Source organism: Geminocystis sp. M7585_C2015_104, from assembly GCA_015295805.1.
In the GTDB taxonomy this organism is placed as follows: Bacteria; Cyanobacteriota; Cyanobacteriia; order Cyanobacteriales; family Cyanobacteriaceae; genus DVEF01.
In genome coordinates this window covers 1-53663 of the sequence record DVEF01000047.1, presented here as the reverse complement: position 1 = coordinate 53663, position 53663 = coordinate 1, and the positions used below count along the sequence as shown (strand labels likewise).

Annotated in this window: 42 protein-coding genes, 1 tRNA gene and 1 pseudogene; 21 read left to right on the top strand and 23 right to left on the bottom strand. The window is 45.1% G+C overall.

Features of this window, described 5'->3' with window-relative positions:
• The 6 genes from infB to uvrC form a co-directional block, all read left to right on the top strand.
• Nucleotides 1-2549 (top strand): translation initiation factor IF-2 (infB, locus tag IGQ44_05620; protein HIK37451.1); only part of this gene is annotated, 2549 nt, incomplete at its 5' end.
• Nucleotides 2550-2561: 12 nt separating this feature from the next.
• The gene (gene lipB, locus IGQ44_05615; GenBank protein ID HIK37450.1) at nucleotides 2562-3221 is read left to right on the top strand and encodes a lipoyl(octanoyl) transferase LipB; all 660 of its coding nucleotides are present in this window, start codon (nucleotides 2562-2564) and stop codon (nucleotides 3219-3221) included.
• Nucleotides 3222-3269: 48 nt separating this feature from the next.
• Nucleotides 3270-3341: transfer RNA gene (locus tag IGQ44_05610), tRNA-Thr, on the top strand.
• A 1391-nt stretch (nucleotides 3342-4732) separates the two neighbouring features.
• Nucleotides 4733-6238: a hypothetical protein gene (locus IGQ44_05605; protein HIK37449.1), complete on the top strand. Its 1506-nt coding sequence runs from the start codon at nucleotides 4733-4735 to the stop codon at nucleotides 6236-6238.
• A 3-nt stretch (nucleotides 6239-6241) separates the two neighbouring features.
• Nucleotides 6242-6805 carry a hypothetical protein gene (locus IGQ44_05600; GenBank protein HIK37448.1) on the top strand — a complete coding sequence of 188 codons (564 nt, stop codon included), beginning with the start codon at nucleotides 6242-6244 and terminating at the stop codon, nucleotides 6803-6805.
• 188 nt (nucleotides 6806-6993) lie between these two features.
• Nucleotides 6994-8814, top strand: a complete 1821-nt coding sequence (gene uvrC / locus IGQ44_05595; protein HIK37447.1) for an excinuclease ABC subunit UvrC — start codon at nucleotides 6994-6996, stop codon at nucleotides 8812-8814.
• A 110-nt stretch (nucleotides 8815-8924) separates the two neighbouring features.
• On the opposite strand, the gene IGQ44_05590 is transcribed toward uvrC, so the two are convergent.
• The 3 genes from IGQ44_05590 to IGQ44_05580 form a co-directional block, all read right to left on the bottom strand.
• Nucleotides 8925-10358 carry a TldD/PmbA family protein gene (locus tag IGQ44_05590; GenBank protein HIK37446.1) on the bottom strand — a complete coding sequence of 478 codons (1434 nt, stop codon included), beginning with the start codon at nucleotides 10356-10358 and terminating at the stop codon, nucleotides 8925-8927.
• Between the two features lie 7 nt (nucleotides 10359-10365).
• Entirely contained in the window at nucleotides 10366-11283 is a 918-nt protein-coding gene (locus tag IGQ44_05585) for an NAD(+) kinase (protein ID HIK37445.1), read from the bottom strand.
• 106 nt (nucleotides 11284-11389) lie between these two features.
• Nucleotides 11390-12541 carry a DUF4336 domain-containing protein gene (locus tag IGQ44_05580; protein HIK37444.1) on the bottom strand — a complete coding sequence of 384 codons (1152 nt, stop codon included), beginning with the start codon at nucleotides 12539-12541 and terminating at the stop codon, nucleotides 11390-11392.
• Nucleotides 12542-12720: 179 nt separating this feature from the next.
• Here IGQ44_05580 and IGQ44_05575 point away from each other — a divergent pair, with 179 nt between their 5' ends.
• The 3 genes and pseudogenes from IGQ44_05575 (at nucleotide 12721) to IGQ44_05565 (ending at nucleotide 14485) form a co-directional block, all read left to right on the top strand.
• A complete protein-coding gene (locus IGQ44_05575) occupies nucleotides 12721-12897 on the top strand; it encodes a 30S ribosomal protein S21 (protein HIK37443.1) in 177 nt (58 codons plus the stop codon).
• A gap of 376 nt (nucleotides 12898-13273) precedes the next feature.
• A pseudogene (locus tag IGQ44_05570) lies at nucleotides 13274-13942 on the top strand (cytochrome b6).
• Between the two features lie 54 nt (nucleotides 13943-13996).
• Nucleotides 13997-14485, top strand: a complete 489-nt coding sequence (locus tag IGQ44_05565) for a cytochrome b6-f complex subunit IV (GenBank protein ID HIK37442.1) — start codon at nucleotides 13997-13999, stop codon at nucleotides 14483-14485.
• A gap of 226 nt (nucleotides 14486-14711) precedes the next feature.
• Here IGQ44_05565 and queA read toward each other — a convergent pair whose 3' ends face one another.
• The 3 genes from queA to IGQ44_05550 all read right to left on the bottom strand — a co-directional run bounded on the left by queA (nucleotide 14712) and on the right by IGQ44_05550 (nucleotide 23269).
• The gene (gene queA / locus IGQ44_05560) at nucleotides 14712-15764 is read right to left on the bottom strand and encodes a tRNA preQ1(34) S-adenosylmethionine ribosyltransferase-isomerase QueA (protein ID HIK37441.1); all 1053 of its coding nucleotides are present in this window, start codon (nucleotides 15762-15764) and stop codon (nucleotides 14712-14714) included.
• Between the two features lie 92 nt (nucleotides 15765-15856).
• Entirely contained in the window at nucleotides 15857-17194 is a 1338-nt protein-coding gene (locus tag IGQ44_05555; GenBank protein ID HIK37440.1) for a methyltransferase domain-containing protein, read from the bottom strand.
• 48 nt (nucleotides 17195-17242) lie between these two features.
• Nucleotides 17243-23269, bottom strand: coding sequence for an Hpt domain-containing protein (locus IGQ44_05550; GenBank protein HIK37439.1), 6027 nt, complete (start codon nucleotides 23267-23269; stop codon nucleotides 17243-17245).
• Between the two features lie 215 nt (nucleotides 23270-23484).
• Between IGQ44_05550 and IGQ44_05545 the strand changes: the two genes are divergently transcribed.
• Both IGQ44_05545 and IGQ44_05540 read left to right on the top strand, forming a co-directional pair.
• Nucleotides 23485-24768, top strand: coding sequence for an adenosylhomocysteinase (locus tag IGQ44_05545; protein HIK37438.1), 1284 nt, complete (start codon nucleotides 23485-23487; stop codon nucleotides 24766-24768).
• 25 nt (nucleotides 24769-24793) lie between these two features.
• Nucleotides 24794-25300, top strand: a complete 507-nt coding sequence (locus tag IGQ44_05540; protein ID HIK37437.1) for a pentapeptide repeat-containing protein — start codon at nucleotides 24794-24796, stop codon at nucleotides 25298-25300.
• A 39-nt stretch (nucleotides 25301-25339) separates the two neighbouring features.
• On the opposite strand, the gene secG is transcribed toward IGQ44_05540, so the two are convergent.
• On the bottom strand, nucleotides 25340-25570 hold the full coding sequence (secG, locus tag IGQ44_05535; protein ID HIK37436.1) for a preprotein translocase subunit SecG: 231 nt from the start codon (nucleotides 25568-25570) through the stop codon (nucleotides 25340-25342).
• Nucleotides 25571-25699: 129 nt separating this feature from the next.
• On the opposite strand from secG, the gene recN reads away from it, so the two are divergent.
• Both recN and IGQ44_05525 read left to right on the top strand, forming a co-directional pair.
• Entirely contained in the window at nucleotides 25700-27439 is a 1740-nt protein-coding gene (gene recN, locus IGQ44_05530; GenBank protein HIK37435.1) for a DNA repair protein RecN, read from the top strand.
• Nucleotides 27440-27559: 120 nt separating this feature from the next.
• Nucleotides 27560-28699 carry a DUF1822 family protein gene (locus IGQ44_05525; protein HIK37434.1) on the top strand — a complete coding sequence of 380 codons (1140 nt, stop codon included), beginning with the start codon at nucleotides 27560-27562 and terminating at the stop codon, nucleotides 28697-28699.
• Nucleotides 28700-28790: 91 nt separating this feature from the next.
• On the opposite strand, the gene IGQ44_05520 is transcribed toward IGQ44_05525, so the two are convergent.
• From IGQ44_05520 to IGQ44_05505, 4 genes are read right to left on the bottom strand one after another with little or no spacing between them, the layout of a single operon-like run.
• Nucleotides 28791-29912, bottom strand: a complete 1122-nt coding sequence (locus tag IGQ44_05520; GenBank protein ID HIK37433.1) for a DUF58 domain-containing protein — start codon at nucleotides 29910-29912, stop codon at nucleotides 28791-28793.
• Nucleotides 29913-29922: 10 nt separating this feature from the next.
• Nucleotides 29923-30207 (bottom strand): DUF427 domain-containing protein, encoded by a 285-nt coding sequence (locus tag IGQ44_05515; GenBank protein ID HIK37432.1) that lies wholly within the window; start codon nucleotides 30205-30207, stop codon nucleotides 29923-29925.
• 14 nt (nucleotides 30208-30221) lie between these two features.
• A complete protein-coding gene (locus IGQ44_05510) occupies nucleotides 30222-30968 on the bottom strand; it encodes a 4'-phosphopantetheinyl transferase superfamily protein (protein HIK37431.1) in 747 nt (248 codons plus the stop codon).
• Nucleotides 30969-30970: 2 nt separating this feature from the next.
• Nucleotides 30971-31717: a HEAT repeat domain-containing protein gene (locus tag IGQ44_05505; protein ID HIK37430.1), complete on the bottom strand. Its 747-nt coding sequence runs from the start codon at nucleotides 31715-31717 to the stop codon at nucleotides 30971-30973.
• A 62-nt stretch (nucleotides 31718-31779) separates the two neighbouring features.
• Between IGQ44_05505 and folK the strand changes: the two genes are divergently transcribed.
• Nucleotides 31780-32250 carry a 2-amino-4-hydroxy-6-hydroxymethyldihydropteridine diphosphokinase gene (folK, locus tag IGQ44_05500; protein HIK37429.1) on the top strand — a complete coding sequence of 157 codons (471 nt, stop codon included), beginning with the start codon at nucleotides 31780-31782 and terminating at the stop codon, nucleotides 32248-32250.
• Here the strand turns inward: folK and IGQ44_05495 are convergent.
• From IGQ44_05495 to IGQ44_05470, 6 genes are all read right to left on the bottom strand, one after another.
• On the bottom strand, nucleotides 32242-33774 hold the full coding sequence (locus tag IGQ44_05495; GenBank protein ID HIK37428.1) for an NAD(P)/FAD-dependent oxidoreductase: 1533 nt from the start codon (nucleotides 33772-33774) through the stop codon (nucleotides 32242-32244). The two genes, folK and IGQ44_05495, sit on opposite strands and share 9 nt — an antisense overlap.
• 81 nt (nucleotides 33775-33855) lie before the next feature.
• Complete coding sequence (locus tag IGQ44_05490; protein ID HIK37427.1) at nucleotides 33856-34857, bottom strand: CHAD domain-containing protein; 1002 nt, start codon at nucleotides 34855-34857, stop codon at nucleotides 33856-33858.
• A 331-nt stretch (nucleotides 34858-35188) separates the two neighbouring features.
• Complete coding sequence (gene hemJ, locus IGQ44_05485) at nucleotides 35189-35755, bottom strand: protoporphyrinogen oxidase HemJ (GenBank protein ID HIK37426.1); 567 nt, start codon at nucleotides 35753-35755, stop codon at nucleotides 35189-35191.
• 43 nt (nucleotides 35756-35798) lie between these two features.
• On the bottom strand, nucleotides 35799-36248 hold the full coding sequence (locus IGQ44_05480) for a M67 family metallopeptidase (GenBank protein ID HIK37425.1): 450 nt from the start codon (nucleotides 36246-36248) through the stop codon (nucleotides 35799-35801).
• 179 nt (nucleotides 36249-36427) lie between these two features.
• A complete protein-coding gene (gene cpcA / locus IGQ44_05475; GenBank protein HIK37424.1) occupies nucleotides 36428-36916 on the bottom strand; it encodes a phycocyanin subunit alpha in 489 nt (162 codons plus the stop codon).
• Between the two features lie 88 nt (nucleotides 36917-37004).
• A complete protein-coding gene (locus tag IGQ44_05470; GenBank protein ID HIK37423.1) occupies nucleotides 37005-37523 on the bottom strand; it encodes a phycocyanin subunit beta in 519 nt (172 codons plus the stop codon).
• Nucleotides 37524-37877: 354 nt separating this feature from the next.
• Between IGQ44_05470 and IGQ44_05465 the strand changes: the two genes are divergently transcribed.
• The 4 genes from IGQ44_05465 to IGQ44_05450 all read left to right on the top strand — a co-directional run bounded on the left by IGQ44_05465 (nucleotide 37878) and on the right by IGQ44_05450 (nucleotide 44559).
• On the top strand, nucleotides 37878-38609 hold the full coding sequence (locus IGQ44_05465; protein ID HIK37422.1) for a triose-phosphate isomerase: 732 nt from the start codon (nucleotides 37878-37880) through the stop codon (nucleotides 38607-38609).
• Between the two features lie 61 nt (nucleotides 38610-38670).
• Nucleotides 38671-39528: a dihydropteroate synthase gene (gene folP / locus IGQ44_05460; protein ID HIK37421.1), complete on the top strand. Its 858-nt coding sequence runs from the start codon at nucleotides 38671-38673 to the stop codon at nucleotides 39526-39528.
• A gap of 159 nt (nucleotides 39529-39687) precedes the next feature.
• Nucleotides 39688-40272: an L-threonylcarbamoyladenylate synthase gene (locus IGQ44_05455; GenBank protein ID HIK37420.1), complete on the top strand. Its 585-nt coding sequence runs from the start codon at nucleotides 39688-39690 to the stop codon at nucleotides 40270-40272.
• A gap of 123 nt (nucleotides 40273-40395) precedes the next feature.
• Nucleotides 40396-44559, top strand: coding sequence for a PAS domain S-box protein (locus IGQ44_05450; protein HIK37419.1), 4164 nt, complete (start codon nucleotides 40396-40398; stop codon nucleotides 44557-44559).
• Between the two features lies 1 nt (nucleotide 44560).
• On the opposite strand, the gene lepB is transcribed toward IGQ44_05450, so the two are convergent.
• Nucleotides 44561-45208 (bottom strand): signal peptidase I, encoded by a 648-nt coding sequence (gene lepB / locus IGQ44_05445; protein ID HIK37418.1) that lies wholly within the window; start codon nucleotides 45206-45208, stop codon nucleotides 44561-44563.
• Between the two features lie 92 nt (nucleotides 45209-45300).
• Here lepB and menC point away from each other — a divergent pair, with 92 nt between their 5' ends.
• Entirely contained in the window at nucleotides 45301-46413 is a 1113-nt protein-coding gene (gene menC / locus IGQ44_05440; GenBank protein ID HIK37417.1) for an o-succinylbenzoate synthase, read from the top strand.
• 301 nt (nucleotides 46414-46714) lie between these two features.
• Here menC and IGQ44_05435 read toward each other — a convergent pair whose 3' ends face one another.
• Both IGQ44_05435 and IGQ44_05430 read right to left on the bottom strand, forming a co-directional pair.
• Nucleotides 46715-46843, bottom strand: coding sequence for a photosystem I reaction center subunit IX (locus tag IGQ44_05435; protein HIK37416.1), 129 nt, complete (start codon nucleotides 46841-46843; stop codon nucleotides 46715-46717).
• Between the two features lie 41 nt (nucleotides 46844-46884).
• Nucleotides 46885-47391 (bottom strand): Photosystem I reaction center subunit III, encoded by a 507-nt coding sequence (locus IGQ44_05430; protein HIK37415.1) that lies wholly within the window; start codon nucleotides 47389-47391, stop codon nucleotides 46885-46887.
• Between the two features lie 116 nt (nucleotides 47392-47507).
• Between IGQ44_05430 and tsaD the strand changes: the two genes are divergently transcribed.
• Nucleotides 47508-48560, top strand: coding sequence for a tRNA (adenosine(37)-N6)-threonylcarbamoyltransferase complex transferase subunit TsaD (gene tsaD, locus IGQ44_05425; protein HIK37414.1), 1053 nt, complete (start codon nucleotides 47508-47510; stop codon nucleotides 48558-48560).
• Here the strand turns inward: tsaD and IGQ44_05420 are convergent.
• From IGQ44_05420 to IGQ44_05410, 3 genes are all read right to left on the bottom strand, one after another.
• Complete coding sequence (locus tag IGQ44_05420) at nucleotides 48557-49939, bottom strand: LCP family protein (GenBank protein ID HIK37413.1); 1383 nt, start codon at nucleotides 49937-49939, stop codon at nucleotides 48557-48559. The genes tsaD and IGQ44_05420 overlap by 4 nt on opposite strands.
• Nucleotides 49940-50135: 196 nt before the next feature.
• Nucleotides 50136-51071, bottom strand: a complete 936-nt coding sequence (gene murB / locus IGQ44_05415; protein ID HIK37412.1) for a UDP-N-acetylmuramate dehydrogenase — start codon at nucleotides 51069-51071, stop codon at nucleotides 50136-50138.
• Between the two features lie 115 nt (nucleotides 51072-51186).
• The gene (locus IGQ44_05410; protein ID HIK37411.1) at nucleotides 51187-52602 is read right to left on the bottom strand and encodes a UDP-N-acetylmuramate--L-alanine ligase; all 1416 of its coding nucleotides are present in this window, start codon (nucleotides 52600-52602) and stop codon (nucleotides 51187-51189) included.
• A gap of 241 nt (nucleotides 52603-52843) precedes the next feature.
• Here IGQ44_05410 and IGQ44_05405 point away from each other — a divergent pair, with 241 nt between their 5' ends.
• Nucleotides 52844-53476 (top strand): hypothetical protein, encoded by a 633-nt coding sequence (locus IGQ44_05405; protein HIK37410.1) that lies wholly within the window; start codon nucleotides 52844-52846, stop codon nucleotides 53474-53476.
• Nucleotides 53477-53663: the final 187 nt, after the last annotated feature.

Sequence of the window (53663 nt, the reverse complement as noted above, 5' to 3'; positions counted from 1 at the left end):
CCCCCCCCGCAACCCCCCAAAAACCAGTCCTGAAATCACCCCCAGCCCTCAAAAAACCCAACTATCCCCCCGCAGTGGAAGAAAAGAAAACTACTGCCGCCCCAGAAGAAACCGAAGAGGCCAAAAAACAAAAGTCTAAACCGGGTAATCTAAGGAGAGATAAAGGGGCCCCCACACCCCCCCGTCGAGGCAAACCCGGCGAAAAACCTCCCCTCAAGGAGGAAAAAACTACTACACAAGTGGTAGCCCCAGCCACCACTAAAGGCACAGAGGAGAAAGAAGGGGAACAAAAGCCTAAACTAGCACCAAAACCCACCCTCAAAAAACCACCACAAAGGCCAGTAACTCCTCCCGTCGAAGGGGAAGTCCCAGAAACAAAGGCTAAAGGGGAAGAAGAAGAATTAGAAGCGGCAGAAGAGCTACTATTGGAGAAACCCAAAGTCCGCAAGCCTAAACAAAAGAAAGGCCCAGAAAGAACAAGAGATGAGGACGAAGAAGAATTAATAGTCCGCAAAGAAGCGAAAAAAGGCAAAAAACGTCGTGCACTCTTCCTGGACGAGGAGGAGGAGGAAGAACTAGAAGAACTGTTTGAAGAGGAGGAGGAGGAAAGTCCCGTCCTCAGTCTGGCCCTGGCACGTCCACCTAAACCGCCCAAGGAGGCCGAAAAAGACAAGGCAAAGGCCACCACTGCCAAGAAGCCCACTGGGGCCAAAAAGGAAAAACCAGAGGCCAAGGTAGAGAAGAAGGCTAAAGAGGAAGAAGAAAAACCACCAGAATTCATCGTCCTTAACCGCCCCCCCACTTGTGCCGAATTGGCGGAAATGCTAAAAGTACCCCCCACGGAAATCATTACCAAACTCTTCTACAAGGGCATAGCAGTAACCATTACCCAAACCCTTGATTTGGAAACCGCCAAGATGGTGGCCTCAGAGTTAGGAGTTGAAGTAATAACCGAAGAAGAGGAAAAACCCACCGCCACCAAGACAGAAATGCTAACCGAGGCGGATTTGGATAATCTCCAGAAACGTCCCCCTGTTGTCACCATCATGGGACACGTAGACCATGGCAAGACCACCCTCTTGGACGCTATCCGTAAGACAAAAGTAGCTCAGACAGAGGCGGGGGGTATTACACAACATATAGGCGCGTACTATGTGGACGTAGAACATGAAGGAAAGATAGAACAAATAGTGTTCCTAGATACCCCAGGGCACGAGGCCTTCACCGCCATGAGGGCAAGAGGGGCAAAAGTGACAGATATTGCCGTACTGGTAGTGGCCGCAGATGACGGGGTTAGGCCGCAAACAAAAGAGGCTATAAGTCACGCCAAAGCCGCCGGAGTACCCATTGTGGTGGCCATCAACAAGATAGATAAGCCTGGAGCTAACCCAGAAAGGGTAAAACAAGAATTGGCAGAATTGGGACTAGTGCCCGAAGAATGGGGTGGCGATACGGTAATGGTGCCCGTGAGCGCCCTGACAGGGGAAAACCTAGATACTCTTCTGGAAATGCTTCTCTTAGTGGCAGAGGTGGAAGAACTATATGCCAACCCTGAACGCCCTGCCAAAGGAACAGTACTGGAAGCTCACTTGGATCGCACCCGTGGCAATGTGGCTACCCTACTGGTACAAAACGGTACTCTCAGGGTGGGAGACATAGTAGTGGCTGGCGCTACCTGGGGCAAAATCAGGGCTATGATGAACGATCGCGGCCAGAAAGTGGAAGCCGCAGGTCCTTCCTTCCCCGTAGAGGTGTTGGGTTTCAACGAGTTGCCTGAAGCCGGTGACGAGTTTGAGGTATATCTTAATGAAAAAGAGGCAAGAACCGTTGCAGAAAAACGAGCCGAGGAGAAGAGAGACTACCGTCTACAGCTCCAAGCCTCCCGTCGGGTAAGTTTGAGCACCCTCTCGGCCAAGGCTCAAAAAGGAGAACTAAAAGAACTCAATCTCATCCTCAAAGCCGACGTGCAGGGCTCAGTAGAGGCTATTTTACAAGAGTTGAAGACTCTGCCCCAAGAAGAGGTACAAATACGAGTACTTCTCTCAGCAGCCGGCGAAATTACCGAAACCGACGTGGATTTGGCAGCCGCCAGTGGCGCCGTCATAATTGGCTTCAACACCACCCTGGCCCCCGGCGCTAGAGAGGCCGCTGAACGTTATCATGTAGACATAAGGCAATACAACATAATTTATAGGCTAAAAGATGATATTCAAGCGGCAATGGAGGGGCTGCTAGAGCCCGAGGAGGTAGAGCAGTTCCTCGGAAAAGCCGAAGTAAGAGCCGTATTCCCGGTAAGCAAGGGGGCGGTGGCCGGTTGTTATGTGCTTGAAGGAAAGGTGGTACGCAACCGTAACCTGAGAGTAATACGCAACGGCCAAGAAATATACAAAGGCACCCTAGACTCCCTGCGTCGTTTCAAAGATGACGTGAAGGAGGTGGCGGCCGGTTTTGAATGCGGTATTAGTGTAGACAAATTCCATCAGTGGCAAGTGGGAGACATCATTGAAGTCTACGAAATGGTGTTCAAACGTCGCACCCTCTCCCAATAAACCCCCCAAACCATGAGGGAAGGAAAAAGGAAAATACAAGTAGAGGATTTACAATTAATCCCCTATGAAGAAGCCTGGCAATACCAAAAACAACTAGTCCAGGCTAAACTCCAAAACCCGCAATACCCCGATACCCTCCTTCTCGCCGAACACCCCCCCGTCTACACCCTGGGGAGAGGTGCCAGTCTGGAGAACCTCCTTTTCCCCCCACACTCCCTCCCAGGGAAAGTCTACCGCGTGGAAAGAGGCGGCGAGGTGACCTACCACTGTCCAGGACAACTAGTATGCTACCCTATCCTGGATTTACGTATGTACAAGCAAGACCTACATTGGTACCTCCGACAACTAGAAGAGGTGGTGATCCAACTGTTGGCCAAATATGGCATCAGCGGCAGAAGAATCCCAGGTTTAACAGGCGTCTGGGTAGGGGATGAGAAAATAGCCGCTATTGGCATTAAAGTCAAACGCTGGATAACAATGCACGGTTTCGCCGTCAACATCAACTGTGACTTGTCCGGCTTTGACTTTATTATCCCCTGTGGCATCAAAGACAAAAAAGTCACCCGTCTTAGCAATTACTGCCCCACTGCTTCCATCTCCCAGGCAAAACAACAACTTATTCCTATTTTCCTGTCTCTCTTCAATCCCCAATACCCACTTGTCTTTTCTTAATTTTTTTGCTATAATGTCATAGGTGTTTGCCACAAGGAACCACATCCCGCCTTTGTAGCTCAGTGGTAGAGCACACCCTTGGTAAGGGTGAGGTCACGGGTTCAATCCCCGTCAAAGGCTTTTTGGAACACTCTGAAATACAAGCCCTCCGGAGCACAACCTTGACAAAAACTGTTCAATTTCCGCCAGACGTTTCCCATCACTCCTGGGAATAACATAAGAAGATATGTTCTGTTAAAGGGGTGTAAACTTTTTCTTTTCTTAAAAGCAATTCAAGAATGTGTCCCTTCGGGTTGGGGTACAAACATATAGAGGCAGATGATATGCCGGAGGTTATTTTTCTAAAAACCAGAAAGGGTAAAATAAAATGTAGAACATAGGAATATTGCTTCTGGCCGTTACCCATAGGCCCCAGTTTTAATAGTTTTTTATATTATTGTTGGTAGATAAATCCCCTCAATGGTATAGGATAGACATAAAATAAAATACGGGAATCTGACGAAGCATTGCGGCTTGTAGATTACTATGGTTCTTTAATTATTTGCGATCATGGTGAGTTTAAATTGGCGAAAATTGCTGTTATTTATGATTAATTTATCCTATTTATAACGCCTTTTCGATTTTTATATTGCCATATTTAATAGTTTTGCTATTTATACAAAAATATGTATTTTCCCTGTTATAACTGTTCTGATATCACTATATTCTATAATTCCTTGTCCTGGTATACCAAGTCTTCTCATCCTACCCAGGCACTACAGGGTAATACTTTCACTTTCTTCCCCGGCACCTGGTTGATTGTCCACTTTTACAATTTTTTACCACAGCCCCCAATCCTTTTTATGATTAATTTGTCCCCCCTTATTTTCATTTAGTACGATATTTAATCCCCTAGCTCCCATTCTATCAAATGCTTTTCTGCCACTAAACCTTATCAATAATTTAACACTTTCTAGGGGAAAATTAACCTTAAATAATTATTATTATTTTCCTGATACCTGTCTTTCATTTTACCTAATAGCTTGGATTTTTCGGATTAAAATAAATCTAAAATTCGCCAATGTACGCCCTGTAAAAATCCCTAAATCGCTTTCTTTTTCGGACTAGGTTGGCCGTTTTGTTTACTTTATTAACAAATGTGAATCCTGTTCTGTATTGGGATAAAATCCCTTCTGAACTTCTTTGTTTGACTCTTTTCTCCCTACCCCCTACATCCTAACCCCTAAATGTTAATCGGCCAAAATTATTAGAGCAACGATTCGCAGGGGTGCCACAAGTTGGGGGGCGCAGTGTTTTTTCCACCTAGTTATCTCTTGCGTTTCCCTGTTAAGGGAAAATAGCAATCGCCCTTTCTAAATCTCCGGTATCTGTATAAATTTTGTCAATTAAAAATTATACAAAATAAAGGTTAACAGTGGAATTATATAGCGCCCACTGTCAGTCGTCAGAAAACTATCCGTGTGAGATGCGCCTTCACCTTTGTAGTCGAGAGGGAAACATGATATGTTATAATGAGCCCATTAGTGACTAGCGAGGCATCCATGATACGGGCAATGTTTTCGCGGCTGGGGGGGGTTTTACTGGTTGCCGGCATAGTTGGTGGAGTTGTGGGGGTTGGTGTTCAGAATAACAGTGTTGCCCTGGGAGGCTTGACGGCCGGAATGGCTGGGGGATACTACTCCTTACGGCGTCGTGCTCAAACTCTTTCCCAGCGGGTGTCGGAAGTCTCTCAGTCAATATCGGAATTAAAAGAATTAAACAGACAACTACCACCCCTTATATCCCCTATAGAAGAAAATCTCAAAGACAACATTAGCTCTTCTCTAACCCCCATGAGAGATAACATCCAGGAATTGAAAGATACCCACCGGCAACTCCAAAACAGTCTCAACCATCAGCTACAATCCGGTTTTGCCAAAATTGAAGGGATACAAGAGGGCATCAACACCATTATAAGGCAGGAGGTTCAGTTTTTACAAAGAATCGGAGGCTTGGAAGAATTTATTAGTACAATTATAAAAAAGGATGTTGAAATTATTTCCCGCAGAATTGAGGAGTTTAACGCCAATATTCAGCCCTCACTGAATAAGTTGTTATCTCACCTGAATTCCCCAGAAAATTCCATCCCTAATCTCCAACAAAACTTGTCTGAAAGTATTGGACAATTAACAGAAACCATCTCTAATATACAACACTTGTTAAACCAATTATACCACAGGTTCAGTCTCCTGGAAGAATGTCTACCCAATCAACTGCAACAGGAATTAGAAGGGATTATCCAAAATTACCTCCCTCCCCGGATACAAAATCAGCTCCAAGAAGTCATATCCAATCAATTTTTGCCACCCATTGAAGCTTTTCAAAACTCTCTCCCCACTCAATTACAACAGCAATTACGGGAAATTGTCCACAGTAATATCCAGGATTCCACACAAGAGTTATTGTCCTGTATTGAGGCATTCCAGAATTCTTTCTTCACTCAATTAAAACAAGAATTAGAGGGAATTATAAGGGCCCTTAAACAGGAAATTCAATTGCTGCAATGTCCTGCTAAACTAACCCATGATTCTGCTGTTGATAGTATAATAAACCTGTGCAGAAGATTTCCGGCTATTGCCGAGGGGTTTACTAGTAATTATAATTTCTCCCTTCAAGAGGAGAGGGATGTCCAAAAATTATTTCATATTCTCCTAATATTATTTTTCAATGATGTAAGAAGGGAAGTGGATATATCCAATCATGCCGGGAGAAATAGTCGTGTTGACTTTGCTATCCCTTCTCATGGAATTCTTGTGGAAATTAAATACCCCAGGGGGAATACTACAAGGGCAGGAATAGTTCGTCAACTGGCCGAAGATTTTGAAAGCTATCGAGAATACCCCAATCTAAAAACCCTGGTTTGTTTTATCTATAATGCCACTGGAACAATTACCTCCCTCGATGCATCCACCCTAGAAAATGACCTTCGTGGCAACCGTGGCGGCTTTAATGTTTATACAATAGTGTCCCCCAAATAGACTATGAGAGTCAATACCGGCATCGCCTCTATTTTTGGCTTTCTCCTAGTAACTATCACTAACCCTGTCAATGCCACCATCCCCCCCTCCCCCGTACACCAAGACTCCCCAGTGCCCTGGTCAAAAGTAGTGGAAGACCCCTTCGATGGTAAAATCGTCTATGACAAAGACTTTGGCGAAGGCTACGCTATAGTCAGCAGTTGGTCAAAACAGGGTATCCGTCTTAGCTACTTCTGGACAGAAAGACAGTTAGAATACTATCGTCAAGTCCAACGCACCCGTAGGGTCAAACGGGATAACCAATGGAAAGAAGAAGTCTATTGGGATATAGAACCAGTGTACAAGTATATCCAAAACAGAAAAAGTCCTGAGAAAATTCTCTTTGCCATCGGCGGCAAGATATATGAGTACCAGGGGGGCGCAGTTAGTGAGGAGTTGGCACGGGCTTTGGTTAGTCTCCCCGATGAGAAGCTGCGGGTGCGACTGGTTTGGGCCGATGGTGACACCACTGATTTTTACATTGGCAGTGCCACTGTTCGTGCCTGGAAGTCTATCTATTCTCCCTGACTATTGGCTCTAACAACCCTCCGGGGGCATTTTAAATTGTAACATTTTGTTGATATTCCCCCATTGTCCCCCCAGGGGGCATTTTTTTTCGCTACTTTTCACGATAGGATAGAATAAAATTGGCCTTTTTTGTCACCAGAATTTTGTTTTACTTGAAGTTATAAACATATTGAAGTATTAAGCAGTGAATGTTGGCTGATTTGTTGGTGAATTTGCCCGAGGAGTCTGGGGTTTATTTGATGAAAGATGAGGCTGGGAATGTTATCTACATTGGTAAGGCTAAGAATCTGAGGAAAAGAGTCAATTCCTATTTCAATGAGTCGGCAAAACACCCCCCTAGAATCTCCTTGATGGTTTCCCTGGTAAGAGACATTGAGTATATAGTGACTGACAACGAAACTGAGGCTTTAGTTTTAGAGGCTAATCTTATAAAAAAGCATCAACCTCGTTTTAATGTCTTGCTAAAAGACGACAAAAGATATCCTTATGTTTGCATCTCTTTCTCTGAAAAATATCCCCGTATTTTTATCACCAGGAAACGGGGTAAAATTTCTAAATTAGACCGTTATTATGGCCCTTATGTTGATGTTAATGGTCTGAAGAAAACCCTAGAAATCATCAAAAATATTTTTCCCCTTAGACAGCGAAAACAGCCTCTGTACAAAAATCGCCCTTGTCTCAACTACGACCTAGGTAAATGTCCGGGAGTTTGTCAAAATCTAATCACTCCGGAAGAATACCTGGAAACCGTCAAGAAGGTGTCTCTAATTTTCCAAGGGCGTGTGGACGAATTGCTCGAAAAACTGCAGCAGGAAATGAAAATTGCGGCTGAAAAATTGGAGTTTGAAAAGGCAGCCAGATACCGGGATCAAATAAAGACTGTACAGCATCTGTTCGACTCTAGTCAAACTCAAAAAGTTGCCCTTCCTGATGATAATATCTCTCGTGATGCAGTGGCCATCGCTCAAGACGAAAATCGGAGTTGTATTCAGCTATTCCAGATTAGAAGTGGCAATTTGATTGGTAGACTTATTTTTTTTACCGACAATGGTTGTAATGACGACAAGGGGGAGATTTTACAAAGGGTACTGGAACAATATTATCACCAAATTGAACCCGCAGAAATTCCCTCGGAGATACTCATCCAGTTCCCCCTAAAAGATAAGGAAATATTCAGCAAATGGTTGAGAGAGAAGAAGGGTAAAAAGGTCACAATTACTATACCAAAAAGACACCAAAAGGCGGATTTGATTACCTTGGTTGCTAAGAATGCACAGAGGGAATTGGAAAAAAGCCAGAAGTTACACCAAAATCCTATTTCTGCCTTGGAAGACTTGGCAAAAATACTGGGATTACCTACCCCCCCCAGACGGATTGAAGGCTATGATATATCCCATATCCAAGGCACAAATGTTGTTGCCTCGAGGGTGGTTTTTATTGATGGGTTGCCCGCTAAACAATACTATCGTCATTACAATATCCAAAGTCCCGATATAAAGCCTGGCCACTCTGATGATTTCCTCGCCATAAGGGAAGTGATAAAAAGACGCTTTTCTAAGGAGGAAAACCTCCCTGACTTGGTCATGATAGACGGAGGAAAAGGTCAACTTTCATCTGCTTGTCTGGTATTAGAAGAAATGGGTTTGTTGCCCAAGATAAAAGTCATTAGTCTGGCGAAGAAGAGGGAAGAAATATTTGTCCCCGGTAACCCTCTTCCCCTGCAAACCAACAAGGAACAAATTGGAGTAAAATTGTTAAGGCAAATCCGGGATGAAACCCACCGTTTTGCTATAACTTTTCATCGTCACAAGCGACTAAAGGCCAGTTATAAATCAGTTTTGGATGAAATACCCGGGCTGGGTGAAGTGAGAAAAAAAATGTTGCTATCCCATTTTAACTCTATAGAGAATATCCGCCAAGCAAGTGTCAAACAGTTACAAGAGGTGTCTGGAATAGGTCCTCAATTAGCCACCGCCATTTATAACTATTTTAGACAGGAAAAATGCTAATACATGACCACTAAAAAATCCTAAAAAGAAAGAAAATAGATTTCACTGGACAACTACAGTTAGACTGACAGACAGTTGGAGGGTAATATTAAACGTTTTAAAAGAAGTGGTCAACTGCTAAACACCTCAATGTCTTTGAAGGCACAAACCGGAGAAGCATGTCCCACCCTAATGGCCTGGTTGGGTTCACCTTTGCCGCAAAAAGGACTACCATAAATCTCACGAGTAGAATCGTCTCCCACTGCTATAAGATTGTGCCAGAATTGTAGGGTGGTGCCACGATAATTGGGGTTGCGCAAAGTCTTAGTTATCTTGCCGTTTTCTATAAGCTTGGCATACTCACAACCAAATTGGAATTTGTGACGGTAATCATCAATAGACCATGATCTGTTTGATTTCATGTACACCCCAAATTCTATTGAACTAATAATGTCGTTAAAGCTACTATTACCCGACTCTAAGTTTAAATTAGCCATACGGTCTATGGGGGGACGATTCCACGAACAGGCCCGAAAATTTGCTACTCCCGGAATTTTTGCTCTAATTTGACTCTCAATACCCCCCAACCCCCGCAAAAGAATCCCATCTTTGATCAAATACTGTTTCTCCGCCCTAATGCCAGCATCATCGAAGGCATAACTGGCAATCTCTCCCCTCACTGTAGGGTCAAAAGTAACATTCATTAAAGGGGAACCATAAACCAGTGTACCAAAATCCGATAACTTCACAAAACTTCCTCCGGCATAATTCCGTTCATCACCCAAGATACGGTCAATTTCTAGGGGATGCCCTACACTTTCATGAATTTGTAACATCATCTGATCAGGGGCAAGTACAAGAGTGGTGGTGACATTAGGACAGTCTTCGGCGAAAAGCAATTCTACAGCCTCCTCACCAATTTGTCGCACTCGGGAAAGAAGGGTGGAGGCATTAAAAACCTCCTTGCCAGCCTGATAGCATCTGGCTAGATAACCGTTATCACTTCTCTTTTGGACTATATTACCATCCTGGGCAGTGGCGGCATAGTCAGTGGCGACAAGGGAAAAGATTTGTTGAATGTCTGCCCCATTGCTACTGACAAAATGATAACGCACCTCGCTGATTTCCGCCGTAGCAGTAGTCACAACCACCTTATCGGAAACCTTGAGATGGTGACAGATTTGGATTAGCAAGTCATTTAACTCGCCGGGGGAAATGGTAAGGGCAGATTCCACTACAGGAGACTGATACTTGCCGATAACGGGTGGACGAATAATATGGGGATTAAAGGAGAATATTGCCCACTGACCAGCTATTCTAGCCTGTTTTTCGGCTATTTCCACAGCTGCTTGTATCCCCTCATGAGTTAACTGATTGGTGGCACAATAGCCAATATGACCATTCACACTTGCCTCCACCATTACCCCCTCACTTAGACGACGATGATTAACCTGGGGCTTGGCATCCCTGAAAACACGGACATGACTGGTTTCCGAAACATATCTCAAACCCACCCAATCGGCGGAGGTTTTCAGGTTTTCTAAAATCCTTTTCAATTCCAACATAAATACACTACGGCAATTCTACGGCAGTAGGTTTAGCTATATGAGGCAATCCCCAGCCGAGTTTCTCCCGGAGAATACGGAAGAACTCAGGGGGTTGTAGGCGGATGAACTGAGTCTCGTAGGGGGCACGTACTATTTTCACCCGGTCATCTGGTAGGATATGACAGCCGGCATTGCCATCCACCACCATGACCATTTGATTAGGGGTGGCCGGATATATGGTAACTGGCTCTAAATTAGAGAAGACAAGGGCTCGGGAAGCCAGGGAATGGGGGCAAATGGGGGCCAGTTGAAATACAGGAACATCCGGTGTTACAACCGGACCGCCAGCACTAAGAGAATAGGCAGTAGAGCCAGTAGGGGTTGATAAAATAATACCATCCGCCGCTATGTCTACCGGGGCGTGTCTGCCTATGGCAATCTCAAAATGACACATACTCGTCAAGGGCTCCCTATGTATTACCATCTCGTTCAAAGATAGAGCTTCCCAAATAACACCGCCATCCCGGATAACTTGAACCTTCATCATGGATCGTCTTTCAATCTCATAATCCTCTGCCAGGAGTGCCTCTATGGCTTTGGGAAGCTGATTGAGGTAGATTTCCGTGAGGAAGCCCAAATGACCGGTGTTCACGGTTAGAATGGGGATATTGTGGGGGGCTACTACCCTCGAGGCGGATAAGACAGTACCATCACCTCCCAGCACGATGGCAAATTTCATGTTTTCGTCAAAGGCTTCTGGGGCGATCTCTTCTATGGGAGTGTAGCATACAGGACGACCTGGACGGGAGTATCCCAGAATACCAGCGAATCCTGTGGTCAAGTGCACCTCATACCCCCGGGCAGACAGCTGTTGTTTTAGTTGCTGGGCGGTTTCACAGGCTATGGGTTTAAGATCATTGTATATTACGCCGATTTTGGGCATCAATGACTCTACTCTCTTGCTAGTGAGGTGATGGACAGGTAAGGGTGTACGGAGACAGTTGACACCCTATTGTATCAGAGTTTGAACAGGATTATGGCAGTGACAGTTACGGTAACACAATTGCCCTCAATTGCCGAATAAAGGCAGAGTCGCGCCGAAGGATTTGTTCATTGCCGCTGGGGTAACAACAGGAGTCTTCTAGGAAGGAAAAAGCCTTGCGGAATTGATGACCATTGGCTGGAATAGGGGCGGCAAAATGGGCAGGGATAATTTGCTTAAAGTCCCAATTAGAAATTTCAGACACCCATCCCTTGACGGCAACAGGGTCTTGTGGTAGTATGAGATAGCGAACAATGGGGGGTACTAGGGGTGTTTCCAAGTTGGCAATGGCCTCAAAGGACTGTTGCCATTGTGGTAACCAGTGGAAGGGGTAGAGGCCAAAATAGTTCTTCCGACTGCGATTGGGAGCTTTTAGGGCATTTTTGAAGACTTGTGGCCAAGGAAGGGTTTCCACCATGGTGGGGCGGAAATAAAGGGCAAATAGACATATCCTTTGCCAGCCCTTGATTCTGTTTTCGGGGGTGTCCACAGGTGGCTGGAAAGCGTTTTCTCTGCCATGGAAGAGAAGGGGGAAAGGATCCACCTGTAGGATGGCTGGGGGATGGTGGGGAATTTTAACCACTGTGTCGGTGAGTAAAAGGGTTTGAGAGGGTTTATGTAATAGGGCTAACTCTACAAAAAAACCCTTGGGCAGGGGAATCTGAACAATAGCATATTGAACTTCCTCAGCAAGGGGAAACTGACGCCAGTCTGCCGGCAAGAAGTGGGTGCGATTGCCTGGAAAACCTAACCAGGATAAGGGTAAGTTTAGGGGGAAACTCCACTGTTTGGGCACACACCATACCTGTGCCTCAGAAAAGTGACGGGCAAAAGGACCCACAAATACCTTGTGTTCTAAACCGGAGCTGGTAGAATGAATTATATACTTCACCTTGCCATGAGCCGATTCTAATTCCTTCAGCAGGCTGATACATTCCTGGGTAGGTGCGACGGGGCAATATACAAGTAACCCCCCTTTTTCCAGTCTAATCACCGTCATGCGGATGGGCACTATGGCATAAAGAAGGCCATGGGGTTGCTCAAAAGTCCAAATCTGGTTTTTAACAATCTCCTGTCTTATAGTAGGACGTTGTTGGTAGGGATAAATGGGCAATAAAAACCACCAACCCCACTTTTGTTCCTTGTTTCTCCTATTCACACCAGCCAATCTCAACTGTTAAGTTTCCCATATAATATTATTTCCTACACTCCCTATTCATTTCCATGGGTTTTCCGTCCCCTCCCCTGCCAAGTCCTTCAGATTGCGAATATTGTGATAGAATATACTAGTTGGGATACAATCAGAATAAAAGAGTAATCAAAGAGGGAGGATATTGCATGACCCAAGTGATAGTGGGACAAAACGAAAGTATAGAGTCAGCATTACGTCGCTTCAAAAGACAAGTATCCAAAGCAGGTATCTTTGCAGACATCAAACGTTTACGCCACTACGAGACACCTATCGAAAAGAGAAAACGGAAAGCCCTTGCTCGTCGTAAAAAACGTTTTCGCTAAATCCTAGGCCAATCCCCTCAGTTTTGACACTGACTTTTAGTGTTTTTAATTATACCCCTTCCCCCCAAATCCAACTCCCCCGGAGGGTGTGGGCTTGGCTGTTGACTGTCTAGGGTGATTAACTCAGGTGGTTGTCTTTACATGACGGGGTGACTGACTTTTTGGCGGGTTTATTGGCGAGGGAAAAGTTGAGCCAACAAGAGTAGCCGAAAACCTTGAAGATATGTTAAATTTTATTTAGCAGTTTGGGGGAGGAGGATAAGAAACGCTCCCTCAACGGCAAATTGCGGCAACCTCGACTAGGAGGAGAGACTATCTTGGCTCTCTTCCCTTAAAGATTCTTAACGAGATTTAACAATTTACGGGCGTAGGATTAATGTTTACAAAGCAGGTAACAGACTCACCCATATACAAGTGGTTTAACGAAAGGGTAGATTTGGACGCCATATCCGACGACATCGCCAGCAAGTATGTGCCCCCCCATGTGAACATTTTTTACTGTCTGGGGGGTATCACTCTAACTTGCTTCCTCATCCAATTTGCCACGGGTTTTGCCCTGACATTCTATTACAAACCAACGGTGGCGGAGGCCTTTAGCTCTATCCAGTATATTATGACAGAGGTGAAGTTTGGGTGGCTGATTCGCTCCATCCATCGTTGGTCTGCTAGCATGATGGTGTTGATGCTCATCCTCCACGTATTCCGAGTATATTTGACTGGCGGTTTCAAAAAACCCCGCGAGTTGACTTGGATTGTGGGGGTAATTATGGCCGTTATTACTGTATCCTTTGGTGTAACAGGGTACTCCCTGCCATAGGATCAGGTAGGCTACTGGGCGGTTAAAATCGTATCAGGGGTGCCCGCCGCTATACCGGTGGTAGGTGACCAGTTGGTGGAGTTGTTGAGAGGTGGGGCTAGTGTAGGACAGGCTACCCTCACTCGTTTCTATACCATCCACACCTTTGTACTGCCCTGGTTGATGGCCGTTTTCATGTTGTTGCACTTCATTCTTATCCGGAAACAGGGGATCTCTGGTCCCTTATAATGAGAATACTCCTAATACAAGCCTGGCTTAAAAAACAAGGAGACAATCGAGTCTATGTCCAGCAAGCTGTATAAAAAACCAGATTTGTCTGACCCAAAATTAAGGGCCAAATTGGCCAAAAATATGGGTCACAACTACTATGGGGAAATTGCCTGGCCTAACGATATACTATATATGTTCCCCATTTGCATGTTGGGGACCCTAGGACTGATTGTGGGCTTGGCAGTAATGGATCCAGCTATGGTAGGTGAACCGGCTGATCCCTTTGCTACCCCATTGGAAATCCTTCCTGAGTGGTATTTATACCCTGTCTTCCAGATTTTGCGAATCATTCCTAATAAGCTCTTGGGCATTGCCTGTCAGGCGGCGATTCCCCTGGGGTTGATGTTGGTGCCCTTCATCGAGAGTGTTAACAAATTCCAAAACCCCTTCCGTCGCCCTGTTGCCATGACAGTTTTTCTCTTTGGCGTCCTGGTAACCCTCTGGTTAGGTGCTGGTGCTGTTTTCCCTCTTGACAAATCCCTGACATTGGGCCTATTCTAGCGGCCCTTTGTTATTATCAGGGCGATTCCCTTTGGGAGTCGTCCTTTTTCTTTTTCATTGTTTTTTTCGTCTACTTGTACTCGTTTTCTCCCTTAATAAGTTGTTTTACTGCCTAGAAAATGCCGGTAAATTTTACTATTCATTCATAAAGCAGTTTCCATTGTAAGCAGATAAAATGAGAGAGGGCAACTGTAGTCAGCATAGTAAAAACAACTGGCCACCCCTTTTAGAGAATTAGCATGGCGTCGCCAAAGGAATAAAAACGATATCTCTCTTTGATAGCCTCCTGGTAAATAGCCAACAATCTTTCTCTGCCAATGAGGGCACTAACTAACATCAGTAGACTGGATTTTGGTAGGTGAAAATTAGTAATTAAACTGTCAATTACTTGGAATTGGTAGCCGGGATAAATAAATAAATCAGTTTTGCCTTGAAAGGGTTTTAATTGGCCACATTCCTTACAAACTCCTTCTAAAGTCCTGACTACAGTTGTACCAACAGCAACTACACGATTACCCTTGGCTTTGGTTTCTTTAATGGCAGCAACGGCTTCTTCCCCCACCTCAATCCACTCTTGATGCATCTGGTGTTGACGGATGTTTTCTACCTCCACTGGCCGAAATGTGCCTATCCCCACATGGAGGGTAACTTGGGTTATATTTATCCCTTTTTCCTGCAATTGCCGGAATAGTCTCTCGGTAAAGTGTAGTCCAGCTGTAGGGGCGGCAATTGCTCCCTCTTTTTGGGCATAGATAGTTTGATACTGTTGGGGGGAGGCGGTGGTGTCAGTTACGTAGGGGGGGAATGGTATTTTGCCCACTTTTTCTAGCAAATTCCAAAATGAATCATCCCCTTGCCACTCAAAGTGGAGAATTCTCCCACCAGTAGCCTCGTCTTTGTCTAAAACGGTAGCTTTGAATACTATCTCCTCCCTGTCGTCTGTAAAAAAAATCTCACTCCCTACGGAGAAACGTTTACCCGGTTTTACCAACGCCAACCAACAGTTATTTCCTTTCTCTTCCACTAATAATACTTCCACCTGTGCCCCAGTGGCTTTTTTGCCATATAATCTCGCTGGTATAACTTTTGTGTCATTTAACACTAACAAGTCTCCGGGGGAGAGAAACTGTGGTAACTCATAGAAGCGATGGTGGCCGATATTGCCTCCAGGATACACTACTAGAAGACGGGAATGATCTCTTGGGGTGACGGGGTTTTGGGCAATCAATTCCGGAGGCAAATAGTAGTCGTAACTGGACAGTTGTTCATCTGGGTTCATTTTTTTTTTCTTAGGGGTTTTATGTTCAAAAAATCATATCCCATTGTAATAGATTTTCTTCTCATTTTCCAGTTATTTCACCTTGTTATATGTCAGATTTTTTCTACTAATACATAGAGGAATGTTTCCAATTCTTTCAGCAATATTTTCACTTCCTCCCGAGCCTCTTTCCTAGTCTTTGTCTCTCCAGTAATGAGGTTTATGGGTTGAATTTTTAGCCAGTATTCTACCATGTCTGAAAAGGAAAGATGCTGACTGAAAAGGGGCAGCAAAGCCGCTGCTTGGTTGTGGGAGATGTACACGGGGGCCGCTGCTGGCTGGGTGATATATTTGCTAATTTCCCATGGTTGTTGTTTCTTTATTGTCTCTAGCAAATCCTCTCTAACTTTGGGGGCTTTTAGCTGGGGATGTAGGTGAATTCTGGCCCTTTCCCAGTCATTGTCGTCCCACTCAGACAGAGGTTTTATAGGTGAAATGCTGTCTCGATTTACGCACCAGAAATCAATAAGTCGGTGGCTGGGGTGTAACAGTTCAAAAAGATGTAGTCTCTCCTCTTCAGTGGCATTTTCCAACACAAATTCCCAGGTGGTGGGGATTTTATTCTTGTCTTGAAACAAGTCTCTTACTTCCCAATGCCGCCAATTAGTCATGCTGAGAAATTCAAGTTTAGCCTCCCTCAGCATCTCAAATACCTGGGGGATGTTATAGCCTTTGTCACCTTGAAGTAGAATATTATTCAATACTCGTTGCTTGACACCAATATCACTCAAATCTAAGTCCTTATTCTCCAGTCCCATGCTAGCACTTCGTCTTAGAATTACCTCGGGTCTTAGGTTTTGAAACGTCTCGGCTACTACACCTATCTCAAAATCTCCCGGATTGTCTTCTAGCAACCCTAAACAACGGCATAATTCCTGCGCCAAGTAAATGTAAAATCTCTGATAATAACTATGAAAATTGCCCCTGATAATTCCTTCTGGTTTTAAAACCGATTGCAGACTCTTTAGGGCTTCAGTGGGACTTTCACAAAGATAGAGGACATCGTTGCAGTTTATATAATCGTAATGCTGACCAAGACTGGCAATTTCTTCCAGGGGCATTTGATGGTATTCTACATTCTCAAAACCATGGAATTTTAACCGTTTTTCCGCGAATTTTAGAGACTCGGCTGACAAGTCTATGGCAACAATCCGGGCATTGGGATTGGCTAAAGCTAGTATTAGAGTGGTAAAACCACTGCCACACCCCACATCCAGAATGAGTTTGTCAGTGGTGTCGGCCACCTTTTGACGGTAAAGGTAATAAGGGGTTACCAGATTGTGGATGAATAGGGCATTGTAATCATCCTTTGGAGAGTTTTCAATGGGTATGTTGGGATAGGGGATGGTGTCATACTGTTTTTGTACTAATTCCCGGGAGTAGTGGTTCATGGTTTGTGGTATTCAAAAGAACTACTGACGAGGATAACATGGGCCATGTTACTTTTGTGCTAAGAGGTTGCGGATAGACTCAAGGAATTTCTGTTCAATATAAGGTTTAGTGAAGTAGGCATTGGCGCCAAGATGGGTGGCCAATTGACGGTGTTTTTCGTTACTGCGAGAGGTTAACATAGCTACGGGGATTCTACTCAACTCGGGATGACGTCTTCTTTGACTGAGGAATTCAAAACCATTCATGTTGGGCATTTCAATGTCACAGATAATCAAATTAACATTCAAGCCTTTTAACAGTTGCTCTAAGGCATCCTTTCCGTCTTTAGCTTGTACCACCCGATACCCCGCCTTTTCTAGGGACAGAGCCAAAGTCCTCCTCATGGCTGCGCTATCATCTACTACAAGTATAGTCTCTATCTGGAAGGGCTTGGCAACAGTGGCAGTGCTAGTAGTATGGCCGTTGCGGTGGACGGGGGTGGAAAAGGGGGCTGGGATTTCCTCTCTTTCTCTCCTGATGGGGATTGGAGTGGTAGGCTGGTTGAGTTGGAGTTGCTGAGAGATGAGAATAACGGGGTTGATGACGGGAATGAGGGTTCCATCACCTAATATAGTACAACCGTAGGTATATTTGGGGGCAGTAATAGCAGTGCCAAAGGGCTTGACCACTAATTCTTGTTCGCTCACCAGGTGCTCCACCTCGATAGCAAACAACTCCTGCCCCAGTCCTATCAATAGTAGCGGCTTATTCCATTCTGGGGGAGTGGGGAGTATTTCCACACTCTGGGTTACATTCGTGGGAGGCAAGTAGCAGTTGTAGTGGAGTAGTTCGGCGAGGGAGTAGAGGGGGATGACACGGTTTTCATAGTGGAGCCAGCGCTGGTTGGCAGAGACTTTTAGTTGATGATTTTCAGGTACTAGGATTTCAAAAATGTTATCAGAAGGCACTGCATATAGGAGATTAGCGGCGGATAGTACTAGCAGTTTGTCGATGGTGAGAGTGAGGGGAAGTCTGAGGGTGAAGGTAGTACCTTTTCCTTCTTCTGAGTCTACGGTGATTGTACCTTTAAGAGAGCGCAGTTGAGAACGAACAATATCTAAACCCACACCACGCCCGGAAATTTCGGTGACACTGGGGGCGGTAGAGAAACCGGGCTCAAAAATCAAGTCCAGTAGGTTTTCTTTGCTTATAACTGCCAACTGTTCAGGGGTAAGAAGACCTTTTTCTACGGCTTTTTGTCCCACCTTGGCCAGATTTATTCCACCGCCGTCATCCCTTACCTCAATGATGGTCTGATTACCCTGATGGTATGCTTTAACTTCAATGGTGCCCACCTCGGGTTTCCCTCTTTGTCTGCGTAATTCTGGGGTTTCTATGCCATGGTCGAAGGCGTTGCGGATCAGGTGCACCAGGGGGTCATATAATTTCTCTAGGGCAGCTTTATCTACCAGTACATTAGTCCCACTAAGTTTAAGATTGACCTTTTTGTTGTATTTAACAGACAAATCTCGCAAAACACGGGGAAAGCGGTTGAGGATTTCTCCCAGGGGAAGCATTCTGGCCCACATCAACTCATCCCGCAGGCGGTTGAGCATCTGTTTCTGACTGTCTACGGTTTGTCCGGATTGGGAGGCATATAGGGCAATGTCCTCCACCGCCTCTTCTAACTGGATTATTTGTTCCAGGAGTGCCTGAGTTACGCTATAAAGATCGTCATAGCGATCCATTTCCAACACGTCAAAGGCGGCAGTTAGGTTGGTGTCTTCCCCTTCCTCGCTAGAGAGGTTTAAAGCCTCTGTTGGGCGACGACCCTTCCCGGGGGTAAATCTGGAGGGGGAGACTAACATTCTGTCGGACAAATCCCTTAGCGCATTTGCCGTCTGTTGGAATTGGGAAAAGCGGGAGAGTAATTCTCTGAGGGCACTTTGTAGTTTCTCGTTTTGCAGGGATAAACTGTTACGGGTGATGGACAATTCGCCAATGAGGTTATTCATCCTTTCTAGGCGTTCCAGGTCCACCCGTATGGTTAAATTGGTTTTAGGAGTGGGGGGCGCTGTTTTTGTTTCCTGTATTTTTTCTTCCCCAATAGGCTTTTTGGAAGAAGAATCATCCTTTTTGGGAGAAATTTGGGCAATATCACTCACGGGGGGTAGTTTTTCATAGATTCTGGTGATGGATTCAACAGTTTCTTCTACCCCCTCCGCCCGCAAAAGGGCTTCTCTTTCCGCCTCCGATAGGATAATTACCTCCTCCTTATGACTTTCGGGAATGGTGGGTTGGGCTGGTGCTTTTGTTTCTTCTGGGGGGGTTTCTTCTGGTGCCTTAATTATTTCAGATATGTCACCGAAGACTTCTTCTAGAGAAGGCACTTCTTCCGACAATTCTTCCGGAGGTTGTGGAGAGATTTCCTCTGTTTTCTCCTCTTCTTCTGAGGGGGGTGCCAGTATTTCACTGATGGAGGGGATGGTTTCACTTTTGTCCACCTCTATGGTAGCGGAGAGGAGTTCCTCCAGCTCTGGCAGGTTTTCTTCCTCTCCTTCTTCTGGGATACCTTGGTCCAATTTTTCCAGGTTCTGTATTTCTATTGTAGAAAGATGAACCTCAGACAGAGGATTAGCGACAGTTTGGGTTTCTCTGTATATGGGTGGGAAAATCTCCTCAGGGGTGGCCAAAACCTCGCCAAGTACTTCATCCCCACTAGTCTCAGGAATTTCCTCTGCTTCCACCAGGCTTTTGCCCTCTGCCAGACGTTTTAATTCTTCACTCGGTTGGCCTCCCTGTTTGCGGTCGCCCTTTAGTACTGCCTCTCTTGCTTTTTCTACATCTCGAACTACTACATTTATTATGTTGATTACCTGGTCTGGTTGTAGTTCGACGGCTTTCAAACCCAGATGGGCAATTTCGGCGAAGCCGGGGAGGTTGAGCATTTCCCCGAATCCTGCAAATACCTCCAAAGTGGCCCTTAATTCCCCTGCCAGGGGTAAGCCAGCGGGGTTGGCGGTTACGGCTTTTAGACGGTCTAACTCTTGGGCTACATCTACCTCGAACATGGATCTCACCATGTCTATGCCCAAGTCACTAGAGGAGGGTATGTAATCGTCTGCCCTCTCCAGATATAACCCCAATTTAGTTTTGATTTTAGCCCAGACCTGTTCCGCCCTGGCCAGTGCTTCCTGTGGGTTATATTGTCCTGTTTCTATTTGAGTGTTGAGGGCATTAGCCAGACAGTCATACCCTTCCAAAAGCCAGGTTTCTAATTCGGTATCTATGGCTACTTCTGGATTGTAAAGGACTTTAAAGATGTCTTCCAGTTGGTGGGCGATGGTTTTGATGGCTTCTAACCCCACACTGGCTGCACCCCCTTTTATGGAGTGGGCGGCGCGCATCATCTCGTGTATTTTGGCCGTATTTCTTTCCTCCCGGAGGGTGAGTAGGCCACTTTCGATGATTTGTAGCAATTCCGGCGCCTCTTCTACAAAGAAACCATAGGCTGGATCGTTGGTATCTACTGGTTTTTCGTCTATTTCGACAGTAGGCGAAGCTGGGGTGGACAAGAATGCCCGTAGGGAGGCACTCACCTCTCCTCCCCTAGTGCGATCACCGGCCAATACTTGCGCCTGTGCCTGTTGTAGGTTTTCTATCAAGGTGGAGGTTATTTCTCTCACCCTCTGGGGATATTGTTGCAAAGCCTGTTGTGCCGTCTGACAGATGGAGACAAAGCCGGGGAGGCCCAACATTTCCCCAAAACCGGTGAATACCTCCAGTTGGCTGGTGACTGTATTTATCAGGGTGGCGTCATCTTCGGTTTCTAAGGCCGTCTGTAGGGTGGCAATCCCTTGGGGCACGTCAATTTCAAACAGAGAAGAGGCTATATCCACCCCCAAATCGCTAGATGAGGGCAAATATTCTTCTGCCTTAGCTATTTCCTCGCCGTATTCCCTCTCAAATTCTGCCCACTTGCTGTTAACTACCTCTGCTGCTGTTTTTTCGTCAAAATCTCTGCCCTCTACCCTAGCCAAGACTGCCTCCCGCAGTAGGTGATAAATCTCCCGCAGGTAGGCTTGCATTTTCTCGTCCAGGGGTATATTCTCATTGAATAGGGCCTTTAGACTTTTTTCCACCCTCAAGGCAATGGTGGCCAAGTCTTCCAACCCTGCAGTGCGCGCACCCCCCTTAAGAGAATGGGCTGCCCTGGCTACTTCGTTGATTTCATTTATATTGCGGCTTTGGAATACCCTTTCCAGATTATTGTCAATAAGGGCAATTAATTCTGGTGCTTCTTCCAGGAAAAATTGATAGGACTGAGCCTGCAATTCCTCCTGTTGAGACTGTTGACTGGATGGGGCGGATGAAGACTCTTGGGAATCCCCTAACAGGGATAAAAAGTCGGGGGTTTGTTCTTCCATACTTCCAGTTATGTCTCCAGTTTCCTCTATCTCCTCTAAACTGTTGTTTACCTCTTCAGTCAAATCCTGCCAGTCGGTGGTTTCCTCTGTTGGGGCTTTTCCACCAATGTGTTTTTCTCTCAGACTTATCAACTCTCCTATTAGTTGGCTTATGGCTTCTCCCGCCTTTTGATTATCATTCGCAATATCCTCCCTCGTCTTATTGACAATGTTCTTTAACTTCTCCTCATTGCCCAATTCACCCAGGCCCATGAGGACATCCAGGATGGGGGATACAACCACAGGGAGTTCGGAGGTAGGGGTATTTTCTAGATGCTCTTGTAGTTGTTGAATAATCTGGTGTACCTCCACCTCAAAGAGAGACTTAACCATGTCTACTCCCAAATCACTAGAGGAGGGGATAAAGTCTGGGATGTCTTCCACACTTCCCAATTTGGCTTCCAGTTGTGCCCAGACAGTCTCTGCTTCCTCCTGCCATCGGTGGGAGTATTTGCCAGTGGACTGTTGTTCCAAAAGGGCATTTTTGAGACAATCAAAGGCAGACAGGAAGAGGGATTCTAGTTCGTCATCAAATACTACTTGTTCACTGAAAAGGGCCTTGACATAATCCTCCAGACGGTGTGCCAAGTCTTTTATGCCGTGTAAGCCGACACTTGCTGCCCCTCCCTTGAGGGAATGGGCTGCCCTCATGATTTCGTTGACACGGGCAGTAGTCTTTTCTGTTTTCAGAGAAAGTAGGCCGTGTTCAATAGTATCCAGTAATTCCGGCACTTCTGCCATGAACAGTTCATACATCGGCTCGTCTATGCTAACCGTGTCTGACATGTAAGACTCCCTTTCCGTTCCCCTTCCCCCTTTCTCTAACGGTTGTGTATTTTCGGGTGTTTCTGACTCATTCAAGGCCAAAAGACGACTAGAAGGCGCACCTCCCTGTCGTCTGTCTCCCGCCAACACTGCCGTTAGACTCTTTTCCAAATCCTCTATCAGGAGGGAGGTAATGGTAGCAACCTGGTGGGGGTTTTTTTCCAGTGCCCCTTTTGCTATAGAGACAATCAAAGAAAAGCCCGGCAATTCCGTCAGCTGTGCAATGCTTTCCAGGCTGTCTAACCAGTGGAGTAACTGTTGTCTTTTCTGGTAACTGTCTCCCTCCTCTTGCGCCACTAATCCCCTCAGGTTGTCAATTATTCGAGCCACATCCCCCCTAAACAATTCTGCTACTATGTCTGTATCGGAACTGGCTCCATCAAAATGAGAACCATTGTTATTTTCCCCTTCTTCCAACTTGGCCTCTAGTTGTCTCCAGATTTCTTCTATTTTCCCATCTACTGTTTGAGACGGTGGGGGGAGCTTGCCTGACTTGAGGTTTTCCCTTAGGGGAATGGCTATACAATCGAACGCCTCTAACAACAACCCCTCTAAGGGAGTGTCTATTGTAATGTTCTTGCAAAACAATTTTTTCAACAGATTTTCCAGTCGGTGTACCGCCCTGGTAAAATGAATTAAACTCCCATTGGCCAGTTTTTGTTTCAGGGATTGAATTGCTTGGAGTAAATCTTCTGACTGGTTTGCCCCATGGGCTTGTAAGCCTATTAGTTTATTTTCTATTTCTTGCAAAAGTTCGGGGGCTTCATCTAACAACTGTTGATGGGCTCGATTGAGTGGATTCATGACAACAGACAGGGACTTGTGGGCTTCTCTTCTAATATTAGTCTAACAATGCTTTTTTCTATAGGTTGGGTTGATTGGCAAGGAAAAATGGCCAATGGACAATAGGGGATAAAAGACCATGAATTGGTGGGTAATGGGCCAACCTCTAGACAATTAACATAATTACGCACCAGAATCGGGTATGATGGGGAATGTAAACTTTTGTTGAGAATTAAATGGTAACAAGTCCAAGCAGTAACAAACTGGATTATCACATTAAGGACATAAATCTAGCGCCCATCGGCAGACAGAGAATAGAATGGGCTGCAAGAGAAATGCCAGTTTTGAAACAAATCAAGGCTCGTTTTGCCCAAGAGAAACCCCTACAGGGAATCCGACTAGTGGCCTGTTGTCATGTTACCACGGAAACGGCCAACTTGGCTATTACTCTGCAGGCCGGTGGCGCAGATTCCCTGGTGATTGCCAGTAACCCCCTTTCCACTCAGGATGATGTAGCCGCCTGTTTAGTACAAGACTACGGCATCCCGGTATTTGCCATCAAAGGGGAAGACAACGCTACCTACCACCGTCATGTGCAGATAGCCCTAGACCATAAACCCAATATTATCATCGACGATGGTGGGGATGTGGTAGCCACCCTCGTGAAAGAGAGACAGAACCAAATTCCTGATATTATCGGTACTACGGAGGAGACTACTACTGGGGTAGTGCGTCTGAGGGCAATGCATAAAGAGGGTGTTTTAAAATTCCCAGCTATAAACGTCAATGATGCCGAGACTAAACACTTCTTCGATAACCGTTATGGTACAGGGCAGTCCACCTTTGACGGTATCCTCCGGGCAACTAACATTCTCCTGGCAGGCAAAACCCTAGTAGTGGCAGGCTATGGCTGGTGTGGCAAAGGTGTCGCCATGCGGGGGCGTGGTTTGGGCGCCAATGTCATCGTCACCGAGGTTAACCCCGTCAAAGCCATCGAGGCGGTTATGGATGGTTTCCGAGTTATGCCTATGATAGAGGCTGCCAAGGAGGGGGATGTTTTTGTCACTGTTACCGGTAATAAACATGTAATCAGAGAAGAACACTTCCGCGTCATGAAAGATGGGGCCATAGTATGTAACTCCGGCCACTTTGACATCGAAATCGACTTGCAAACCCTCAAAAAGATTGCGGTGGAGGTAAAACAGGTAAGGAATTTCACCCAACAGTACGTACTACAAAACGGTAAGTCTATCATAGTCTTAGCAGAGGGCCGTTTAGTTAACCTAGCCGCCGCTGAAGGCCACCCTAGCGCCGTTATGGACATGAGTTTTGCCAATCAGGCTTTGGCTTGTGAATACCTGGTGAAAAACAGGGGTAAACTATCCCCTGGCGTCCACCCCATCCCCCCCGAAATTGACCAAGAAATTGCTCGTCTCAAACTTCAAGGCATGGGTATTACTATTGACACCCTTACCCCTGAACAAATTGAATACCTCAACTCCTGGACTGTTGGTACTTGAAGTTTTAACGGTTACAAGTCCACCTATGAGGAAACTAGTAGGCCGTCTTGGTGTTATACTCCTAATGGTGTCCCTGATAATGACAATTAGTCCCAAATTTGTTTTAGCGGCAAGTTCCTCCGCAGTCACCTCCACCTTTGAAAGTAGGGATTTGAGTGGGGAAGATTTCTCTTCCCGTAATCTCCAATCGGCGGATTTTACCAAAGTAAAACTAATAAAGGCCAATTTCAGTAATAGTGACCTGCGGGGTGCCGTTTTTAACGGCGTAGTGGCCGAGGAGGCCAATTTCCATGGCGCCGACATGAGCAATATATTAACTTATGTTACCAGTTTTGACGGGGCCGACCTAACAAATGCCATACTGCGGGAGGCCATCATGAAGCGCACCACCTTCAAGGATGCTAAAGTGGACGGTGCCGACTTTACTATGGCCATATTAGACAAAGATCAGGTCATCCAGCTATGTAAACGGGCGAAGGGCATTAATCCCGTCACGGGCGCTAGCACCCGTCAATCCCTGGGCTGTCCATAAACCACAGGGGGGATGTGCCCCCTTCCTGCCCCTTTTTGCCTATTTCACCCAGCCAGCACTTAATACTACCGTCATCAAGACGAAAGTAGTACCAAGAATCCAAGTAACACGGTTGAGGGCCGCTTCGGCAGTCTTCGCACTGGTAAACAGTTGCGCCTGTCCGCCTATCCCCCCAATCCCATCCCCCTTGGGGGAGTGTAACAAGACCAGGATTATCAGAAAAACTGCTGATATTAACCAAATGGCATGTACTATCTGATAAACTGTCATTGGTTCAATGGGTTGGTATAGTTGATATGTCGAAAATCAGTACCCTAAAAACAGTGACTAGTGGCCACTATAACCAACTGATAGTATAACATGGAGTAGCAAAAGCAAGGGGCTATCACCACACGCACAATGTTAATAGCAATACGCATTGACAATTTCGCCCTGGTGGAACACTTGGAGTTAGAATTGGGACGGGGATTGAATGTCTTGACGGGGGAAACAGGTGCCGGCAAATCTATTATCCTGGAGGCTATTGATGTGGTGTTGGGGGGAAAGGCCCATCAGCGGATGATTCGCAGCGGCGCCAACAAAGCCGTTATCGAGGCTACCTTCTCCCTCAACCCCCAGTTACAATCTTGGTTGCAATCCCAGGAAATAGACTGTCTTGAGGATGATACCCTAGTCTGTAGTCGGGAGTTGATTGCCGGCAAGGATAACTTCCGCTCCCGTTGTCGTCTTAATGGTATCCTGGTAAATAAGAATCTTCTCCATCAACTGCGGGGCCTTCTGTTAGAGTTTACCGCCCAGGGGGAAACCGAGCAATTGTTCTCCGCCGCCAGTCAACGGGATTTATTGGATAACTACGGTGGCGAGGAGTTGTTAATTCAAAGGCAACTGGTATCTGAGGCTTTTGCCAAAAGACAAGAAGCATTGGCAAGACTACAATCCCATAGGCAGTGGGAAAGGGAAAGACTACAACGTTTGGATTTAATTGGCCATCAAATCAGAGAATTGGCTAGTGCTCAGTTACAATCCCCCGACGAGTTGACTCAATTAGAGACAGAAAGTGCACGCCTCACCCACGTGGTGGAATTACAACAATTGGCCTATCAAGCCTATCAGCTACTATATCAAAGCGATTGTGAGCAAGTTCAGGCAGCAGCAGACACTCTCAGCCAAGCCCAAAAAATTCTCACCCACATGGTTAACTATGACAAACAATTGGCTAGTATCCTAGAAATGATAGAATCTGCCCTCAATCAGGTTACAGAAGCCGCACATCAGCTTTACAGTTATGCCGAATCCCTAGAAGCCAATCCCGAGCGTCTGGAGGAAGTAGAAGAAAGAATAAGACTATTAAGGCGGATTTGTCGCAAATATGGCACCTCTCTGGCAGAAGTAATTGATTACTACAATAAACTACAGCAGGAATTAAAGGTTTTGAGGGATGATAGTCAGTCTGTGGAAGACTTGGAAAAAGAATACCAGGCGGCAGAGGCACAGTTGCAACAAAGGTGTCGTCAGCTGAGTATTATGAGACAAGAAGCAGCCAGGAAATTGGAAAGACAGCTAATTGAACAATTAAAACCTTTAGGTATGGCAAGAGTACAATTTCAGTGTAGAATCACCCCCAGCCATCCCAATAACACTGGCGCCGACGAGGTGGAATTCTATTTTAGCCCCAATCCCGGAGAAGCTTTACAACCCCTCGCCGCTATTGCCTCTGGCGGGGAAATGAGTCGTTTTTTATTGGCATTGAAATCCTGTTTTTCCCAGTCTCACGGCTACCCCTACCCCAAAACCCTTATCTTTGATGAAATCGATACCGGCGTTTCTGGTAAAATAGCCCAAGCTATTGCAGACAAACTTCATCAACTCAGTCGTCATCACCAAGTTTTGTGTGTCACCCACCAGCCTCTAGTAGCTGCCATGGCTGACTACCACTTCCGCGTGGAAAAACAGCTGACTCAATCTCCCCACACCCAGGAAATTCGTACTGTGGTGCTTGTAACACGATTAGAACATGAAGAACCTCGCAAGCGGGAACTGGCAGAATTGACAGGGGGAAATTCCGCACAGGAAGCTATGGCTTTTGCCGATTCCCTCCTCGCCACGGCGGCGCGCAGAAAAACAAACCCCAGTCCATAATCATAAATCCTCATAATTGTATATCCTCACACCCCTAAATATCCCGCATTCCTTGACAAAGGCTTTTCTATTTAAAAAGCTGTAAGAGAAAGCTATAGACTGAATAACGGAGCCATTGAAGTGTCAGCCCTAATCCCTGACCCCCAACAATTATATCTTGAAATTCCCTCCCAGCTGCAAGAAAAGGCCTGGCAGGAGAGTGAATATATACCCGACTCCCTCAGCAGATGGCAAGTTTATCTCAACAGCCTCCTGTTAGAAACCTTTTGCGACTACTTGAGACAAGACTATTCCCTCACCCCTCAGACTGTCCCCATGGAGGTTTTAGAATCTATCTGGGTGTTATTAAATGGCACAGCCGTAGATATTGGCTTCAGAAGACTAATTCTCCTGCCTACAGAAATCCTCGACGATGAGGAAGTATACATACCCCAGGAGTGGGTAGACATTCCCAGCTGGTTGGGGGACTATTATATCATTGCCGAAGTCAATCCGGACGAACAGTGGGTGAGAGTCATAGGCTTTACTACTCATAAAAATATTAAACAAAAGGCCTCTCTATCCCACGAGTATAGGGAGTATATTCTGTCAAAAAATGAACTATTTTCCATTGGCATCCTAGGGGCATCTTTAGAATTTTGTCAACATGAAATCACAAGAGAAGCGGTTGAATCTATCCCATCACTAGAGGCTGTTCAAGCAGAAAATCTAATCCGAAGATTGGCAAATCCAACCAAAAACCCTAGGTTGGAATTGCCTTTTAAAGTATGGGCGCATCTACTGGAAAATGCCGACTACCTTATAAGAATAGCCCAGGTTAGAACCGGCCGTCAAACCGAGATAACTCCTGTAACTGTCATAAGCCAATGGTTGAAAAATGTATTTCCCGAATCCTGGCATTCCCCCGAAAAACTGGGTATATTTGCCACTGCCACCCGGAGTTTTCCTAAAGACGTCGTGAGGTGTAAACAGGTAGAAATAGACAATTGTAAACTGTTTTTGTGTTTAGAAGTAAGCAAGGAAAAGGGAGATAAATTTACAGTTAAAGTGGAATTGTATCCCGGGGGAGGAAACCCCTATCTGCCTGCCTCCATCCAGTTGATTCTGCTGTCTAATTCCGGGAAAATTTTAAAAAACATCCAAGCCAGAGAAAGAGACAACTGTATCGCCATTCAAAGATTTAAGGCGGCGGAGAATTTCCAGTTTCAGATAGAAATAAAAAAGGATTCTCAAAGCAAAAGGGAGTATTTTGTTGTATAGTACTGGCATCAGTACTGGTAGCAGTAGCCAAAGGGCTAGTAGACTGTGTGGCAGTGTTTGACTGTCTGGGGAAAAAGGGTTATTCTAACAATCAAATGGGCTGTTGTAATTGTTTAAGCAAACTTTCTTCCCTGTTGTAAACAATCCCAGGATAAGGAAAAGGGGGTTTAGTAAACAGAAAACAACGACTGCCAGGCATTAGACTATTCAATTTCTCACTATGACAAGAAACCCAAATAACTGGCAATTCTGGGATGCTGGCTGTCATATTCACCCCAGACTTGACGGCAGCCAGGGTTTCCATCACCGTTGTGATACCATGAATTAAACCCATGTCTGCCAACCAAACTCTTACATTTAGTTGTCTACGGAGGGAATAACAATATAAGGAAGCTACGGCAATTACCGCCTTCTCGAAATCATCCTCCTCCCACTTTCCAGAGTTGTCAAGACATATAATGATTTCCCTGCCACTGGTAGTGGTTTCCAATTCTCTCACCTTTAATTCTCCCATACGGGCACTAGTGCGCCAATGAATCAAACGGAAGGCATCGCCATAACGGTAAGGCCTTATAGTTTTAGTAACCCCCTCCGTGGCGCTATAATAAATTGGGCGACTTTCTTGTTGCTTCAACTCCTCATTGCCTATATCCTCAATAAGGGGACAAGATTGGAGAGGAAGGATTTGGGGATAAACTGTAGCCTTGGCGGGGATTTTACACAAACGACTGGCATAGAATAAACCAAAGGGGGCAGCAGTTTTCAAGATAATATATTCCCAGTGATACACTCCTCTTTTCTCCGTGGGGATATAGGCGGCTAACTGGATTTCTTGACGTGGTGGCAAAGATTCCAAATTGTGTATGACAGGCTTTCCCAGGAAGGCTGGTATTTCGTCTTGGATTTGGATAAGGATTTTCAGTTTCCCGGTGGCATTGCCAACAGAGAGGATAATAGTCAAATCATTGCCAGCATGGACGGGGTAAATTGGTAGACGTTTTATGATAATACCCTTGAGATTTTTACCGGCATCCACCATGTTTAACCCCAAAAGGGCAAAAATAGTGCCACTCAATACATATAACCACCCTGCCATGGTATTAGTGGCGGCGCCAAAAAAACTCAAGGCTATGCCAATTAATACCCATCCCCCATAAGCCGGTGTTGCCCAATTGTATTCTAGCCATCTAATTATATTAAGTCTCCTTGCCATCCCCTATCGCCTATTTTTCAATCACAACACCCCGCCAAAAGGCAATATAGTTTTTAATGTGTTGTGCCCTTTCTTTGGGATTGGGATAATACCAGGCGGCATCTTTGTTTTCTTCCCCGTTGACTGTTATGGTGTAATAGTTTGCTACTCCCTTCCAACTGCAAACGGTTTGAGTATCACTGGGGATGAAGTATTCCCACTTGATACTGTCTGGTGGGAAGTAGTAATTTCCTTCTACTATCTGACAGTTTTCGCTTTCTGCAATTACCACCCCTTTCCAAATCGCCCTTGCCATTGCAGTTATTTCCCTCACATGTTCAACAGGTATGATAGCATTCTACCAGATACCTCTATCCATTGAAATTTGTAATTGTCTTTTTTTTTTTTTATGGCAACTGATACCAAATAATTCCCTTTGATAAAAGCATTATATATTTGCCAATTGGGCTGGTTATTTTTTGCTAAATCTATCCTTCTCAAGCCGCCGGATATTCCCTCGCCTATTGCCTTTAGATATGCCTCCTTTGCCGTCCAGAGACGAAAAAATTCTATAATGGTGTCCTGAGAGTTTAACTTTCTTAAATACTCATACTCGTGGCTAGTAAAAAACCTTTTGGCTATTGCCAATGCCCTTCTTTTTTCCTCTATTTTTTCCAAATCTATACCCACAGGATTTAGGCTGAGAGCATAAATAGTATAATCATGCTTGTGGGAAATGTTAAACCTAATGCCCTGGCTGTTTATCCCCGGCGTTAAGTCCGGCTTCCCCTTGGTATTATAAAACAAAGTTATCTGCCGGGGGGGAAGATTCAAATAGTTGCTAAGAATTAGACGTAAAATAGCCCTGTTTATGATATATCTGAATTTTAAGTAATCCCGTCTAGCCTGTGCCTGTTCAATTTCCTCCCTTGGGAGAAAACGGAGGAATTCTGGGATTAAATGAAAGCAAACAGAGGTATCGAGGAAAAAAATCAACACATCATCACTGGACAATTGAGGAGGCTCAAGTGGGGAAATAAGATTAGGAGAAAGAGGGATTGTGTGGAGAAAACTCACTGCTATATTAACCCCTCCAATTCCAACTCTTCAATCATCTGTAAACCCCGAGAGTCGCCCAACTTTAACAAGGCAGTTTTGGCATCCTCCTTAACTCCCAAATCCTCGTCTTCCACCAAGGCTTCAATCAAGGCATCGATGGCAGTGGCATAGACTACGTTATAGGGCAATTCACGACACAGTTTGCCCAACGCCCAGGCGGCATTACTCCTCACCGCCGGAATCTCATCCTGTCGGAGGGTGCGGATCAAAGCGGGAATGGCAGTAACAGTATTATCATAGTCTAGTCTAGCAATGTTGGCCAAACTGCTGGCAGCCCACAATCTTACTGCGCCTATATCAGTCTTCAAAGCGTGAAGGAGGGGTTGGAAGGCGCGGGAATCGCCACTGTTACCTAAAGCCCAAACCACCCCCTTACGCACATACCCATTCCAGTCGTTGTAGAGGGTGTGAATTAGAGGCTCTACCACAGAGGGATGAGTATTTCTGCCTAAGGCATAAGCAGCAGCCACCCGCAAAAGAGGACAACTGTTGTGTAAAAATTGAATAAGAGTGGGAATAGCACGGGGCTCAACAATTTCACAAAAGGCTCTGGCAGCGAGAATTTGCTCCTGTTTATTATCACTGTGGAGCCATTGTAACATAAGTTCCGGGTCAGGGGGAGACGTCTTCTCCCTTTCCAATTCGTCTAGGGGGTTGAGATAGGAATCTGACTCCACAGCGATTTGCTTTCTTGTTGGCTCATTCATACAATTTAAACATATACCACTTTAAACATATACCATTGGCCGAGAGTGGTTAATAGTATATTATGACCGAAAATGGTTCGACCCAGGCGGTGATCGCCCTTGGAAGCAATTTGGGGGATAGGGAAAAGACTCTCAATCAGGCATTGGCTATCCTTAACCAAACGGAGGGAATAAGAGTAATTTGCCATTCCCGCTGGCTAGAAACCAAACCCATCGGCCCCCCACAGCCGGATTATCTCAACGGTTGTGCTATAATAGAAACCACTCTAACCCCCCAACAACTTTTAGATACCCTTTTGACCATCGAGAGGCGGTTTGGCAGGGTAAGGAAAGAGAGATGGGGGGCCAGGACTTTGGACCTGGATATAATCTTCTATGGGGAATTAGTATTAGATACCCCCCGGTTACAAATCCCCCACCCCAGGATGAGAGAGAGGAGTTTTGTATTAATCCCCCTAGTAGAAATTGCCCCCCATTGGCGAGATCCTGTTACTAAAATTACAGTGGAGGAGTTATTGGCTAGACTAGCCTGACAAATGTTGCCAAACACTGGCGATAGTATTAGCTGTAATCATACCACTGGCAGCCACTGCGGGCACTCCTATTCCCGGGAAGGTGGAATCACCACACAAGTAAAAATTGGGGATGGGGGTAGTAGATGGTGGGAAGAAACCCTTACTGGCATCCCAGGCAGGGCCATAGGTGCCCCGGTATCGTCTAAGATAACGACTATGGGTTAAAGGTGTGCCAATTAGCCTTACCCTACATCTTTCTCTTATGTCTGGAATAAATCTCTCTAAAGCCTGCCACATCACCAATGCCCTTTTTTCCTTCATCTCCTCGTATTCTGGGGTGTTGGGGGTTAGATTTTCCCATAACTGATAAGGCTCTGTAGCCGGCGTGTAGGCGTGTATGCTATGACTGCCCGGGGGTGCGAGGGAGGAATCCAGTAGTGTTGGGATTGACACTGCAACTACATTTTGTTCGGCGGTAATCTGCCAGTGGTTAACAACCAGGTGGTGACAGGGTAAGTCTGTGGGGATGTCTTTACCGTCTATTCCCAGATGAAGATGCATAAAACTGCGGTTAGCGGGGGTGGAAAGCCATTTTTGGCGGATTTTTGGTGGCAATACTTCTTCTGGAATTAATGAAAGGGTATCCCAAATAGATGCGTTTGAAACCACGGCTTTGCTTGCAGAAATTATTTCCCCGTTGGCAAGTCTTACACCTATTGCCCTATTGTTTTCTACTAAGACTGCTTTTACATGACAGGATAGTAGCAGTTTGCCGCCAAATTTCTTGATACCCCTCACCAAGGCGTTAACTATAGCCTCACTGCCACCGGCGGGGTAGTCGAGGGTGACATTTGGGCGATACCAGTCAGCAAACATAAAAGCCATTTCTGCCGCACTGGTGCCGTGGGCGGGCAATCCTGATAACATAAAACAGAGAAGGTTTAGCCAGTTGCGGATAAACTCGTCGGAGACTACCTCATCCATGATAGTCCCAAAACTGGCCGTCAGCTTGTTGGCAAAGAAAACATGGGGTAGCAGGGATGGCAGGTAGGGAAGAAGAGTTATAACTACTCCCATGTCATAACGGAAGGCTTTTACGGGGATACTAGTTGCCGCATCTGACAGGGGTTTCATTATTTTCTGCAACACCCGCCACTGATTGGCAGCCTCCTTTCCCCTCAAATCCAGTAGCAGACGGTAAAAAGATTCTTCTCCTACTGCTACTTCAAAGTATCCCTCTGGCAACCAACATCCCCAACTTTTGTAATTTTTCCATTCTATATCCTCCCCTATCATATCTAACACTTGACGAAGGGGATTAGGGGAGGGAGAATAGGATAGTCCCGAATAAAGAGAAGGGCCAGCCTCGAATTTAAAACCCTTGTAGGTGAAGGCGTGGGCGCAACCGCCGGGGAGGTTATGACTTTCACATACTACCACATCATAACCGTATTTGGCTAGGATTGCGCCACAGCACAACCCGCCGATACCACTGCCGATAATTACTATTTCCGTTTTCACAGACTCGTCTTCTTCTGACAGCCTTTGGGGTTTTTGTGTTTGTGGACCATGGTATCTCCTCCCCCCCAGGCTGTCAACAGTGGCATGGCGAGGGATTGTCTTTTATTCTATCTCATCCCCGTTGGTTTGTGGGTGGGACGGTTGATTGATAATTTGTCTGAGATTGAAAAGACAGTTGGTTTCAAAGAATCGTCTTTGTAGCTGTTGCCATTTCTGCCATTCTTCTTTTTGGGATTCTCTGATTAATTGCTGTAATCCTGGCAGTTTTCGTTGCCATTTCTCCGTCAAATTGTTCAGATAGTTTAGCAGACAAATGTTGTCCTGAACATTCCCTAACACAGTCTGGATTTCTTTGGCGAAGTTAATATAATCCTGATACTCAGGGGGATAAAAGTCTTGGAACAATTCTAGCTGATAACGAACCTTTTTAGCCTCTTTTCTGAGATTATGTAAGTCTTCTCCTTTCTTGTCAATGATGGTTTCAATTTCCTCTTCTGTGAGGTTGTCTACAACAGTAACCTCACCATTTTCGTCTATGGTAGCGCCTACTATCCAGGCGGATTCCAGACAGAAGTTTCCTATTTGTGGCAGTAGTATGCTGGGCAACAGTTTTTCTATTTTTACCCTTGCCAATCCCCGAAACTGGGGATTTTTTAGCCAGTCTTGTAATGCTTCTTTGAATTCCTGATAGTCATCCCCTTTTAGTATTTCACGGCTACTGGGGAATTGTTTGCCGTTTTTTTCCAGATGCTTCTCATTAATCTCCTCAAATTTTGCCCATTCTTCCTGGCTTAATTTGGGTTTGTACTTGGTTTCCAAATTGATTTCTATAATATCGGCGTCTCTTTCCCTGCCGAGGATTCTGGCGATCCTCCCTATTCTTTTATCAGTGATGATGCCGGGCAACTTCAATACAGAGGAGAAGCTAGCTAAGACACTTCTTAGTCTCCTCATTCCCACCCGAATTTGGTGGAGATTTTCTGGGTCATTTTCTTCTAGTATTCTTGTCTCATATTTGAAAATTTTTTTGGCATGTTTAGCTATACCAATGTAGGCATAATCAGCCATGGTGCGTGGATTTTCTATAGAGACATCATAAGACATTTACCCACCTCCTTTTTTCTCAGTCTATTCTTCTATTATAGCCAGAAAAAAAGAGTAGACAAAGGAATGACTACTCCAGGGGAAAACCATTTTATAATAATTGGTAGCAAGTTAAAAATCTCAGAGATAGGGAGGAAAGTTGCCTCTGTGAGGGTAAAATTGGCAAACAAATTGTTTTTTCCGGGGCAATGGTGTTAATTTCGGGGCAATTTTCCCAACCAGGAAGAATAGTCAACTGGTTGTTATCTTACTCAATTCTTCCTCAAAAGGGGAAAAATAGCCGGCAGACCATGAGAGTAAAACGTAGTTTAAATTCTAACTGGAAACCCCCCTACTCACTGAGAGACTGGGTTAGTTTTGCCTCGTTTTGACGACGGATTCTAGCATAAAATTGAATACTGGCCGCCATAAGGATGACTAAAGCCACCACTAACCAGGTGGTTATGTCGAGGGGTAAACTGTTTTTGAAGATGGCCAACAGTACAATTACAATCAATAATACTGTGGGGGCCTCATTAAAGGCGCGGAATTTTTGGCCACTCCAGGTGTTTTCCCCCTTTTCCAACTGTTTCATGATTCTACCACACCAGAAATGATAAATTAGGAGAAGGGCAACAAAAGCCAATTTGACGTGTAACCATCCTGCCCTTAAAACTTGTGGTTCAGTTGTAATCAATCCTATAGCCATGGAGACAGTAAGAATCATTCCCGGGGTGGTAATGATGTTATATAACCGTTTCTCCATCAACTCATATTGTTTTTTGAGAATAGATTTAGCAGGCTCAGGTTTTTCTTCGGCTTCGGCATGGTAGACAAACAGACGCACTAGATAAAACAAACCAGCAAACCAGACAACAACACCAATGATGTGGAAGGCCTTAAACCAGTAGTAAGCCATAGGCTATATACAGTAACTCTCTAATTCCCTCAATTGTAACCTGTTAAGAATCCACAAAAATCTCCTCCTCCAGGAAAATACCCTTTTCATTCAAACACCAACTGGTCAAATCTTTCACCTGCCCTTTTTCCACGGAAACGATAACATAGGAGTATACAGGCCAAGCTACGGCACGGTCAAACTCGGAGGGGATAGCAGGATGGCAAGGATGGGAATGGTATACCCCCACTATCTGTAAGCCTTTTTGTCTTGCCTTTTTTTGAATCCTGAGGAAGGTAAGGGGGTTAATGGCAAAACTGTCAAATAAAGTTCCCTGAAAACGGTTAAAATGATGACGTTGATTTTCCCAGTCGTTTTTTGTGGGCACTACTTTTATCACCCTTTTGTCTTTCTCTCCCTCTATCACCCCCAACAATAAACCACAACATTCATGGGGATAGCTTTTTAATGCCTCTTCTTTGATTACTGCCAGATTGTTGCCACTAATCCACATAAACCCCAAAATAAAACGGTATTGCCTGAAAAAACTAACAAACACAATCCCTAATAAGATTGTATTCGCTAATTTTCTCAGGCAATAACACCTGTTTTATCTTTTTAACCTTGTTTTAACACAGGGGTTACAAGGGGAGGAAATGACGGCAAAAGATAAAGCAGCCAGAATGAGACAGACTAGCTGAGAGCGTTGATAGCGTAGTCGATGTAGGAGTTGGCCTCTACGGCGGCATCTCCAGTCAAGCCGTGGTTGGCTTTGATGTATTTTAGGGCTTCTATATACCAGCTGGGAGACAATTCAAAGCTGCGGTTAATTTCGTCTAACCCAGCAATCAGGTATTCATCCATAGGCCCAGTGCCACCGGCTACTAAGCAATAAGTAATCATACGTAGGTAGTAACCGATGTCACGAGCACATTTAGCCCTGCCGGTGGGGGTGGAAGCGTATTGGGGGCCAGGGGTGGTGGTAGTATAGGGGAATTTAGCATATACTGCATTGGCTGCGCCTTCGATGAGACGCTGAGCATTTTCAGTCAACACCCTGGCGGCTTGCAAACCGGCGGTAGCTTGACGGAAACGACCAAAAGCAGCTTGGATTTCGGTGCTGCTGAGGAAACGGCCTTGAGAATCTGCTGCGGCGATGGCTTCAGTCAATGGGGTTTTCATGTTACCTTCTTTCTCCTATTTATGGTTTACTTTGTTAACTCAAGAGGAACTAACAGTGTTGTCAACCAGGGATTTTATTATTGCCTTACTAGGCTACTGCGGCGGCAGCGCGATCGAAGTAGCTAGCCACCTCGGCCATCAGGGCACTGCAGTCACCCAGGGTGATATTATTGGGATCATTAGCAATAGCAATGGCAGCATCTTTCATTTTCTGGATGCCTACTGCTACGGAAGCCCCGGGCACTCCCAAAGCTTGGTAGGTTTCGCGCAACCCGTTGAGGCAACGATCTTCTAACACGCTGGCATCACCGGCGAAGATGGCATAGGTGATGTAACGCAAGATGATTTCCATGTCACGGAGACAGGCGGCCATACGGCGGCTGGTATAGGCGTTGCCACCGGGGGCGATCAACTGGGGTTGTTCAGCAAACAGGGAGCGTGCCGCATTAGTTACAATGGCAGAGGCATTGCTAGTAATGCGGTTTACCACGTCCATTCTCTTGTTGCTGTCTTTTACGAATTGGGTTAGGGCATCCAGTTGAGCGGTGGTTAGGAATTCACCGCGGGCGTCTGCTTGCGCTATTGCTCTTGTAAATGCGTCGTACATGTCTACTTCCTCTCCTCTTTCCTGTCAGACTTTTTTTCTCGGACACTCCGATTGGAGTCCCTCTCCTAGGTTAGTTTCTCTTATTTTGGGTCTAATCCCAATACTTTGTTAGGATTTCTTAATAAATCTTAACCTTCGGAGATTTTTCTTCCTCTCGGAGCAGCTCCAGATAAATTTATAACTCCTTCTGGCACTTTTTTTTATTACATCTTGTTAAGATTTTTCTCATTTTTCTTAACATTACTTAACATTAGGCTGAGACTTGTGTAGAAGACCAAGAGACTCTAAAATAGAGGAGTTGCAACTAAAGGGTTTGTAGTATTAGGGTAATTTGGGATTAATTAGGGAAGCAAAGTGAGAAGGATAGTAATTGCAGGCAACTGGAAGATGCACAAGACGCAGATGGAGTCTGCGGAATTCTTGAAGAGTTTTCTCCCCCATTTGGAAAACACACCAGAAGACAGAGAGATTGTATTATGTGTGCCCTTCACTGCGTTGAGTTTCATGTGTAAGAGTCTCCATGGCACAAGGGTAAAATTGGGGGCGCAAAACGTTCATTGGGCCGATCAGGGGGCGTTTACGGGGGAAATTTCCGCGCCTATGTTACAGGAGTTCAACGTACTGTATGTCATTGTAGGACACAGTGAGCGTCGTCAGTATTTTGGGGAGACGGATGAAACTGTAAATGGTCGTTTGTTGGCAGCTCAAAAACACGGCATCACCCCCATTCTCTGCGTGGGAGAAAGCAAAGCACAACGGGAGGCGGGCGAAACAGAGGCTGTTATTGCCAGGCAAATAGAGAAGGACTTGGTGAATGTCTCCCAGGATAATCTAGTTATAGCCTATGAGCCCATTTGGGCCATTGGCACTGGCGACACCTGTGAAGCCAAGGAAGCCAACCGGGTAATTGCCTTTATTCGCTCCCTATTGAGCAATAAAAATGTTACAATCCAGTACGGGGGCTCCGTCAATGCCAACAACATTGATGAACTCATGGCACAACCAGAAATCGATGGGGTGTTGGTGGGTGGAGCCAGTTTAAATCCTGACAGTTTTGCCCGTATTGTCAACTACCAGCCTCTCTAATTCCCTAGCCCCCCTTTTCGGGAAACTCCAGCCACTGGCAGAAAAGACTACCTACGGGGAGATGCTTCAGTTCCTTAGAATTAGAAACAGAGTCTTTGAGTGGGGCAAACGCACCTACATAATGGGCATTTTAAACGTCACCCCTGATAGTTTCAGTGATGGTGGGGAGTATTACAACCTTGATGATGCCATTGCCCATGCCCTGGAAATGGAGAGGGAAGGAGCTGATATTATTGATATTGGTGGACAGTCTACCCGTCCTGGCGCCACTACAATACCGCTAGAGGAGGAGTTGAGTCGCGTTATCCCCGTCATCTCCTCTTTGCGTCAACACACCGACATTCCCATCTCCATTGATACCACCCGTGCCATTGTAGCAGAGAAAGCCATTCAGGCCGGTGCTGATATTATCAATGACATCTCTGGTGCTACTTATGACCCACAAATGTTGCCCACTGCTGCCTCTCTGGGTGTGCCCATAATTTTAATGCATATTCGTGGCACCCCCCAGACCATGCAATCTCTTACTGATTACCGGGATTTAATAGGAGAAATAAAGGATTTCCTTTTGGACAGAATTTCTCAGGCGATTAAACATGGAATCAAAAAAGAACATATTATCCTCGATCCAGGTCTCGGATTTGCCAAAGATTATTCTCAGAATTTAGAGATTATAAGAAAAATTACAGAATTTAAGCAGCTAGGTTTTCCATTACTAATAGGCCCCTCTCGTAAGAGTTTTATCGGGAAAATTTTACAACAAGAAGACCCAAAAAAGAGAGTATGGGGCACTGCTGCGGTATGTAGTTATGCAATAATTCAGGGAGTTGACATAATCCGAGTCCACGATGTAAAACCAATGTGTGAGGTAGCCAAGGTAACTGATACCCTCTTTAGGGAAGGTGAGACAAATTCATGAGGTGGCTAGTATCCCTGGCAGAGGTGAAACAAAGACATGGGTAGACTGGGATAACTGATAAACCTAGGGAAACGGTGGGGGTAGAGAAAACAGTTGTTTGTGGCTATTAAGATGATGTCTCCTGTATAGTATATAGGCAAAAGAAAGTTGACTGTCATCATGGTGTTAGTGAATTTGGAAACCCTGGTGGAAAAAGCTATAGCTGGGAATGTGGTTAGTTTTCCCACCGACACCATCCCAGCTTTAGCAGTAAAACCAGCTAACAGTGATTTAATCTTTCAGCTGAAACAAAGGAGTTACGAAAAACCCCTTGTTTTAATGACTAGCAGTGTAGATGAGATGTGGGATTACGTCAAGGGTAGTGATGAAGAGGTGAGAATATGGAAGATTATAGCCTATAAATACCTCCCCGGCGCCCTGACTATGGTATTGCCTGCTTCTGACAAAATCCCCCCTACCATGAATCCCCTCAATCCTGAGACTATTGGCATTCGTATCCCCAACTGTCAGGTAGCCTTAGAAATTCTAAAACAAACAGGACCACTAGCTACCACTAGTGCTAACATATCGGGAGAAGCCCCATTGACTTCCATGAAGGCTATTTCTGAGAAATTCCCCAGCGTCTACGTTTTAGACACCGATAATCCCCCCTCTTCCGGTATTGCCTCTACTGTGATAAAATGGACAGAAACAGGGTGGCAAGTTTTAAGACAGGGACAAATAGTCATAGAAAAGGATCTTTGAAGTGGTAGCCTATAGTTGAGGTTAGGACAACAGGCAAGAAAAATAATTGTGGAGGCAACTGTTTAAAGTACTAAACTAAAGTCAGGGTTAGTATATCCAATTGATTGGACCCCCCTGACTGACATGTGTTACCAGTCTTTGCCACCAGCCAAAGTTGTTGACTCTAACCCTGTCTATATCCCCCCGGAAACACCCCTAATGGATGTTGTAAGGAAACTAGCCAGTGGTTGTGACATTCTGATTGTATTTAATGACTGCCACCCCCTGGGTTACATTTCCCCCCCTGTTGTCTTAAAACAACTCCATGATGGCCACAGTTTCCATTCTCTCTGTGCGGGGGATTTTTGTCAAGACTTCCCCTCTGTCTGTATTAATGACTCAGCCGACATCTTTGCCATCGCACACAGTATCTATACAAACAAGACGCCTGTTTACGGTTGTTGGCATCAGGGAAAATTTCAGGGGATTATCACTGCAAAAAGCCTTTGCGGTTTCCTTAGAGGAAATTCCTTTTATTCCCATGTTTCGGTGTTAGAAATTTTTGAAGCCAACCTGAAATTATTGCCCCCCGAGTCTAATATATTATCTCTCATTCGCCAGCTGGAGGAAAAGCCAAAAGTTGCCGGTTTCTTACTGGAAGAAAAAAGCCAGAATTATAGGGTGTTCACCCCCTATTCTTTCCTCAGACTTTTATCATATGATAACTGGCAAAATAAAACCATTGTTGAACTACCGGCCGAAAATTTTCCCTGTGTATCCGACAATGAAAAAATTACTTCTGTGCTGGAAATCTTAGACAATTATCCCTATTTGCTGATTACCCGCAATCTGGAGGAGGCAAGAAGCCGCAACGGTGACATTTGCCCACAATTTTGTCTCGTAAATCATGCTAGTATAATAAAGATTTTGTCCCCCTCCTGGCAGTACCAGTTTTTGCAACAACAACAGCAGACAATTATCCGTCTTAAGACTGCCTTTGGACTAGAAAAAAGACAATTTGAACGGGAGAAGTTACTGTCACAAATAAGTCAGCGCATTCGCCAAACCCTAAACCTAGACACCCTATTGGACAATACTGTAACAGAAATTAGAAACTTTTTGGACTGTGACCGGGTAATAGTCTACCAACTCCACCCAGAAGGGGATGGGATAGTGGTTGCCGAGTCTGTCAAAGAGGGGATAACCTCCATTAAAGGCAGGGTAGTACGAGATCACTGTTTTGTCAAGGATTTCACCCAGCCCTATCTTGGTGGCAGAATTCAAGCAGTGGATGACATCTTCCAGGCAAATCTTTCTCCTTGCTATCGGGATTTACTTTTAAGTTTACAAGTACAAGCCAATCTAGTAGTGCCCATTATATTCCATGAAAGTCTCTGGGGACTACTTGCCGCCCAAAATTGTAAAAAACCACGTCATTGGCAAGAGGAAGAATTAAATTTACTGCAACAATTGGCGTATCAATTGGCCATCGCCCTGCAACAGGGAGAATATGCCCAAAAAACGAAGGAAATCGCTAGATATCAGACTGCTATTGTCCAATTAGCCAAAACTGCCCTAGTTGAAACTGACATACAAAAACTACTAGACACTGCAGTGGGAATAGTGGGTGAGACGTTGAAAGTAGAATTCATCGCTATCCACCAGTTGCAAAGCAATCAGGCTTGTTTTCTCCTCAAGGCGGGAAAGGGATGGAAACCAGAGTGGCTAGGGAAAGCACAAATCAGTAAATCACCCCGCTGGTTGCCGGGATACACTCTCCAGGTTATGCAACCAGTAGTTACCGAGGATTTACTTGTAGAAACCCGTTTTAGTCCTTGTCCCCTACTACATAATAGCAAAATTGTTAGTGCGGCCACTGTACCAATGGGCGAAAAAGATAACTATTATGGAGTTTTGGGAGTTTATAGTCAAAAACCCCGCAAATTCAACCCTGAGGAACTAGATTTTCTCCAAACGTTTGCTAATGTTTTAGCCACCGCCATTGAGAAAATTAAAAGCCAAAGACAGTTGGATTGTTTCTTTAGTCTTTCCCCAGATATATTTTGTGTCATGGGGATGGATGGTTCCTTTAAACGAGTCAATTGGAGTCTAGTTAAAACTCTCGGTTATCCTGCATCAGAATTTAACCAGAAGAATATATTATCCTTTATTCACCCCGAGGATATTGAGACTACTAGGCAACAGTTAGTTAAAATAAATCAGGGTTTTAGTAGTATTGGCTTTGAAAACCGTTGGCTGACTAAGGATGGGGATTACCGTTGGCTTGCCTGGAGATGCCTTTTCCATGAGGATGGCATCATTTATGCTGTGGCGCGAGATGTTACTCAAATAAAACAAAATGAGGCTCAACTCAGGGATTTAAATCGGGAATTGGAGGATATAGTACAACAGAGAACAAGAGAGTTACAGAGAACAGCGAATAGGTTAAGAGCCTTTGTGCAAACAGCAGGGATAATCGTTATAGTACTAAATCAGGAGTATCGCATAGTTGAGTGGAATGAGGAGGCAGAGAGGATATTTGGCTGGAAAAGGGATTGTGTTATGGGGGAAGACTATTTCTCTTTACTCATCCCATCCAGCAATCAGAATAGTCTAAAACAGATTTTTGCGGCTGCCATTTCCACAGGAAAAATCCAAAGGAATGTGGAGACAAAAGTATTGCTGGCGGATGGGGGAGAAAGGACGATAGTATGGAATATTAATCCCTTCACTGATGGAAATGGTGCTAATACTGGTCTTATTGCTTGTGGACAGGACATAGAAGAGGTAAAATTAGCTCAGTTTCGGTGTAGACTAAGTGAGGAGAGATTCCGTAGTATTTTCCATCAGGCGGCGGTAGGTATTGCCCAAATCAGTTTAGAGGGGAAATTTGTCCTGGTCAATGATAAACTGGTAAAAATGCTAGGCTATAACCGGGGGGATTTGCTTAATTTTGATTTTACTTCCCTCATCCACCCCGAAGACGTTCCCCCTACCCTCGTCGACTTGTCTAGTCTTCTTTGTGGCAGTAAAATCACCTTTGAGAGAGAAATCCGAATTAAGTGTCGCAGATGCAAACAAGGAGAAAAAGACAACTGTTACCTCTGGGTTAATCTTACCATGTCCATAGTGTGGGTGGCCGTTGAGCCTTCCTATTTTATCGCTGTAATTAACGACATTAGTGATAGGAAAAAAGCGGAAGAATCCCTCCAAAGAAGTGAAGCCCGTCTCAACAGTATACTAAACTCTCTACAGGATGTGGTATGGTCATTCTCTTTACCTTCTTTGCGTCTACGTTATATCAATCCCGCCTGTGAAAGGGTTTATGGTTATCCCCCCCAAAAGATACTTGCCAACCATGAACTTTTGTTTGACTGTATAGTACCAGAACATAAACCGGAAGTACAACAAACCTGGCAAGAGATTATGGATTGTTGTCATTCGGGGGTGGAGAGGGGAAAGGATAAAACCTGGGAAATAGAATACAAGATCCAGTTGCCCGACGGTGATTATCGCTGGCTGAGACAACGGGCTTATATAGTTTACGCTCAAAATGGCGAAGTGGTGAGTGTAGATGGTATCGTCACTGACGTCACTGAGAGACATGCTGCCGAGGAAAGACTTTTTAAATCTCTTCGGGAAAAGGAAATACTCCTCAAAGAGATTCACCACCGGGTAAAAAACAATCTCTATGTTATCTCGAGTCTGCTCAACCTTCAAGCCAAATATGTGAAAGACGAGAAGGTAAAAAGTCTATTTGAAGACAGTCAGAATCGTATTCAGACCATGGCCATTATTCATGAACAATTGTATCAGTCAGAGGATCTTTCGGAAATTGATTTCGCCCAATACCTCCACCGTTTAGTTTCTAATCTTTCTCTCTCTTATACCCACCACCCCACTTCCCCTTCGACTTTTCCTCTTCACCACAAAGCTAGTCAGACAAACCACCCCAAAATTACTCTACTAACCGATATTCAACAGTGCCGTCTAAACATACAAACAGCCATTCCTGCCGGTTTGCTTGTCAACGAATTAGTTACTAACGCTTTTAAACATGCCTTTCCCGATAATAGAGAGGGGGAGGTGAGAATAAGTTTGGGGGTGGAAGATACAGGGGAAATCCTTTTAAAAGTCAGTGACAATGGTGTTGGTTTCCCACCCGATTTTAACTGGGAAGAAAGTGATTCTCTGGGGTTGCGTCTAGTTAGACTATTATGTCAACAATTAGACGCCTCTATTGAGGTTATCAGTTATCCCAATCAAGGCGTCTCCTTTCACATTTCTTTTTATCCCTCCACCGGTTAGTTTATTTTTGGTTGGAGGGGGAATTTTCAGTGGCGGGTTTTCCTGTTTCTGCGAATACTGGGTGTTCATCTATCATACCAATTCTTTGGGGTGGCCAAAAACGGATGATTGCCCTCCCGATGATTTTGTCTTCTGGTACAAATCCCCAATAATGGGAGTCATAGCTGTTATTACGATTGTCTCCCAAAACTAGGTATTCATTCTCTGGCACTTTTACAGGTCCATATTCATAATTGGGGGGCTCTTTTATGTAAAATTCTCTTAGGACTTTCCCGTTGACTATCACTTGTCCATTTTTTACTTCCACCGTATCCCCTGGCAAACCTATAATCCTCTTAATAAAAGCCTCGCGAAAATTCTGTGCCTCCAATGCTGGGGTGGCATTGAAGACTATCACATCACCCCGCTGCGGTTTGCTAAAGCGATAACTTATCTTTTCTATTATGAGCCTATCATTGATTTGGAGAGTAGGCTCCATGGAGGAGGAGGGGATGTAGCGTGCCTCGGCTACAAACGTCCTAATCCCCACAGATAAAACTACTGCCATTGCCAAGGTTTTGGCGATTTCCACCAGCAAATTTTCTCCACCCGTTTGTTTTTGTTTTTCCAGATTCCCCCCACTCTGTGGCTGAAAACAATCCCTACTCATAGTTTCTCTATTGATGCTTATCCTTTGCTACTTAGTTTAGCTTAAACTGACATTTACCTAGAGTACACTCATAATAACGCCAGCGGAAGAATATGATAATTGAACAAATTACTCTTTATCATTTGTCTTTGCCTTTTCTTTCCCCCTTCAAATTTAGCAATGGGGAATTCAAAACCCATGACTGTTTGATTGTGGCAGTAAAAAGCGAAGGTTTAATCGGCTGGGGGGAATGCCCAGTTTTTCCCATTCCCTGTTATACTTACGAAACCCTGAAGACTGCTTCTCATATTCTCACTGACTTTCTTATTCCCCAGATTTTAGGTAAAAATTTAACTTTCCCCTCCCACTGTTTTGCCTCTTGGGGTAACATTCGTGGGCACAATATGGCCAAGGCTTGTGTAGAATGTGCCCTGTGGGATTTATTTGCCAAAAGTCAGAATCTTCCCCTTTACAAACTCTTGGGGGGTGAAAGACTGAAAATACCCGTGGGGGTTAGCATTTCCCTTCAGAAGAGTTTGAGTAGACTGTTAGAGATGGTGGAGTTTTATTTGTCGATGGGTTATCGACGGGTAAAACTGAAAGTTTCCCCCGAGTTTTGTCTTTCCCCTCTCCAGACAATTCGCAATCACTATCCTGATTTACTGTTGATGGCTGATGCCAATTCTGCCTTCACCCTAGAGGATATTAACTTATTCTTGGCACTAGAGGACCTTAATTTGCTGATGATTGAGCAACCCTTTGCCCATGATGATATTTTAGACCATGCCAAATTACAATCCCTAATAAATACCCCTGTCTGTTTAGATGAGAGTATAAACTCGGTTCATGATACCAGGATAGCAATCCTTTTGCAAGCGGCAAAGGCGATTAATCTCAAGGTATCGCGGGTGGGAGGCATAACTAATGCCTTAGCCATTCACCGTCTTTGTCAGGAGGCTGGGGTAAAACTTTGGTGTGGCGGAATGCTAGAATCAGGTATAGGTAGGGCGGTTAATTTACATATAGCCAGTCTGCCCAATTTTGTTTTTCCCGCTGATATTTCTGCTTCCAGTCGCTACTTTTCCCAGGACATTATAACACAACCCTTTGTTTTGAATTCCGAGGATTCTAGTATTGATGTGCCTCAGGGGGTTGGCATTGGTGTGGAAATTGACTGGGACTGTTTTTCTCATTTTGTCGTCTCACAGCAGACTTTTTCCTTATAGTTGTCTTGTCTTTTTTTTTCATAGCTTTTTTAGTATTTTATATTGTTTATATCTCCCTATTACCTTCTATTTTTAACCATTTTTAACTCCTCGCATAATTACAGAGAATGTAATAATTTAAACTGATTATTATTTAAATTATTCTGTTTATGAATTGTAGAGAAATAGGCCGCAATAGCAGGAAAGTGGGCGAAATAACTCACAGCATACGGCCCCCAGAGGGATATTGACAAAAAAAGTACGGCGGCCGGAGCAGAAGGCCACCGTAATGGGGAAACTCAGGCGAAAAACCTCCTTTGAACTATTTTAGAGGGTGAAAAAGAAGGTCCGGATAGAAGCGATTAATTTCTATTAGCAAACCTGCGGTAAAAACCATCAAAGCGGTGAGCAATACGGGGGCGGTAGAGAGGAAAGTGGTGAGATCTTTCATACCTTTTTCTCCTACTTAAAATACCAAAAAACTAAATAAAACTAGCGGGGGGAAACAGAAATTTCTTCATCCTTGACAACCAACTTTCCGGTGGTGAATTCAGCTATAGCCTGTAAGGGCCAGAGGAAACCAAATAACATTTTACTGAGTGCCAGGGGCACATCGATGATAATTTCCTTCATTTCTGGCTCTTTTTCCCCTCTGATGGCGATTAGGTAAGCCCTTCCAGCCCAACCAATCCAACCGGCAATATAGAGGAAGAGAAGACTAGGGATAGCAAAGTCGCCGGCATGGCTAAGTCTGCCATCCACTATCAGGTGGGGATAACCCTCTTCGCCACACAAGGCTTGGCTGTAACGGGCGGCGCGATTTTCACCGGAATTGGGATCAGCTGTAGTATCCAGGAAGTTCTTTGACTTGGCTTGGAAGGCGGGAGACTCACTACAGGGTGTTAGATGAGACAAATCTGCCTTAGCGGCGGGTGCGAAATTGCACCACAGACCCAGGGATATTACAAAAGCCAGTAGGAAACCAAGTGCTTTTTTCATAAACGGGATGATATAGGGTAATTGTGGTAGACTCTCAATGGGATTTTACTCTGATTAGGAAGTAGAGTAAAGTAATAGAAAGAAAACTTATTATTTTTAAACAAATTGAGAGGATAATGCCTATCATTTTAGCCATAGAAAGCAGTTGTGATGAGACGGGGGTGGCGATTGTTACAAATCGTAATGTTTTGGCCAATGTGGTGGCCTCTCAAATAGACTTACACGAGGAGTTTGGTGGGGTTGTACCAGAATTGGCCTCTAGACGCCACCTGGAGACGATTAACTTCTGTTTGGAGGAGGCCATGTCACAGGCAGGGGTAGGTTGGGATGAGATAGATGCCGTTGCTGCCACTGTGGCCCCTGGTTTAGTAGGCTCGTTGATTGTGGGGACTACGGCGGCAAAAACACTGGCTATGGTTCATAATAAGCCTTTTCTTGGCATTCATCACCTAGAGGGACATATTTACGCGTCTTATCTCAGCGAGCCTTCTTTAAAACCACCCTTTCTATGTCTTCTGGTTTCGGGGGGTCATACCAGTATTATACATGTAATTGAGGAAGGGATTTACAATACCATTGGTAGTACGAGGGATGATGCAGTAGGGGAGGCCTTTGACAAGGTGGCAAGGATACTAGACCTACCCTATCCCGGTGGTCCTATTATTGACAAAATGGCGCAACAGGGGAATCCTTTTGCTTTCAAGTTGCCGGAGGGGAAAATCTCTTTACCCAACAATCAGGGTTATCACCCCTATGACACCAGTTTCAGCGGCCTAAAGACGGCTATGTTGCGTTTGGTGGAACGTTTGAAGGGGGAGGGAGGGGAAATACCCATTGCCGACCTATGTGCCAGTTTCCAGTATACTGTGGCTCAAACTCTGACCAAAAGAACTATCCAAGCCTGTTTGGATTTGCAATTAAACACCATTGCCGTGGGGGGAGGGGTTGCGGCCAATAGTGGTTTAAGAAAAGCCCTAACGGAGGCTGCCAGGGAGTATCAGTTTCGGGTATTTTTTCCTCCCCTGAAGTACTGTACCGACAATGCTGCTATGATTGCCTGTGCCGCCGAGGAGCATTTTTTGCGTCGGGAAGTGTCCCCCCTTAGTTTAGGGGTCTCATCTAGAATGAGACTGGAAGACATAAATCGGTTATACGTGACAGCCGACTAATAGGAGATACTTTGAAGCTGGTTGGTGGGGGATGAGAAGTTTTGCCAGTCTCCCCCCACCTGAATGGTAACGTCGGAATTAAGTACGCCTGTACTTTCTACTACTACTTCCCCTATCCCAATATCAGCCCTAAGTTTAGCTGCGGCATAGCTATCCCCCTGTTGGGCAATAATTCGGGTTTTGGAGGGGGTTTCAGGAAGCCAACTGCTACTCAAATAACTCCTCCTATAGCCATTTTCTTGTAAAAACTGGACTAATTGTTGGGCATACTCTCGGTTTTCTTCGGCACATTGTACAGCGATTCTAATCCTACGGGGTTCCACATCCCTGTAGTTGGCATAGTAGCCAGAGTCCTGTCCAAAATGGAAGGCCATGATCTCCCGGATTTTACTATAATTTGGCAGCCAGTAACTTAATTCTCCTCCCCTGGGGCTGTTGAAATCCCCTGGCAATAGGAGCATTTTAATATCAGCTCTGTTCCTTTGAGCAGCAAAGGCTGCCAGGGCAATCAACTCGTTAGTGGTGAGGTTAGTATCTATATGAGCCCTAATAATCTTGAGGATTTCCGGCATTCTGAGAATGGTTTTCGGGTTTAGGGTTTGTTCAATCAGGGCCCGCATGAAACTTTGTTGCCGTTGTACTCTGCCAATATCCCCATAGGCATCGTGGCGGAAACGGAGAAAATCAATTGCCTTTTTCCCGTCTAGGTGTTGTTTTCCCTTCTTCAGATCAATGTACAGGTGTTGACTATGATCGGTATATTTCATGTCTTGGGGTACGTCTATGGTAATTCCCCCCAGGGCGTCAATTAACTTTTCCACCCCTTGAATATTAATTCTCACATAACGGTCAATGGGCACGTTATCCAATAGCAAACTCACTGTTTCTGCGGCTTTTGCTGGTCCTCCTATGGCGTTGGCCTCATTGATTTTTGCCATCCCCCTTCCTGGTATTATTACTTTTGTATCTCGTGGTATTGACAGGACAGTTACAGAGTCCTCTTCTGGGTCAAAGCGCACCAGTAACATACTGTCTGACAGCCCTTCAAAAGAATTAACCAGGGCGTGATAGCCCAGAGATGGGGGTTTTTCCGGCAGATCCGAGGTTAGTACTTTAATGCCTAACACAAGTATATTTACAGGACGACTCAGTTTGGGGAGATTAAGACTATCAAAACTAATAGTTTCTTCCTGATTGAAGACTGCCGCCTCAGCCGGTGTAAGTTTTCTTTGAGACAGGGGGGTATGAGACAAAGACAGAGCCAACAGGGCCCCCAAACTTGCCGATCCTACTGCAATGCCGCCAAAGGCAAGTCCTAGTAATACCCATCGCCAACTGAACTTCTCATGTTTCTTTCCAGGGCCCTTGTTGTACGACATGTTACTCCTCACACGAAGGTCATGACAGGATGAGAGTTTTCATTGTCGCCCTATGATACCCTAATTTGCTCCTTACCCCCTCATCTCCATCTTAAGACTTCTCTGGGGGGAATGGTTTAGTTTATGGAGTAGTATTAACCTCTGGACTCAAATTCTCGGGAGGGGGGGGAAATGGAGGGATAAACGGGCAGTCATGTTAGAATTGTCCTAAGAATTTAACTTCAGGCTGTAGGAGGATTGACCAAGTGGCTTCTACTCTTTCCTGTACATACCTGATCAAGTCAAAGATGTTTCTGGCGGTGGCGTTGCCCATATTGAGAATAAAATTAGCATGCTGGTGTGATACCATGGCGCCACCAATCTGATACCCCTTCAGGCCGGTTTTTTCGATTAGCCAGCCTGCCGCGTAGGGTTTAGGGTTGCGGAATACACTGCCACAGCTAGGTTTGTCGTATGGTTGAGTTTCCCTCCTCATCCTGAAGTTCTTGCTAGTTAATTCCATCACTTCTTCCCTGCCCATTCCCGGTTTCAGGGCCAACGTGGCCTGTAATACCAAACAGGATTCCTGTTGGAGTCGGGAGTGGCGGTAGGAGTAGTCTAGTTGTGAGGCTGGGATGGTTTCAATTTTACCATTGGGGGACGCTACTGTAGTATTTATCAAAATATCTGAAATAGAGCACTGATGGGCACCGGCGTTCATAACCACGGCGCCACCGATGGTACCAGGTATGCCCACGGCCCATTGTAGTCCCAACCATCCTTTTTTGGCCATCTTCCAGGCTAATTTGGGCAATGGGTAGCCGGCGTCTACTGTTATTATCCGTTTCTCTTCATCTATTGAACATCCCCTGAGATGACGGGTACTTATCACCAGTCCTTCAAACCCATTGTCACTTACTAGGAGGTTAGAACCGGCGCCCAATGCCACAAATGGGATTTGTTGTTTTTCCACCCATTGGAAAAGGGCTTCCACATCCTGCCAACATTTTGGTTCAGCATACCATCTGGCTTTGCCGCCAACTCTGTAGGTTGTATATTGCGACAGGGGGACATTCTGGTGTATAACACAGCTGGTTCCCTTAAGACAAATAGAGGATGTGGCAGAGGAATCGTAACTAAGAGAAACAATCATTTTTTTTGCCCAAAATAACACTCAGGAGACGAAATTTGTTCTATTTTGTTGCCTTATTGCCTGGAATGCTGACGGAACTAATATTAGTTGAACGGGGGGGGGTGAAAAGGGGTGTTCAAGCCGCTTGTGGGAGGGATTTTTCATCCAGGCTAAGGAGATTAGGGATAATCTGATTCAGATTACCAGCTCCCATAAACAAAACCAAGTCGCCCTTTTGTAAAAAATCGGAGAGGAAATCTTTCAGATTGGACAGTTGGGGGTGGTAGTATACTCGCGGGTGGTATTTTCGGGCGCAATCTGCCAATTTTTCCCCAGTGACTCCCTCTATGGGCGCCTCACCAGCACTGTATATGTCAGTGAGCACCAGTACATCTGCTTGTTGGAAACTGGAGGCGAATTCTTCTAGGAAGACTGCAGTGCGGGTGTATCGGTGGGGCTGGAATACAGCCACAATTCTTTCTGCCTCATACTGAGGTAATCTAGAACGTGCTGCAGATATAGTACATCTTATTTCCGAGGGGTGATGGGCATAGTCGTCGATGAGAGTAGCGCCTCGGTAGTTACCTCTGTATTCAAATCGTCTTTTAGCTCCTTCAAATTTGGCCAAAGCCCTAGCGATTGTGGGAAAATCTAGACCCAACTTTCTCGCAACGGCGATGGCTGCCAGGGAGTTGCTGATGTTGTGGCTTCCAGACAAAAGGAGAGAAATACTGCCCAAAAGACTGCCATTTTCCCAAATCTCTGCTTGACTGCCAAAGGGACTGTGCACTATATTCGTAGCGGTGTAGTCGGCACCTGAATCAGGTCTTATACTGTAGGTGATATCTGCTTGGATGGATTCAGCGACGACGGGGCAGTCTACACAGGCGATTACTGTTTTGCACTGGCGGGCGAACTTTTGAAATATGTCCACCAACTGCTCTATGGACTGGTAGTGGTCAGGGTGATCCCACTCTATATTAGTTATGACTCCAATGTGGGGGGAGTATTTAACCAGAGAACCGTCTGACTCGTCAGCTTCGGCCACCAAGTAATTTCCATTGCCGAGACGAGCATTGCCCTCCCAGGCGGAGACTTCGCCGCCAATGATCACTGTAGGGTCCAACCCTGCATCCCAGACTATGTAAGAGATTAGGCTACTAGTGGTGGTTTTGCCGTGAGTTCCTGCTACGGCTATACTACAATAACCTTTCATTAAGGCCGCTAAGACGTCAGCTCGATGGAAGATGGGATAACCTCTTTTCTTCGCAGCCAGGAATTCTGAATTTTGCCGTCCAATTGCCGTTGAACAAATTACCTGTGGACGCAAGCCGGGGAAGTTATTATCTAATTTTTCAAAATTGGCACCACTCTGTTCTGTAAATATGGTAACCCCAAGCTCTTGTAGTCGATAAGTAATATGACTGGCCCGCAGGTCGGACCCTGAAACTCTAAGTCCTCTCTTTGCGAGAACATAGGCTAGGGCGGACATGCCTATCCCACCAATGCCAATAAAGTGGAATGGCGCATCTTTCAAGTTCAATTCTGACATTTTCCTATACCGGCTCCTCTCACACCAAATTTTTTTCCCAAAATAAAATTAGAAATTTGTTCTAATCATATAACTATTGTGGTCAATTGTCACAAAAAGTTCTCTTATGTTCTGTTACCATTTAACTAGTTAAGATTGAATGGCCGAAATGGTACAAGTTTCTTTTGCAGGGATGGCTGGGCTCAAAAATCCACCGATGCCGGGAGAAATTAGGTAGGAGAACTAGGATTTTTGCCACCTTATGACCGTAGATGATAGTACTTTGGTGAAAGAATTAAACCTCTGTAACAAAAAATTAAAAATGTTCCCCTTCTCCCCTCGTCTTTACATCCAAAGGGGGATGATCCATTTCAAACTGGCACTGCTGAAGGAGTCACTCAGGGATTTTAACAAAGCAGAGGAACTTAATCCACAGATAACACCATATCTCTGGCAAAGGGGATTGACCTATTACTATTTGGGAAAATATGCCAAAGCCTATAGGCAGTTCGAACTAGTGCATACTGTCAGCCGACAAAACATAGAGGATAGCCTGTGGATATACCTTTCTATGGCCAAACTGGAGGGAGCAGAGGAGGCAAGAAAATATCTCCCCGCCATTAAAAGAGATTCTCGTGCATTTATGCGCCAGATATACCAGGTATATGCGGGAATGACCGACGTGAAAACCCTACTAAACCACACCAATGACGAAGACAAGAAAAACCTGTTCTTCCGGTACCTCTATGCTGGACTTTACCAGTTTGTCCATCAGGACGAGGTTGGAGCCAACAATCATATAAGCCGAGCCCTAGACTGCAAAATAGAAAATTACATGTGGTATCTCGCCAGAGTCCACCTCCACCTCCACCAACGACCCAATGAGACCAAATAACAATCTTCCCCCCGACCTTGACAAACCGGGAAGGATGGGTTAGAATAAAAAACGTGCGGTCAAGCGGAGAGCTGACTGCCACAGAACCTCGACAAAAAAATAGTTCTAGCCAGAGGAAACCAAAGAAAGCAGGGTGTTATCACCACCATGGAGAGTTTGATCCTGGCTCAGGATGAACGCTGGCGGT

What these genes read in the sequence shown, in the direction of transcription:
- lipB (HIK37450.1), top strand. Translation starts at nt 2,562, where the DNA reads ATGAGGGAAGGAAAAAGGAAAATACAAGTAGAGGATTTACAATTAATC.
- IGQ44_05605 (HIK37449.1), top strand. Translation starts at nt 4,733, where the DNA reads ATGAGCCCATTAGTGACTAGCGAGGCATCCATGATACGGGCAATGTTT.
- IGQ44_05600 (HIK37448.1), top strand. Translation starts at nt 6,242, where the DNA reads ATGAGAGTCAATACCGGCATCGCCTCTATTTTTGGCTTTCTCCTAGTA.
- uvrC (HIK37447.1), top strand. Translation starts at nt 6,994, where the DNA reads ATGTTGGCTGATTTGTTGGTGAATTTGCCCGAGGAGTCTGGGGTTTAT.
- IGQ44_05590 (HIK37446.1), bottom strand. Translation starts at nt 10,358, where the DNA reads ATGTTGGAATTGAAAAGGATTTTAGAAAACCTGAAAACCTCCGCCGAT.
- IGQ44_05585 (HIK37445.1), bottom strand. Translation starts at nt 11,283, where the DNA reads ATGCCCAAAATCGGCGTAATATACAATGATCTTAAACCCATAGCCTGT.
- IGQ44_05575 (HIK37443.1), top strand. Translation starts at nt 12,721, where the DNA reads ATGACCCAAGTGATAGTGGGACAAAACGAAAGTATAGAGTCAGCATTA.
- IGQ44_05565 (HIK37442.1), top strand. Translation starts at nt 13,997, where the DNA reads ATGTCCAGCAAGCTGTATAAAAAACCAGATTTGTCTGACCCAAAATTA.
- queA (HIK37441.1), bottom strand. Translation starts at nt 15,764, where the DNA reads ATGAACCCAGATGAACAACTGTCCAGTTACGACTACTATTTGCCTCCG.
- IGQ44_05555 (HIK37440.1), bottom strand. Translation starts at nt 17,194, where the DNA reads ATGAACCACTACTCCCGGGAATTAGTACAAAAACAGTATGACACCATC.
- IGQ44_05550 (HIK37439.1), bottom strand. Translation starts at nt 23,269, where the DNA reads ATGAATCCACTCAATCGAGCCCATCAACAGTTGTTAGATGAAGCCCCC.
- IGQ44_05545 (HIK37438.1), top strand. Translation starts at nt 23,485, where the DNA reads ATGGTAACAAGTCCAAGCAGTAACAAACTGGATTATCACATTAAGGAC.
- IGQ44_05540 (HIK37437.1), top strand. Translation starts at nt 24,794, where the DNA reads ATGAGGAAACTAGTAGGCCGTCTTGGTGTTATACTCCTAATGGTGTCC.
- secG (HIK37436.1), bottom strand. Translation starts at nt 25,570, where the DNA reads ATGACAGTTTATCAGATAGTACATGCCATTTGGTTAATATCAGCAGTT.
- recN (HIK37435.1), top strand. Translation starts at nt 25,700, where the DNA reads ATGTTAATAGCAATACGCATTGACAATTTCGCCCTGGTGGAACACTTG.
- IGQ44_05520 (HIK37433.1), bottom strand. Translation starts at nt 29,912, where the DNA reads ATGGCAAGGAGACTTAATATAATTAGATGGCTAGAATACAATTGGGCA.
- IGQ44_05515 (HIK37432.1), bottom strand. Translation starts at nt 30,207, where the DNA reads ATGGCAAGGGCGATTTGGAAAGGGGTGGTAATTGCAGAAAGCGAAAAC.
- IGQ44_05505 (HIK37430.1), bottom strand. Translation starts at nt 31,717, where the DNA reads ATGAATGAGCCAACAAGAAAGCAAATCGCTGTGGAGTCAGATTCCTAT.
- folK (HIK37429.1), top strand. Translation starts at nt 31,780, where the DNA reads ATGACCGAAAATGGTTCGACCCAGGCGGTGATCGCCCTTGGAAGCAAT.
- IGQ44_05490 (HIK37427.1), bottom strand. Translation starts at nt 34,857, where the DNA reads ATGTCTTATGATGTCTCTATAGAAAATCCACGCACCATGGCTGATTAT.
- hemJ (HIK37426.1), bottom strand. Translation starts at nt 35,755, where the DNA reads ATGGCTTACTACTGGTTTAAGGCCTTCCACATCATTGGTGTTGTTGTC.
- IGQ44_05480 (HIK37425.1), bottom strand. Translation starts at nt 36,248, where the DNA reads ATGTGGATTAGTGGCAACAATCTGGCAGTAATCAAAGAAGAGGCATTA.
- cpcA (HIK37424.1), bottom strand. Translation starts at nt 36,916, where the DNA reads ATGAAAACCCCATTGACTGAAGCCATCGCCGCAGCAGATTCTCAAGGC.
- IGQ44_05470 (HIK37423.1), bottom strand. Translation starts at nt 37,523, where the DNA reads ATGTACGACGCATTTACAAGAGCAATAGCGCAAGCAGACGCCCGCGGT.
- folP (HIK37421.1), top strand. Translation starts at nt 38,671, where the DNA reads ATGCTTCAGTTCCTTAGAATTAGAAACAGAGTCTTTGAGTGGGGCAAA.
- IGQ44_05455 (HIK37420.1), top strand. Translation starts at nt 39,688, where the DNA reads ATGGTGTTAGTGAATTTGGAAACCCTGGTGGAAAAAGCTATAGCTGGG.
- IGQ44_05450 (HIK37419.1), top strand. Translation starts at nt 40,396, where the DNA reads ATGTGTTACCAGTCTTTGCCACCAGCCAAAGTTGTTGACTCTAACCCT.
- lepB (HIK37418.1), bottom strand. Translation starts at nt 45,208, where the DNA reads ATGAGTAGGGATTGTTTTCAGCCACAGAGTGGGGGGAATCTGGAAAAA.
- menC (HIK37417.1), top strand. Translation starts at nt 45,301, where the DNA reads ATGATAATTGAACAAATTACTCTTTATCATTTGTCTTTGCCTTTTCTT.
- IGQ44_05435 (HIK37416.1), bottom strand. Translation starts at nt 46,843, where the DNA reads ATGAAAGATCTCACCACTTTCCTCTCTACCGCCCCCGTATTGCTCACC.
- IGQ44_05430 (HIK37415.1), bottom strand. Translation starts at nt 47,391, where the DNA reads ATGAAAAAAGCACTTGGTTTCCTACTGGCTTTTGTAATATCCCTGGGT.
- tsaD (HIK37414.1), top strand. Translation starts at nt 47,508, where the DNA reads ATGCCTATCATTTTAGCCATAGAAAGCAGTTGTGATGAGACGGGGGTG.
- IGQ44_05420 (HIK37413.1), bottom strand. Translation starts at nt 49,939, where the DNA reads ATGTCGTACAACAAGGGCCCTGGAAAGAAACATGAGAAGTTCAGTTGG.
- murB (HIK37412.1), bottom strand. Translation starts at nt 51,071, where the DNA reads ATGATTGTTTCTCTTAGTTACGATTCCTCTGCCACATCCTCTATTTGT.
- IGQ44_05410 (HIK37411.1), bottom strand. Translation starts at nt 52,602, where the DNA reads ATGTCAGAATTGAACTTGAAAGATGCGCCATTCCACTTTATTGGCATT.
- IGQ44_05405 (HIK37410.1), top strand. Translation starts at nt 52,844, where the DNA reads ATGACCGTAGATGATAGTACTTTGGTGAAAGAATTAAACCTCTGTAAC.